Source organism: Citrobacter sp. GW821-FHT02E08, from assembly GCF_059421685.1.
Genome location: NZ_JBWKVL010000001.1, coordinates 285,997 through 341,652 on the forward strand (window position 1 = coordinate 285,997; position 55,656 = coordinate 341,652).

The 55,656-nt window shown below is 55.2% G+C and carries 58 protein-coding genes and 1 other RNA gene (2 of these 59 cut by a window edge); 31 read left to right on the forward strand and 28 right to left on the reverse strand.

All coding sequences use genetic code 11. From position 1 onward, the window contains the following. Together AC07UY_RS01400 and ansB are read left to right on the forward strand one after the other, a co-directional pair. A protein-coding gene (locus AC07UY_RS01400) for a YggN family protein (RefSeq protein WP_203360009.1) crosses the window boundary here: on the forward strand, positions 1–571 show its 3' portion. It extends 149 nt beyond the left edge of the window; the window shows 571 of its 720 coding nt (coding positions 150–720); its start codon lies off the left edge, out of view; the stop codon is at positions 569–571. A 190-nt stretch (positions 572–761) separates the two neighbouring features. Then, positions 762–1,808, forward strand: a complete 1,047-nt coding sequence (gene ansB / locus AC07UY_RS01405; RefSeq protein WP_276293931.1) for an L-asparaginase 2 — start codon at positions 762–764, stop codon at positions 1,806–1,808. A gap of 100 nt (positions 1,809–1,908) precedes the next feature. Here ansB and hemW read toward each other — a convergent pair whose 3' ends face one another. The 5 genes from hemW to AC07UY_RS01430 are packed head-to-tail and all read right to left on the reverse strand — an operon-like array spanning position 1,909 to position 5,216. After that, positions 1,909–3,045, reverse strand: a complete 1,137-nt coding sequence (gene hemW / locus AC07UY_RS01410; protein ID WP_494700615.1) for a radical SAM family heme chaperone HemW — start codon at positions 3,043–3,045, stop codon at positions 1,909–1,911. Beyond that, positions 3,038–3,631: an XTP/dITP diphosphatase gene (locus AC07UY_RS01415; RefSeq protein WP_192613450.1), complete on the reverse strand. Its 594-nt coding sequence runs from the start codon at positions 3,629–3,631 to the stop codon at positions 3,038–3,040. Before AC07UY_RS01415 ends, hemW begins: the two co-directional genes overlap by 8 nt. Before the next feature lie 8 nt (positions 3,632–3,639). After that, a complete protein-coding gene (gene yggU / locus AC07UY_RS01420; RefSeq protein ID WP_162380211.1) occupies positions 3,640–3,930 on the reverse strand; it encodes a DUF167 family protein YggU in 291 nt (96 codons plus the stop codon). Continuing rightward, positions 3,927–4,493, reverse strand: a complete 567-nt coding sequence (locus tag AC07UY_RS01425) for a YggT family protein (RefSeq protein WP_494660691.1) — start codon at positions 4,491–4,493, stop codon at positions 3,927–3,929. The genes yggU and AC07UY_RS01425 overlap by 4 nt, the downstream gene beginning before the upstream one ends. An 18-nt stretch (positions 4,494–4,511) precedes the next feature. Next, on the reverse strand, positions 4,512–5,216 hold the full coding sequence (locus tag AC07UY_RS01430) for a YggS family pyridoxal phosphate-dependent enzyme (protein ID WP_203360014.1): 705 nt from the start codon (positions 5,214–5,216) through the stop codon (positions 4,512–4,514). Positions 5,217–5,233: 17 nt separating this feature from the next. Between AC07UY_RS01430 and AC07UY_RS01435 the strand changes: the two genes are divergently transcribed. After that, on the forward strand, positions 5,234–6,214 hold the full coding sequence (locus tag AC07UY_RS01435; protein WP_494660692.1) for a type IV pilus twitching motility protein PilT: 981 nt from the start codon (positions 5,234–5,236) through the stop codon (positions 6,212–6,214). Between the two features lie 47 nt (positions 6,215–6,261). Here the strand turns inward: AC07UY_RS01435 and ruvX are convergent, their stop codons facing one another. The 8 genes from ruvX to metK all read right to left on the reverse strand — a co-directional run bounded on the left by ruvX (position 6,262) and on the right by metK (position 13,518). Next, complete coding sequence (ruvX, locus tag AC07UY_RS01440; protein WP_494660693.1) at positions 6,262–6,678, reverse strand: Holliday junction resolvase RuvX; 417 nt, start codon at positions 6,676–6,678, stop codon at positions 6,262–6,264. Further along, a complete protein-coding gene (locus tag AC07UY_RS01445) occupies positions 6,678–7,241 on the reverse strand; it encodes a YqgE/AlgH family protein (protein ID WP_203360017.1) in 564 nt (187 codons plus the stop codon). Before AC07UY_RS01445 ends, ruvX begins: the two co-directional genes overlap by 1 nt. A gap of 178 nt (positions 7,242–7,419) precedes the next feature. After that, positions 7,420–8,367: a glutathione synthase gene (gene gshB / locus AC07UY_RS01450; protein WP_494660694.1), complete on the reverse strand. Its 948-nt coding sequence runs from the start codon at positions 8,365–8,367 to the stop codon at positions 7,420–7,422. 12 nt (positions 8,368–8,379) lie between these two features. Beyond that, positions 8,380–9,111 (reverse strand): 16S rRNA (uracil(1498)-N(3))-methyltransferase, encoded by a 732-nt coding sequence (rsmE, locus tag AC07UY_RS01455; RefSeq protein ID WP_494660695.1) that lies wholly within the window; start codon positions 9,109–9,111, stop codon positions 8,380–8,382. Positions 9,112–9,187: 76 nt separating this feature from the next. Continuing rightward, on the reverse strand, positions 9,188–9,895 hold the full coding sequence (gene endA, locus AC07UY_RS01460) for a deoxyribonuclease I (RefSeq protein WP_276293942.1): 708 nt from the start codon (positions 9,893–9,895) through the stop codon (positions 9,188–9,190). A 94-nt stretch (positions 9,896–9,989) separates the two neighbouring features. Next, positions 9,990–10,487, reverse strand: coding sequence for a SprT family zinc-dependent metalloprotease (locus AC07UY_RS01465; protein WP_301699343.1), 498 nt, complete (start codon positions 10,485–10,487; stop codon positions 9,990–9,992). 79 nt (positions 10,488–10,566) lie between these two features. Beyond that, complete coding sequence (gene galP / locus AC07UY_RS01470; protein WP_494700616.1) at positions 10,567–11,961, reverse strand: galactose/proton symporter; 1,395 nt, start codon at positions 11,959–11,961, stop codon at positions 10,567–10,569. Positions 11,962–12,363: 402 nt separating this feature from the next. Further along, complete coding sequence (metK, locus tag AC07UY_RS01475) at positions 12,364–13,518, reverse strand: methionine adenosyltransferase (protein WP_203360022.1); 1,155 nt, start codon at positions 13,516–13,518, stop codon at positions 12,364–12,366. A 413-nt stretch (positions 13,519–13,931) separates the two neighbouring features. Between metK and yqgG the strand changes: the two genes are divergently transcribed. The 4 genes from yqgG to speB all read left to right on the forward strand — a co-directional run bounded on the left by yqgG (position 13,932) and on the right by speB (position 17,377). Continuing rightward, positions 13,932–14,075, forward strand: a complete 144-nt coding sequence (gene yqgG / locus AC07UY_RS01480; protein WP_301699346.1) for a small protein YqgG — start codon at positions 13,932–13,934, stop codon at positions 14,073–14,075. Between the two features lie 93 nt (positions 14,076–14,168). After that, on the forward strand, positions 14,169–14,300 hold the full coding sequence (gene yqgB / locus AC07UY_RS01485; protein ID WP_162380248.1) for an acid stress response protein YqgB: 132 nt from the start codon (positions 14,169–14,171) through the stop codon (positions 14,298–14,300). Positions 14,301–14,308: 8 nt separating this feature from the next. Next, on the forward strand, positions 14,309–16,285 hold the full coding sequence (gene speA / locus AC07UY_RS01490) for a biosynthetic arginine decarboxylase (protein ID WP_203360024.1): 1,977 nt from the start codon (positions 14,309–14,311) through the stop codon (positions 16,283–16,285). 171 nt (positions 16,286–16,456) lie between these two features. Further along, positions 16,457–17,377 carry an agmatinase gene (gene speB / locus AC07UY_RS01495; protein WP_162380198.1) on the forward strand — a complete coding sequence of 307 codons (921 nt, stop codon included), beginning with the start codon at positions 16,457–16,459 and terminating at the stop codon, positions 17,375–17,377. Between the two features lie 3 nt (positions 17,378–17,380). Here speB and AC07UY_RS01500 read toward each other — a convergent pair whose 3' ends face one another. Continuing rightward, the gene (locus AC07UY_RS01500; RefSeq protein WP_494700684.1) at positions 17,381–18,592 is read right to left on the reverse strand and encodes an MFS transporter; all 1,212 of its coding nucleotides are present in this window, start codon (positions 18,590–18,592) and stop codon (positions 17,381–17,383) included. 415 nt (positions 18,593–19,007) lie between these two features. On the opposite strand from AC07UY_RS01500, the gene AC07UY_RS01505 reads away from it, so the two are divergent. The 14 genes from AC07UY_RS01505 to AC07UY_RS01570 all read left to right on the forward strand — a co-directional run bounded on the left by AC07UY_RS01505 (position 19,008) and on the right by AC07UY_RS01570 (position 31,715). After that, a complete protein-coding gene (locus AC07UY_RS01505; protein ID WP_035892012.1) occupies positions 19,008–19,331 on the forward strand; it encodes a Rieske (2Fe-2S) protein in 324 nt (107 codons plus the stop codon). Then, on the forward strand, positions 19,328–19,636 hold the full coding sequence (locus tag AC07UY_RS01510) for a recombinase-like helix-turn-helix domain-containing protein (protein WP_203360025.1): 309 nt from the start codon (positions 19,328–19,330) through the stop codon (positions 19,634–19,636). The genes AC07UY_RS01505 and AC07UY_RS01510 overlap by 4 nt, the downstream gene beginning before the upstream one ends. 10 nt (positions 19,637–19,646) lie before the next feature. Next, on the forward strand, positions 19,647–20,669 hold the full coding sequence (locus AC07UY_RS01515; protein WP_494660696.1) for a Rieske 2Fe-2S domain-containing protein: 1,023 nt from the start codon (positions 19,647–19,649) through the stop codon (positions 20,667–20,669). Then, positions 20,669–21,418: an SDR family oxidoreductase gene (locus AC07UY_RS01520; RefSeq protein WP_494660697.1), complete on the forward strand. Its 750-nt coding sequence runs from the start codon at positions 20,669–20,671 to the stop codon at positions 21,416–21,418. The genes AC07UY_RS01515 and AC07UY_RS01520 overlap by 1 nt, the downstream gene beginning before the upstream one ends. Positions 21,419–21,432: 14 nt before the next feature. Continuing rightward, positions 21,433–22,221 (forward strand): IclR family transcriptional regulator, encoded by a 789-nt coding sequence (locus AC07UY_RS01525; RefSeq protein WP_490469706.1) that lies wholly within the window; start codon positions 21,433–21,435, stop codon positions 22,219–22,221. Positions 22,222–22,309: 88 nt separating this feature from the next. Beyond that, on the forward strand, positions 22,310–23,236 hold the full coding sequence (locus AC07UY_RS01530) for a VOC family protein (RefSeq protein WP_494700617.1): 927 nt from the start codon (positions 22,310–22,312) through the stop codon (positions 23,234–23,236). Beyond that, entirely contained in the window at positions 23,233–24,420 is a 1,188-nt protein-coding gene (locus AC07UY_RS01535; RefSeq protein ID WP_494700618.1) for an NAD(P)/FAD-dependent oxidoreductase, read from the forward strand. The genes AC07UY_RS01530 and AC07UY_RS01535 overlap by 4 nt, the downstream gene beginning before the upstream one ends. A 26-nt stretch (positions 24,421–24,446) precedes the next feature. Then, entirely contained in the window at positions 24,447–25,703 is a 1,257-nt protein-coding gene (locus AC07UY_RS01540) for an MFS transporter (protein ID WP_494660700.1), read from the forward strand. A 10-nt stretch (positions 25,704–25,713) separates the two neighbouring features. Further along, positions 25,714–26,244, forward strand: coding sequence for a cupin domain-containing protein (locus AC07UY_RS01545; RefSeq protein WP_203360032.1), 531 nt, complete (start codon positions 25,714–25,716; stop codon positions 26,242–26,244). A gap of 9 nt (positions 26,245–26,253) precedes the next feature. Then, entirely contained in the window at positions 26,254–27,024 is a 771-nt protein-coding gene (locus AC07UY_RS01550) for an alpha/beta fold hydrolase (RefSeq protein WP_494660701.1), read from the forward strand. Then, positions 27,008–27,802, forward strand: a complete 795-nt coding sequence (locus tag AC07UY_RS01555) for an SDR family oxidoreductase (RefSeq protein WP_494700619.1) — start codon at positions 27,008–27,010, stop codon at positions 27,800–27,802. The genes AC07UY_RS01550 and AC07UY_RS01555 overlap by 17 nt, the downstream gene beginning before the upstream one ends. Before the next feature lie 9 nt (positions 27,803–27,811). Continuing rightward, positions 27,812–28,582 (forward strand): aspartate dehydrogenase, encoded by a 771-nt coding sequence (locus AC07UY_RS01560; protein WP_494700620.1) that lies wholly within the window; start codon positions 27,812–27,814, stop codon positions 28,580–28,582. Positions 28,583–28,591: 9 nt separating this feature from the next. Next, complete coding sequence (locus AC07UY_RS01565) at positions 28,592–30,061, forward strand: aldehyde dehydrogenase (RefSeq protein ID WP_494700621.1); 1,470 nt, start codon at positions 28,592–28,594, stop codon at positions 30,059–30,061. Positions 30,062–30,074: 13 nt separating this feature from the next. Beyond that, on the forward strand, positions 30,075–31,715 hold the full coding sequence (locus tag AC07UY_RS01570) for a thiamine pyrophosphate-binding protein (RefSeq protein WP_494700622.1): 1,641 nt from the start codon (positions 30,075–30,077) through the stop codon (positions 31,713–31,715). A gap of 72 nt (positions 31,716–31,787) precedes the next feature. On the opposite strand, the gene loiP is transcribed toward AC07UY_RS01570, so the two are convergent. Further along, positions 31,788–32,546, reverse strand: a complete 759-nt coding sequence (loiP, locus tag AC07UY_RS01575) for a metalloprotease LoiP (protein ID WP_192613435.1) — start codon at positions 32,544–32,546, stop codon at positions 31,788–31,790. A 280-nt stretch (positions 32,547–32,826) separates the two neighbouring features. On the opposite strand from loiP, the gene tkt reads away from it, so the two are divergent. After that, positions 32,827–34,818, forward strand: coding sequence for a transketolase (gene tkt / locus AC07UY_RS01580; RefSeq protein ID WP_494700623.1), 1,992 nt, complete (start codon positions 32,827–32,829; stop codon positions 34,816–34,818). A gap of 56 nt (positions 34,819–34,874) precedes the next feature. Here tkt and AC07UY_RS01585 read toward each other — a convergent pair whose 3' ends face one another. The 5 genes from AC07UY_RS01585 to AC07UY_RS01605 are packed head-to-tail and all read right to left on the reverse strand — an operon-like array spanning position 34,875 to position 37,941. Further along, on the reverse strand, positions 34,875–35,546 hold the full coding sequence (locus AC07UY_RS01585) for an ABC transporter ATP-binding protein (RefSeq protein WP_494700624.1): 672 nt from the start codon (positions 35,544–35,546) through the stop codon (positions 34,875–34,877). Beyond that, entirely contained in the window at positions 35,540–36,217 is a 678-nt protein-coding gene (locus AC07UY_RS01590) for an ABC transporter ATP-binding protein (protein WP_494660708.1), read from the reverse strand. The genes AC07UY_RS01585 and AC07UY_RS01590 overlap by 7 nt, the downstream gene beginning before the upstream one ends. Next, entirely contained in the window at positions 36,205–36,912 is a 708-nt protein-coding gene (locus tag AC07UY_RS01595) for an energy-coupling factor transporter transmembrane component T (protein WP_494700625.1), read from the reverse strand. Before AC07UY_RS01595 ends, AC07UY_RS01590 begins: the two co-directional genes overlap by 13 nt. Continuing rightward, positions 36,912–37,490, reverse strand: coding sequence for an ECF transporter S component (locus AC07UY_RS01600; RefSeq protein ID WP_203361210.1), 579 nt, complete (start codon positions 37,488–37,490; stop codon positions 36,912–36,914). The genes AC07UY_RS01595 and AC07UY_RS01600 overlap by 1 nt, the downstream gene beginning before the upstream one ends. Positions 37,491–37,515: 25 nt before the next feature. Beyond that, a complete protein-coding gene (locus AC07UY_RS01605; protein WP_494700626.1) occupies positions 37,516–37,941 on the reverse strand; it encodes a PPC domain-containing DNA-binding protein in 426 nt (141 codons plus the stop codon). 375 nt (positions 37,942–38,316) lie between these two features. Here AC07UY_RS01605 and epd point away from each other — a divergent pair, with 375 nt between their 5' ends. The 7 genes from epd to srsR all read left to right on the forward strand — a co-directional run bounded on the left by epd (position 38,317) and on the right by srsR (position 45,502). Then, positions 38,317–39,336, forward strand: a complete 1,020-nt coding sequence (gene epd / locus AC07UY_RS01610; RefSeq protein ID WP_203360042.1) for an erythrose-4-phosphate dehydrogenase — start codon at positions 38,317–38,319, stop codon at positions 39,334–39,336. Positions 39,337–39,384: 48 nt separating this feature from the next. Further along, entirely contained in the window at positions 39,385–40,548 is a 1,164-nt protein-coding gene (gene pgk, locus AC07UY_RS01615; RefSeq protein ID WP_203360043.1) for a phosphoglycerate kinase, read from the forward strand. Between the two features lie 92 nt (positions 40,549–40,640). Next, the gene (gene fbaA, locus AC07UY_RS01620) at positions 40,641–41,720 is read left to right on the forward strand and encodes a class II fructose-bisphosphate aldolase (RefSeq protein WP_203360044.1); all 1,080 of its coding nucleotides are present in this window, start codon (positions 40,641–40,643) and stop codon (positions 41,718–41,720) included. 190 nt (positions 41,721–41,910) lie between these two features. Then, the gene (gene mscS / locus AC07UY_RS01625; protein WP_494700627.1) at positions 41,911–42,771 is read left to right on the forward strand and encodes a small-conductance mechanosensitive channel MscS; all 861 of its coding nucleotides are present in this window, start codon (positions 41,911–41,913) and stop codon (positions 42,769–42,771) included. Between the two features lie 207 nt (positions 42,772–42,978). After that, entirely contained in the window at positions 42,979–43,614 is a 636-nt protein-coding gene (gene argO / locus AC07UY_RS01630) for an arginine exporter ArgO (protein ID WP_494700685.1), read from the forward strand. A gap of 93 nt (positions 43,615–43,707) precedes the next feature. After that, positions 43,708–44,454, forward strand: a complete 747-nt coding sequence (locus AC07UY_RS01635; RefSeq protein ID WP_192613425.1) for an oxidative stress defense protein — start codon at positions 43,708–43,710, stop codon at positions 44,452–44,454. A gap of 151 nt (positions 44,455–44,605) precedes the next feature. Then, entirely contained in the window at positions 44,606–45,502 is an 897-nt protein-coding gene (gene srsR / locus AC07UY_RS01640) for a LysR family transcriptional regulator SrsR (protein ID WP_494700628.1), read from the forward strand. Here srsR and scpC read toward each other — a convergent pair. The 5 genes from scpC to argP all read right to left on the reverse strand — a co-directional run bounded on the left by scpC (position 45,499) and on the right by argP (position 52,006). Next, positions 45,499–46,965: a succinyl-CoA:acetate CoA-transferase ScpC gene (scpC, locus tag AC07UY_RS01645; RefSeq protein WP_494700629.1), complete on the reverse strand. Its 1,467-nt coding sequence runs from the start codon at positions 46,963–46,965 to the stop codon at positions 45,499–45,501. The two genes, srsR and scpC, sit on opposite strands and share 4 nt — an antisense overlap. 24 nt (positions 46,966–46,989) lie before the next feature. Continuing rightward, positions 46,990–47,775: a methylmalonyl-CoA decarboxylase gene (gene scpB, locus AC07UY_RS01650; RefSeq protein WP_203360050.1), complete on the reverse strand. Its 786-nt coding sequence runs from the start codon at positions 47,773–47,775 to the stop codon at positions 46,990–46,992. A 10-nt stretch (positions 47,776–47,785) separates the two neighbouring features. After that, a complete protein-coding gene (gene meaB / locus AC07UY_RS01655) occupies positions 47,786–48,781 on the reverse strand; it encodes a methylmalonyl Co-A mutase-associated GTPase MeaB (protein WP_494700630.1) in 996 nt (331 codons plus the stop codon). Then, entirely contained in the window at positions 48,774–50,918 is a 2,145-nt protein-coding gene (scpA, locus tag AC07UY_RS01660) for a methylmalonyl-CoA mutase (protein ID WP_494700631.1), read from the reverse strand. The genes meaB and scpA overlap by 8 nt, the downstream gene beginning before the upstream one ends. Positions 50,919–51,112: 194 nt before the next feature. Further along, positions 51,113–52,006: a DNA-binding transcriptional regulator ArgP gene (argP, locus tag AC07UY_RS01665; RefSeq protein ID WP_203360053.1), complete on the reverse strand. Its 894-nt coding sequence runs from the start codon at positions 52,004–52,006 to the stop codon at positions 51,113–51,115. A gap of 158 nt (positions 52,007–52,164) precedes the next feature. Here argP and rpiA point away from each other — a divergent pair, with 158 nt between their 5' ends. Both rpiA and serA read left to right on the forward strand, forming a co-directional pair. Beyond that, entirely contained in the window at positions 52,165–52,824 is a 660-nt protein-coding gene (gene rpiA / locus AC07UY_RS01670) for a ribose-5-phosphate isomerase RpiA (RefSeq protein ID WP_203360054.1), read from the forward strand. A 267-nt stretch (positions 52,825–53,091) separates the two neighbouring features. Beyond that, positions 53,092–54,324, forward strand: a complete 1,233-nt coding sequence (gene serA / locus AC07UY_RS01675; RefSeq protein WP_203360055.1) for a phosphoglycerate dehydrogenase — start codon at positions 53,092–53,094, stop codon at positions 54,322–54,324. Between the two features lie 430 nt (positions 54,325–54,754). On the opposite strand, the gene AC07UY_RS01680 is transcribed toward serA, so the two are convergent. From AC07UY_RS01680 to zapA, 3 genes are all read right to left on the reverse strand, one after another. Beyond that, a complete protein-coding gene (locus tag AC07UY_RS01680) occupies positions 54,755–55,369 on the reverse strand; it encodes a 5-formyltetrahydrofolate cyclo-ligase (RefSeq protein WP_203360056.1) in 615 nt (204 codons plus the stop codon). 19 nt (positions 55,370–55,388) lie between these two features. Continuing rightward, a non-coding RNA gene (ssrS, locus tag AC07UY_RS01685) (6S RNA) lies at positions 55,389–55,572 on the reverse strand. A 41-nt stretch (positions 55,573–55,613) separates the two neighbouring features. Next, positions 55,614–55,656, reverse strand: the final stretch of a protein-coding gene (gene zapA / locus AC07UY_RS01690) for a cell division protein ZapA (RefSeq protein ID WP_162380175.1). It continues 287 nt past the right edge of the window; 43 of the gene's 330 nt are visible here — the last part of the coding sequence; its start codon lies beyond the right edge, outside the window; its stop codon occupies positions 55,614–55,616.

Sequence of the window (55,656 nt, forward strand, 5' to 3'; positions counted from 1 at the left end):
TACGCCGGATGGCAACGTGACATTCAACGATAAGTCGTACACCCTGAGCGCTGCACAGCGTGAACAGGCGAAAGATTACCAGTCTGAATTACGCAGCGCGTTACCGTGGATTGATGAAGGCGCCAGAAACCGGGTCGAGAAAAGCCGTGTCGCGCTGGACAAAATCATCGCCAAAGAAGTGGGTGAAAGCAGCAGTATGCGCGGTCGTCTGACTAAACTTGATGCGCAACTGAAAGAGCAGATGAACCGTATTATCGAACATCGCACGGACGGCCTGACATTCCACTACAAGGCGATTGATCAGGTGCGTGCGGATGGCCAGCAACTGGTGAATCAGGCGATGGGCGGCATTCTGCAGGACAGCATTAATGAGATGGGGGCCAAAGCGGTGCTCAAAGGCGGTGGTAATCCACTGCAAGGCGTACTGGGAAGCCTGGGGGGCTTGCAAACATCGATTCAAAATGAATGGAAGAATCAGGAAAAAGACTTCCAGCAGTTTGGCAAAGATGTCTGTAGCCGCGTCGTGACGCTGGAAGATAATCGCAAAGCGTTGGTCAGTAGCCTGAAATAATCCTTTCTGTTTTTTTAAGCAACGGCACGGTTTTGTGCCGTTTTGTTTTGTCTATTTCCCTCATTTTGATATCCATCTCTAAAATCAATACATTGGATGACATATTTATCTGTTTAATTGGAAGAGGTCACATTATTCATCTCCTGGGTTGCGATAATGCGTCAACTTTTTACGTAACTGGAGAAATAACATGGAGTTTTTCAAGAAAACGGCACTTGCCGCACTGGTTATGGGGTTCAGCGGTGCCGCGCTCGCTTTACCTAATGTCACTATTTTAGCCACCGGTGGGACGATTGCTGGCGGCGGTGACTCAGCAACAAAATCGAATTACACAGCCGGTAAAGTTGGCGTTGAAAACCTGGTGAATGCAGTGCCTCAGCTCAAGGATATTGCTGTGGTGAAAGGCGAACAGGTCGTGAATATCGGTTCTCAGGATATGAACGATGAGGTCTGGTTAACGCTGGCGAAGAAGATCAATACCGAGTGTGATAAAACCGACGGCTTCGTCATCACTCACGGCACCGATACCATGGAAGAGACCGCCTACTTCCTCGATCTGACCGTGAAGTGCAACAAACCTGTCGTGCTGGTCGGGGCAATGCGTCCTTCTACGGGGATGAGCGCAGACGGCCCGTTCAACCTCTATAACGCGGTGGTGACCGCAGCTGACAAAGCCTCTGCCAACCGTGGCGTGCTGGTGGTGATGAATGACACCGTTCTGGATGGTCGTGACGTCACGAAAACCAATACCACCGATGTTGCTACCTTTAAGTCCGTTAACTACGGACCGCTGGGTTACATCCACAACGGCAAAATCGACTATCAACGCACTCCGGCGCGTAAACACACTTCAGCCACGCCATTCGATGTCTCTAAGCTGAACGAACTGCCGAAGGTCGGGATTATCTATAACTATGCGAATGCGTCTGACCTGCCGGCAAAAGCGCTGGTTGATGCAGGTTATGACGGGATTGTGAGTGCGGGTGTCGGCAACGGTAACCTGTACAAAACGATCTTTGATACCCTGGCGACGGCTGCGCATAAAGGGACTGTCGTAGTTCGTTCTTCCCGCGTACCGACTGGTGCCACGACTCAGGATGCTGAAATCGATGATGCGAAGTACGGCTTTGTCGCTTCGGGTTCACTGAACCCGCAGAAAGCCCGTGTGCTGCTGCAACTGGCGCTCACGCAAACCAAAGATCCAAAACAGATCCAGACGATGTTTAATCAGTATTAATCCAGTGTGTCGGCTACGCCTTAGTCTTCCGCAGGCGTAGCCGCCATCCGGCAAATAGCCTGATGGTGCAGCACTTATCTGGTCTACGCTTTATCCTGCACTATTCAGCAAGAAACAGCTCAAGAAGAGAGTTTAAGAACAGCTTACCGTGCTGGGTAATTTGCCAGTACTCCTCGCACTCGGTCAGGTAACCCTGGGCAATGGCTTCATCGATCTGCGTACGAATAGCGTCTTCAGTCAACCCGGTGTACTGCGTAAATTCGCTACGCGGTGCGGCTTCCAGCAGGCGGAAGCGGTTCATAAAGAACTCAAACGGCTTATCTGCCACTTCGACATCGCGCTGGCTTTCGAGATAACGCCCCTGCATATAGCCACGTGGATGACGTGTTTTGGTGGTACGCAGAATGCGCCCATCCGGGAACGTCACTTTTCCATGCGCGCCACAGCCAATGCCTAAGTAATCGCCAAAGCGCCAGTAGTTTAGGTTGTGCTGACACTGATATCCAGGTTTTGCATACGCGGAGGTTTCATACTGCTGATACCCTGCTGCGGTTAATAACCGATGTCCCTGCTCGAAGATATCCCACAGAGCGTCGTCATCGGGTAATACCGGTGGGCGTGAGCCGAACAGCGTATTGGGTTCGATGGTGAGCTGATACCAGGAAAGATGCGGCGGATTAAGCGCGATGGCTTGCTGTAAGTCGTCCAGCGCTTCTTCCAGCGTTTGATCCGGCAGGCCGTGCATCAGATCGAGATTGAAGCTACGCAGCCCCAGCCCGCTTGCCAGATTCGCGGCGCGTTTGGCTTCTTCCGGGCCGTGAATACGCCCCAGACGCTGTAGCTTGAGCTCACTAAAGCTCTGCACGCCAATGGAGATACGATTCACCCCAGCATGCTGATAGTCAATAAAGCGATCCGCTTCGACCGTACCCGGATTCGCTTCCATCGTTATCTCTGCATCCGCCGCCAGGTTCAGGCGCGCCCGCACGCCATCCAGCAACGTTTGCATCGCCGGGCCGGAAAGCAGGCTCGGCGTACCGCCACCGATAAAAATGGTCTTTACTTCACGTCCCTGCGCGTAAGCCACTTCAGTATCCAAATCGCGCAACAGGTGCTGCACATAATCGTCGTGCGGCACTTCGCCTTTCAGCGCATGCGAGTTGAAATCGCAGTACGGGCATTTCTGCACGCACCACGGGATGTGAATATAGAGACTTAGCGGCGGCAGCTTAACCATGTCGTAAGGCATCCAGCAGCAGCTTCAATGCTTGTCCACGATGCGAAATCGCGCTTTTCTCTTCACGGCTCAGCTCTGCGGCAGTTTTACCTTCAGACGGCACAAAGAAGATGGGATCGTAGCCAAAGCCGCCGTTGCCGGCTGCCTCACGGGTAATGACGCCCTGCCAGCTACCGTGACACACCAGCGGCGTAGGATCTTCCGCGTGGCGCATATAGACCAGCACGCAGTGAAAGCGCGCCTGACGTTTATCGTCCGGTACATCCTGCAGGGCATCCAGCAGTTTTTCCAGGTTCTGCTGGTCGGTCGCATCTTCACCGGAATAACGTGCGGAATAGATACCCGGCGCGCCGCCCAGCACGTCAACGGCCAGGCCGGAGTCGTCGGCAATGGCGGGCAGACCCGTCACCTGCGCGGCATGGCGAGCCTTCAGAATTGCATTTTCGATAAAGGTCAGGCCAGTCTCTTCGGCTGAGTCGACGCCCAGCGCCGTCTGCGCCACAACATCAAGCCCGAAATCGCTTAAAAGCGAAGCCAGCTCACGCACTTTACCGGCATTGCCGGTAGCGAGGACTACTTTTTGCATAGGGATACCTAATCAGTTAACGCCGCAATTTCTGGCGGGATCTGTTGCGGATGAATGATTTTAACCTGTTTGTGGCGGCCGAGTTCGCCCTTTTCAATAACGATCTGGCTTTTGGCCACGCGGAACTGTTTGCTGAGAAACTTCACCAGATGGCTGTTCGCCTGGCCATCGACCGGTGGTGCGGTAATGGCGACTTTTACTTCGTCGCCATGTAAACCCACAATACTGTCACGGCTGGCTTTCGGCTGAATATAGAGCCGTAAAACCAGGCCGTCATCGCAGGGTGTAACGGCACTCATAGCGCCATCCACAGCCCCGGCAGCAGCATGTTACCTGTCGCCTGTAAGATCTCGGCGATGCCCATGTTGATGACATACAGCAACAGCACGAGGATCATCGGAGAGAAATCAATGCCACCCATAGAAGGCAGTAACCGGCGAATAGGGCGCAGCAGCGGATCGGCAAGCTGGATGAGCACGTATTCAACCGGGCTGCGGCCCTGGCTTACCCAACTCATGATCGCCATCAACAACAGAACCCAGAAAATCAGCAAACCGATGGTTTTCAGTACGATAAGTACGGCTGCAATCCAGATGATCGGCTGGAAAGTGACCACTTTAAACAGCACTATCGCCTTGATAAAGCTGAGAATGAATGCCACCAGTACCGATGCGCTGTCAATCGGACCCATGGGAGGAATGACACGGCGCAGCGGCCCGATAATCGGTTGAGTGACTTTCACGACAAACTGCGAAAACGGATTATAAAAATCACAGCGAGCCCACTGCATCCACACGCGCAGCAACAGCACCATGGTATACAGCTCAATAACGGTCGAGAGCAGGAAGGTCAACGTGTTCATGGCGTTCCTTAGTTTTCCTTAATTTTTTGTGTAATCACGTGCACCAAAAATAGCAGTGCCGATGCGCACCATCGTACTACCTGCCGCGATCGCGGCATCCATATCGTCTGACATACCCAGAGACAGCGTATCGACATCAGGGTAACGGGTCTTTAGACCGGCAAATGCTACAGCCATTTGACGGGCAACTTCAAACTGCCTTACATAATCTGACTCAGGCGCCGGGATCGCCATCAGTCCGCGAAGGCGAAGATGCGGCATTCCCGCCACTTCAGTTGCGAGCGCGTCCAGCTCCGTCAGCGGAATTCCTGACTTGCTATTCTCATCGCTGATATTGATTTGAATGAGTACGTTCAGCGGCGGCAGCGTTGCCGGGCGTTGTTCGTTCAGACGGGCAGCAATACGCAGACGGTCGATCGTATGACACCAGTCGAAATGTTCTGCGACCAGGCGGCTTTTGTTGGACTGCAACGGGCCAATAAAGTGCCATTGCAATCCGTCGACGCCACTCTCCTGGAAATGGCGAATTTTTTCCACCCCTTCCTGAACGTAATTTTCGCCAAATGCGCGTTGCCCAGCGGTAATCGCTTCTGCGATGGCGCTCGCAGGCTTGGTTTTACTCACTGCAAGCAATGTAACGTCTTCTGAAGACCGCCCGCAACGCGTCGCAGCGGCTGAGATTTTGTCCCGGATCTGTGCCAGGTTATGCGCGATATCGTTCATTTTCCGAGGATGTTCATATGAATATGGAAGAAATTGTGGCCCTTAGTGTAAAGCATAACGTCTCGGATCTACACCTGTGTAATGCCTGGTCTGCGCGTTGGCGAAAACGGGGGCGGGTGGAGATGGCGCCCTTTACGTCGCCGGACATTCAGGCGCTCTTAGCGCAGTGGCTTAATGACGCTCAGCAGGAACAACTGCGGGAAAATGGTCAGCTTGATTTTGCTGTGTCGCTGGCGGGGAACTTGCGGCTACGCGCCAGCGCTTTTACTCACCAGCAGGGGACTTCGCTGGCGCTGCGGTTGTTACCCGCCTCCTGCCCGATACTGGCGGAACTTCAGGCGCCGCCCGTCTTAACGAATCTTCTGAGCTGCGAGAATGGACTTATTCTGGTGACCGGGGCCACCGGCAGCGGGAAATCGACCACCCTGGCGGCGATGGTTGAGTATCTTAACCAGCATACTGAAGCGCATATTCTGACCCTTGAAGACCCCATCGAGTATTGTTACGCCAGTCAGCGTTGTTTGATCCAGCAGCGCGAGGTCGGTGTACATTGCAGTTCGTTTGCCTCCGGGCTGCGTGCGGCATTGCGGGAAGATCCTGATGTCATTTTACTGGGCGAGCTGCGAGACAGCGAAACGATCCGTCTGGCGTTGACCGCAGCGGAAACAGGGCATCTGGTGCTGGCGACGCTGCACACGCGTGGCGCGGCGCAAGCCATTGAGCGATTGATCGACTCTTTTCCGGCACAGGAGAAAGATCCGGTACGCAGTCAACTGGCGGGCAGTTTGCGTGCGGTATTGTCGCAAAAACTGGAAAAAGACAAACAGGACGGGCGCGTGGCGCTGTTTGAGCTACTCATCAATACGCCAGCGGCAGGGAATCTGATCCGCGAAGGGAAGAGCCACCAACTGCCCGGCATAATCCAAACCGGGCAGCAGATGGGAATGCAGACCTTCGCTCAAAGCCTGCAGCAGCGACAGGCGCAAGGGAGGCTTTAAAACGCGTCAGGGCGATGCGCACTCTCATGGCAGCGGACTGAGTGAGTTCAGTACCCTTGCTCGAAATAACTTTCGAGAATGATGACCGCAGAGGCGGAGTCGACCTTGCCCTTGTTTAGCGCCCGGTATCCGCCTTGTTCAAACAGGCCGGAGCGTGCTTCAACCGTGCTGAGCCGTTCGTCATGCAGGGTCACCGTCACGCCAAATCGACCGTGAATACGGTTGGCAAACTTGCGTGCCCTGGCGGTCAGAGGTTGCTCGGTGCCATCCATGTTGAGCGGCAGCCCCACAATCACCTCATCGGGTTGCCACTCTTTGAGCAGGCGTTCGATGAGGTTCCAGTCAGGGGTTCCATCCTGCGCTTTGATTGCAGGCAGCGGGCGGGCAGTGCCGGTGATCCGCTGGCCAATCGCGACGCCAATACTTTTCGTGCCAAAATCGAAGGCCAGTAAGGTTTCGCTCATCAGGCGTGCCCCGCCACGCCAGGCATGGTCAGGATATCAATCCCAATCAGTCTGGCTGCTTCGCGCCAACGATCGGCAATCGGCGTTTTGAATAAAATATTGAGATCGGCAGGTGCTGTCAGCCAGGCGTTATCCAGTAACTCTTGTTCCAGCTGGCCTTTTTCCCATGAGGAGTATCCCAGGGCTACCAGCACCTCAGTAGGTTGTTCTTGTGTGCCCAGGGTTTCCAGCACGTCACGGGAGGTGGTGATCACGGTGTTATCTGAAATCCGAATACTGGACGAAAAACGCGATGGCGGGGTATGCAGAATAAACCCACGGTCTTCTGCCAGCGGGCCACCCAGCATCACGGCTTTATCCAGGCGAATGGCGGGATCACGGGGTTCCGGCGCTATTTTCAGCTTTTCCAGAATCCCTTCAATTTGTAGATTTTCCAGTGGCTTATTGATGATGATCCCCATTGCGCCATTTTCATTATGTTCGCAAATATAGACCACAGAGCGGCGGAAAATCGGATCCTGAAGAGCAGGCATGGCAATAAGAAAGTGATGCTGTAAATTCATTGTCAGAGGTTCTGTTCCTGGTTTAAAAAAGCAACAGGGGTCAGTATGTGGGTAAAGAGTACGGATGTCACTACCGTAGGCCGGATAAGACGCTCGCGTCGCCATCCGGCATCGGTGTTTTAATGCCTGATGGCGCTACGCTTATCAGGCCTACAAAGGTCGTCATCCTGCAGACGGCTTACTTCTGCAGACGCGCTTCAATCGCGTCCATCAGCATACCGGTAATCGAGACCGGGAATTCTGCTTCAATCTCGCGAATACAGGTTGGGCTGGTGACGTTAATTTCTGTCAGACGGTCGCCAATGATATCCAGACCGACGAAAATAAGCCCTTTCGCTTTCAGCGTTGGCCCAATACGACGGGCAATATCCCAGTCGCTTTCCGTTAACGGACGCGGTTCGCCACGGCCGCCAGCGGCCAGATTACCGCGGGTTTCGCCACCCTGCGGAATACGCGCCAGGCAGTACGGCACTGGTTCGCCATCCACCACCAGTACGCGCTTATCACCGTCTTTAATAGCGGGCAGATAGTTCTGCGCCATACAGTAGCGGGTGCCGTGTTCGGTCAGCGTTTCGGCAATCACGCCGAGGTTGGGATCGCCTTCCTTCACGCGGAAGATCGACGCGCCACCCATACCGTCCAACGGTTTGAGAATGATATCGCTGTGTTTTTGCCAGAAGGCTTTCAGCTGCGCTTTGTTGCGGGTGACTAACGTTTCTGGCGTCAGATCGGAGAACCAGGCGGTGAACAGCTTTTCATTACAGTCGCGCAGGCTCTGCGGCTTGTTCACAATCAGCGTGCCTTTCTCTTCTGCACGTTCCAGAATATAGGTGGCGTAGATAAACTCAGTGTCAAACGGCGGATCTTTACGCATCAGAATGACGTCCAGATCCGCCAGCGGCAGATCCTGTTCGCCGGTAAAGTCGTACCATTTGTCGTAGTTCTGCTCGACGCTCAGGGTACGCGTGCAGGCGCGGGCTTCACCGTTAATCAGATAAAGATCGGCCATCTCCATATAATGAAGTTCGTAGCCGCGGCGCTGTGCTTCCAGCAGCATAGCGAAGCTGGAATCTTTCTTGATGTTGATGCTTGCGATGGGATCCATCACGATGCCGAGCTTGATCATTGTTCTTCTCCGTTAGCCCAGATCGCCAAATCGCACCTGAAGCGCGGTAATGGCGGTGAGCGCAGTTGTCTCAGTACGCAGAACGCGAGGTCCTAACAGGATATCAGTAAACTGGTAGCGTGCGGTCATGGCAATTTCGTCAGCCGACAGCCCGCCTTCCGGACCAATCAACAGACGAATACGTTCAACCGGCAGCGGTAACGTGTTGATACTGGCGCTGGCGCGCGGGTGAAGATTCAGCTTCAGCCCTTCATCTTGCTCTGCACACCAGGCTTCCAGATCCATGGCCGGACGAATTTCCGGCACCCGATTACGACCGCACTGTTCACAGGCGGCAATGGCGATTTTTTGCCACTGCTGGAGCTTCTTATTCAGACGCTCACTGTCCAGTTTAACGCCGCAGCGCTCAGAAAAAAGTGGCGTAATGAGGCTTACACCCAGTTCTATTGATTTCTGGATAGTGAATTCCATTTTTTCACCGCGTGACATCACTTGTCCGAGGTGAATATGCAGCGGGGACTCACGGTCGTCGAATTCACCACTGAGTATCTTCACCTCCACGCTTTTTTTGCTGGCGTTGGTGATCTCGGCATCAAATACCTGGTTGCTGCCATCAAACAGTTGCAAAGCCTGCCCCGGCCCCATGCGTAACACGCGACCGATATGGTTGGCGGCATCTTCGCACAGTGAAATCTGGCTGCCAGAAGAGAGAGGTTCAGGGTGGTAAATGCGGGGAATGCGCATGGTTTAAAATCCGCGTATCTCCCCACGCAAACGAGTCGCGTGGGGTTGGGTTAACAATTATTCCCGCTAGTGTAGGTTAGCTCTTTTGCGCCTGGCAAGCGCGTTGCACGTACGGGTTGTGGTTCCCTTGTACTCTGGCGATGCGTTCGTCGCGTTCGCATTCCCAGTCGGTGACCGGATATTGCTTATCCCAGGCGTTGAAAAGTTGTGTCTGCTGGCGGGAAAGGTTCAGGTTGTATTGATCGCGCATATAAAAGTAGGTACGGGCAATCGAACCCCGTGCGCGCGCTGGCGGTTCAGCCACTTTCTCTTTGAAATCGACCTTCATCGCGCACTGTCCATACTGGCCTTCGCCGCCGTTCCACTGGCTGTACATGAAGTTACCGCGATCGCCGTTGACTTCACCGACCGCCGGTTGCAGGTTATGCATGTCGCTTTCCATTTTGCGGTATTCCGGGTCTTTGGCGCAGTTTTTACGCCCCCCTTCTTGCCAGCACTGACGCTGGTGGCCAAATTGCCAGGCGGGCACCACGTGTTCCCATTCGATTCTGCTGGCGCGGTTTTCATTTTTGCGCACTTTATAACCGCAGGAGTTCAGGTCTACGACACCTTTTTTACCCTGCCAGTCAATTTTGCATCCACAGTAGAAGTCGCCGGGTACGTCAGCATTGACCTTGACGCCAGCGGCTTTTGCCTGAGAAAAACTGTTAATGCCTTCGGCCAGCGCCGGGCCTGAGAGAGCAGTTGCCAGAAACGCCACTGCAAAAGTGAGATTACGGTACATCACGAACTCCGTGTTAAATCGAGCTCGCAACGTAACGAAAGTTGTTCCTGTATGCAATCAGTCAGATCAGAAAAGTTCCTGATAATTCTGAATGTTATTGTGCGACGAGCGGTTCGCCGCAATGGACGCAGCGGTAAGTTGCTTCGCCGCGCACAATTCGGTTATGGCGACGCACGGTGAGTTGATGTTCCTGACATTTGCAGCGGTAGGCAAAGGTGTTGCGACGAACGGATTGCAGCTCAAATTGGTGAGTGCGTCTGGCGGGCACGCCAAGTACGTTTTCCATCATCCATTTCCACTCTTTGCCGTGTGGCGCAACACGACCAAAGTGCTTCCACACCAGTAAATGCGCCAGTTCGTGCGGGACAACTTCGTCCACAAACGCATCGACATTTTCGGTTAATAGCACCGGATTAAGGCGAATTTCATAACTTTCCAGCCAGGCGGTTCCGGCAGCGGTTCCGCGCTGCTGATAGACCAGTTTGGGTTCCGGATAGTCACGACCCAGTTTCAGGTTAGCCTGGGCGAGCTTTTCCCGCAGGCTGCGCATGACGGCTTGCTGGATGGCGATAGGGAGACGGACGGTTTTCATAACGGCAGAGAATAGTGCGAGGGGGCGGGGACTGCAAGGGGGAAGCTTCCTCCCGATTGCGGGAGGAAGCGATAGCGGATTAATCGTGAGCGCCGATTTCGCGCAGTCGACGACCTTTCATCAGGTTACGTTCGATGTGCTCCAGGGAGACGTGTTTGGTTTCCGGAACCAGCCAGAGGGTCAGAATGATGAAGAACAGGTTCAGACCGGCGTACACCCAGAACGTGTTTGCGTTACCCAGCGTGTTGAGCATGGTCAGGAATGTCGCGCCAACAATCATGTTGGCAATCCAGTTGGTTGCCGTAGAGCAGGTGATACCAAAATCGCGCCCTTTCAGCGGCTGAATTTCAGAGCACAGTACCCAAATCAGCGGACCGGCGCTCATCGCGAACCCGATGATAAACATCAGCAGCATGGCAATGGCAAAGTATTGTGCGGAGGCCGAATGGATACCGATATGCATCATGGTGCCCAGTGTACCCATCCCGATGGCCATCACCAGGAAGCCCAGCGTCAGCGTAGGTTTACGACCCCAGCGGTCTACCAGACCGATGGCGATGAAGGTTGCCAGAACGTTGGTCAGACCGACGATAACGGTCCCCCACATCTGCTCAGTGGTGTTGGTGTAGCCCGCCAGTTCAAAGATTTTCGGCGCGTAGTACATGATGACGTTCATCCCGGTGAACTGCTGCATCACCTGTAACAGCACACCCAGGAAGACGGCACGACGGAAGTTGCTGTTTTCTTTAAACAGCGCCCAGCCACTCTGTTTCACTTGCAGGCTTTCGCGGATTTCGTCCAGCTCACGTTTGGCTTCTGCGCTGGTATCACGCAGACGCAGCAGAACGCGTTCTGCATCCACGAAGCGACGTTTGGCGGCAAACCAGCGCGGGCTGTCCGGCAGGAAGAACACGCCAATCAACAGCAGAATGGCGGGAATAATGATAACGCCTAACATCCAGCGCCATGCACCGCTGTAGCTGAAGGCAGTATCCGAGAGATACGCCCCCAGAATACCGATGGTGATCATTAGCTGATACATCGAGATCATGCTGCCGCGAATTTTCTCCGGCGCAATTTCGGATAAGTACAGCGGAGCGGTATAGGAGGCGACACCAACGGCCAGGCCCAACAGCACGCGGGAGATAATCAGAACCTCAACATTAGGTGCGGCGGCAGAACACAACGAACCCGCCACAAACAGAATCGCACCGATCATCAGGCTTTTCTTACGACCCAGTTTGAAAGAGAGCCAACCGCTGCCGACGGCACCAACAGCGGCACCGAACATCATCGAGCTTACCACCCATTCCTGAGTGTGCGGGCTAATCTGGAATTCATCAGTGATGAAGGGTAACGCACCGGCGATAACACCGATATCCAGGCCAAAAAGTAATCCGGCCAGGGCGGCAAGAAAGCAGACAAAAAATGTCATCGTCTTGTTGGAACGCCCCTGTTTTTTAGTGTCAGGCATAAAGCCCTCCGATTGGGTTGCCAATTTTGTTGATGGTAAGGGTAGGTGAGTACGCCGTAAAAATATGTGAGGTTAATCACATTGGTGTAATCGGTTACACTAACATTCACCAAGTGTATTGTTTAATTATATGAAAAATAGTGAATTTAATAATCATGTAACATGGGGTGTTACCCGGTATTAAGATAATGCCGAAAATCAATGTAACGACAATGCGTGTGTGACTGTTGTGAAGTGTTAATCCAGTTTTAATAACGTAAAATTGAATGTAATCGCTTCCATTGTTTTGTCTGTGGAAGGGGAATTACGGAAAACCGGAATGGGTAACAGCGGGGGGAAGGCGGTATGAGAAAAGCAAAAGGCCAGCACGAGGCTGGCCTTTGAGAGCGTTCAGTCAGAGGATTATTTCAGACCGGCGGCATCACGTAACAGCTGCGCTTTGTCGGTTTTTTCCCATGGGAAATGTTCGCGACCAAAGTGACCATAGGCTGCGGTTTCTTTGTAGATCGGGTGCAGCAGATCCAGCATCTGAATCAGGCCGTACGGACGCAGGTCAAAGAACTCGCGCACCAGCAGAGTTAGCTGCTCTGAAGGGACTTTCTCAGTACCGAACGTTTCAACCATGATGGAAGTCGGTTCCGCCACGCCGATAGCGTAGGAGACCTGAATTTCACAACGGTCAGCCAGGCCCGCAGCGACGATGTTTTTCGCCACATAACGCGCCGCGTAGGCTGCAGAACGGTCAACTTTAGACGGATCTTTACCGGAGAAAGCGCCGCCGCCATGACGTGCCATACCGCCGTAGGTATCAACGATGATTTTACGCCCCGTCAGACCACAGTCGCCCATTGGGCCACCGATAACGAAACGGCCGGTTGGGTTGATGAAGAATTTGGTGGACGCACTCAGCCATTCGCTCGGCAGAACCGGTTTGATGATCTCTTCCATCACCGCTTCTTGCAGGGATTTCTGATCGATATCTTCGGAATGCTGAGTGGACAGAACCACGGCATCAATACCGACGATTTTGCCGTCGTCATACTGGAAGGTCACCTGGCTTTTCGCGTCCGGACGTAACCACGGCAGGGTGCCGTTTTTACGCACTTCAGCCTGACGCTGCACCAGACGGTGTGCGTAGGTGATTGGTGCTGGCATCAGCACTTCGGTTTCATTGGTGGCGTAGCCAAACATCAGGCCCTGGTCGCCAGCGCCCTGTTCCAGCGGGTCGGCACGGTCAACACCCTGATTGATATCCGGGGATTGTTTACCGATAGCGCTCAGCACTGCGCAGGAGTTCGCGTCGAAACCCATGTCGGAATGCACATAGCCAATCTCGCGCACCGTATTACGGGTGATCTCTTCGATATCAACCCAGGCGCTGGTGGTGATTTCACCGCCAACTAAAACCATACCGGTTTTAACGTAGGTTTCACATGCGACACGTGCTTTGGGATCCTGTTCCAGGATGGCGTCCAGCACGGCGTCAGAGATTTGGTCAGCGATTTTGTCAGGATGCCCTTCTGAAACGGACTCAGACGTAAAAAGGTGTTTTGCCATGTTTAATTTCACCTAAGGAGAATTTGTTTAGCTCAAACTGTTGTGCGGGGTAGCCATAGCCGAAGATTCTACCAAGGCCTGCAGGTTAGTGACACTGGCAGTCTGAGTGTTAATCAGTATGGATGGATTAACATCTGGATGGCTATTTTAGGTTACTTGTTCACCTGATTTCCAGCTTTTTTTGAGTAAAGCCTCATTGCGTTGAAAACACAGCTGGAAATTTTTCCTGACGGTGATGGCAATGTGCGCATTTATGTTTTGCTTTTTACCTCTCATGTCGGTATAAAACGCGGCGCGCGGCTCATACAGCACACGACGTTTTCATCGTGTTGCCACTTCCTGCCGGGCTAAAACTTTTGCTTTGGCTTGTGGGTTCGTTCCGTGCGGAGCGGCCGTGGAGGTGATACGAGATAATGAACCGTTGTATTCTGCTGAATCAGTCGCACCGTTCTGGTGTACGAATGTCCCCCACATACTGCATCTCTGCTTTGCATACCTGCCGATGTTATACCCATCTCGGCGCTTCTCAGGACTCCAGGGCCGGTTACGGCAACTAAGGACTGAACAAGGGCGCTCTTGGTTAAACAAGAGTTTTCTCGTGGTTTCGCCGAACCGTCATGCTTAAGTTCGGTTACGTGTTTTACAATGATATGAAAAAGAAACCGGTCGCGCAGTCGGAGCGTCAGCACTATCCGCTGGAAAATCCGCCTGTTTATGGGTTGTTATCGCGTCTTCGGACTGCGATAGTAGTCAACTGTTTTACACTTGTTAATAAAATCTGAGGTTCGCTATGTCTGACGACATTTCTATGGGTTCGCTTTCGTCAGCAGGCGGACAGGGTGTACTACGCTCCATGCAGGAGGTTGCAATGAGTTCCCAGGAAGCCAGCAAGATGCTGCGTACTTACAATATTGCCTGGTGGGGCAATAACTACTACGACGTCAATGAACTGGGACACATCAGTGTGTGCCCGGATCCGGACGTCCCCGACGCGCGCGTTGATCTTGCCAAACTGGTAAAAGCGCGCGAAGCGCAAGGCCAGCGTCTGCCTGCATTGTTCTGCTTCCCGCAGATCCTGCAACACCGTCTGCGTTCGATTAACGCCGCGTTCAAACGTGCGCGTGAATCCTACGGTTACAACGGCGACTATTTCCTCGTTTACCCGATCAAAGTTAACCAGCACCGTCGGGTGATTGAATCGCTGATCCATTCCGGCGAGCCGCTGGGACTGGAAGCGGGCTCTAAAGCAGAGCTGATGGCGGTTCTGGCGCATGCCGGAATGACCCGTAGCGTGATTGTCTGTAACGGCTACAAAGACCGTGAATATATCCGTCTGGCGCTGATCGGCGAGAAGATGGGCCATAAGGTCTATCTGGTCATTGAGAAGATGTCGGAAATCGCCATCGTTCTGGATGAAGCTGAGCGTCTGAACGTCATCCCGCGTCTGGGTGTGCGTGCGCGTCTGGCGTCACAAGGCTCCGGCAAATGGCAGTCCTCAGGCGGTGAAAAATCCAAGTTCGGCCTGGCGGCGACTCAGGTACTGCAACTGGTTGAAACCCTGCGCGAAGCCGGGCGTCTGGACAGCCTGCAACTGCTGCATTTCCATCTCGGTTCCCAGATGGCGAACATCCGCGACATCGCGACCGGTGTGCGTGAATCCTCGCGATTCTACGTTGAACTGCACAAGCTGGGCGTCAACATTCAGTGCTTCGACGTCGGCGGCGGTCTGGGCGTGGATTACGAAGGGACCCGTTCGCAGTCTGACTGTTCCGTCAACTATGGCCTGAATGAGTACGCCAACAACATCATCTGGGCGATTGGCGATGCCTGTGAAGAGAATGGCCTGCCGCACCCGACGGTGATCACCGAATCCGGACGTGCGGTGACGGCACACCATACCGTGTTGGTTTCCAACATCATCGGCGTTGAGCGTAACGAATATACTGAACCTACGGCGCCTGGCGAAGATGCTCAGCGCGCGCTGCAAAGCATGTGGGAAACCTGGCAGGAGATGCACGAGCCGGGCACCCGTCGCTCATTGCGTGAATGGCTGCACGACAGCCAGATGGACCTGCACGATATCCACGTCGGTTACTCTTCCGGGACCTTTAGCCTGCAGGAACGTGCGTGGGCAGAACAGCTTTACCTCAGCATGTGTCACGAAGTGCAGAAACAGCTGGACCCGCAAAACCGTGCGCATCGCCCGATCATCGACGAACTGCAGGAACGTATGGCGGACAAAGTGTACGTCAACTTCTCGCTGTTCCAGTCAATGCCGGATGCCTGGGGTATCGACCAGTTATTCCCGGTTCTGCCGCTGGAAGGGCTGGATCAGGTTCCAGAGCGTCGTGCGGTGTTGCTGGATATCACCTGTGATTCCGACGGGGCGATCGATCACTACATCGACGGTGACGGTATTGCCACCACCATGCCGATGCCGGAATACGATCCTGAGAATCCGCCGATGCTCGGCTTCTTTATGGTTGGCGCGTATCAGGAGATCCTCGGCAACATGCATAACCTGTTCGGCGATACCGAAGCGGTTGATGTGTTTGTCTTCCCGGACGGCAGCGTAGAAGTTGAACTGTCTGATGAAGGCGATACCGTGGCGGACATGCTGCAATACGTACAGCTGGATCCGAACACGTTGCTGACCCATTTCCGCGATCAGGTGAAACAGACCGATCTGGATGATGCGTTGCAACAGCAGTTCCTTGAAGAGTTTGAAGCCGGACTGTACGGGTACACCTATCTGGAAGACGAGTAACCGCTCGTGCCCGGTGGCGCTGCGCTTACCGGGCCTACGGTTCATTTGAACCTGAGCAATTTAACGGCGATAATTACGCCCAATACGTGATATGCAAATCAATCCCTTCCTCGTCGGGCCTAACGACGCGGAGGGGATTTTTTTTACAGTGATTTTATAAGAGGTCAGGACATGAGCACTTTAGGTCATCAGTACGATAACTCTCTGGTATCTAACGCGTTTGGTTTTTTACGCCTTCCGATGAACTTCCAGCCGTACGACAGCGATGCCGACTGGGTGATCACCGGCGTTCCGTTTGATATGGCGACGTCTGGTCGCGCGGGCGGTCGTCACGGTCCGGCGGCGATCCGTCAGGTATCAACCAATCTGGCCTGGGAGCACAACCGCTTCCCGTGGAACTTCGACATGCGCGAACGCCTGAACGTCGTGGACTGCGGCGATCTGGTGTATGCGTTTGGCGATGCCCGCGAAATGAGCGAGAAATTACAGGCGCACGCAGAAAAGCTGCTTTCCGCCGGTAAACGTATGCTCTCCTTCGGCGGCGACCACTTCGTGACGCTGCCGCTGCTGCGTGCGCACGCGAAGCACTTTGGCAAAATGGCGCTGGTGCATTTTGATGCGCATACCGACACCTACGCCAACGGTTGTGAATTTGACCACGGCACCATGTTCTTTACCGCGCCGAACGAAGGTCTGATCGATCCGAACCACTCTGTGCAGATCGGCATTCGTACCGAGTTCGACAAAGACAACGGTTTTACCGTATTGGATGCCTGCCAGGTCAACGATCGTGGCGTGGACGACATCATCGCGCAGGTGAAGCAGATTGTTGGTGATATGCCGGTCTATCTGACGTTTGATATCGATGCGCTGGATCCGGCCTTTGCGCCTGGCACCGGCACACCGGTGATCGGCGGCCTGACTACCGATCGCGCCATTAAGCTGGTGCGCGGTCTGAAAGATCTGAATATCGTCGGTATGGACGTGGTCGAAGTCGCTCCGGCTTACGATCAGTCTGAAATCACCGCGCTGGCCGCGGCGACCCTGGCGCTGGAAATGCTCTACATCCAGGCGGCGAAAAAAGGCGAATAAGCCTCAGACGCTCACTGCTGCTGCGCGACGCATGCGCAGCAGCAGCATCCCTCCAGCCAGCAGCGTGATAACCTGCGACGCCACCAGTACCGAAAAGCCGGAACTGACCGAACCCACTGATTTCATCACCACGCCCATCAGCAGCGGAATAAACGCCGCGCAAATGTTGCCAATGCCGTTAATGATCCCATAGGCGCTGCCCACCGCTTCCCGTGCGGCATGGTGCTGCACGACGGCAGGAATAGCTGCGCCCTGTAATCCCCAGAAGATATTGGCCGACAGCATAAACAGCGCCAGCAAGGCGGCCTGCTGGCTGAGCATCAGCGCCAGTACCGAAAGCGCGGTGAACAGTCCGCCGACGACAAACAGAACCGGCGCTTGCTCAGGGCGCATTTTGTCGAGCAGCACGCCGCCGAGGAATTTTGAGCCGAGGCTCAGCAGGAAAGGAATAGCCGCCAGGAAACCGACGGCGTGCAGCGAGAAGTGGTGTTCATCGCGCAGCCAGGCTGGAAGCCACGCGCTGCTGCCCCACAGATAGCTCAGCGTGGCGATCTCAACCAGCAGGATCCAGCCCAGCAGCGGCGTCTGCCAGGCCAGGGTGAAGGTCTGCACAAACCCCGGCTTTTCCTGCTTCACTGCGCTGTGAGGCGCAGGCAGAAAACGCCAGATTAATCCGCCGCCCAGCACCAGATTAATCACCGCCAGCGCGTAAAATGATCCCGCCCATCCCAGATGTTCCATCAGCCAGGTCACCAGCGGAAAACCAACAGCCAGCCCCAGAGAAACACCCAGCGCGGTGACGGCGTTGGGTTTACCAATCTCTTCGGGGCGAAAATTATCGCTGATAAAACGCGTTTTGAGCGAAAAGAGCGGCCCTTCGGCAATACCTAAAATCATGCGGGCAATCAGCATCCCCATTAACGACCCTAACAGAGGTGAGATGGCGCAAACCACAGCCCAAATCGCGATGCTGCTTAATAATCCCTGTCGGTAATGTAATTTGCTTTCAATAACCGGAGTTAATAATAAAGCGGAGAATCCATAACCCAGAAGAAAGCATGTCATCAGCATCCCCTGTAACATTCTGTTTTCATTTAACTGAAAATGTTCGGCAAATTCCGGATTTAAAATCATTACTGAGATATTCACCCGGTCAACGTAGGAGATAATAATTAGCAACAAGAGTGCTATTGTTCCTTGCCATTTTACTGTCATCATACCCGCCTTAATCTTTCTGTTTATTTATATTTTTATCGATGTGATTGTCACGCAACTAAAATGGTTCACCTGTGAAACTCTTTGTTTATAAACAATAAAATAAATTTTAGTTTCACAGGTGAAACTCTGTGCTTGCTCGGTTTTATTATTTTTAAGGAGTAAAAAGAAAAGAAGTCAATATCTATTATTCAAAATAAGAGACCATCAATAAGCGTATCTATTCACGCCAGAATAATGAAAATTTCATATCGCTGCATTTTTTCGTGATCGTTTGCACACTTAGCTAATTAACTGCGCATCAATTAACAAATCAGTCACATTTGTGCTTGACGAAACATTCATCGCTTTTATATTGACCGTATTAAATAAGAAACAGAGTTTCATATATGAAACAAAAGCCTGGAGGATCGCGATGAGCTGGATAGGCGTATGTGACGCAGAACAAGTACAGGAAGATTTCCCTTTTAGCGGCAACGTCGAAGGCAAAGAGATCGGCGTTTATTTAATTGACGGTGAATATTACGCGCTGGAAGACGTATGCCCCCACGCCTATGCGCTGCTGAGCCAGGGTTTTGTGGAAGACGGCAAAGTGGAGTGCCCGCTGCACGAAGCGGTTTTCGATGTCAAAACCGGGCAGTGCCTGCACGGCCCCGGCGGCCGCAATCTTAACCGCTACCCGGTTCGGGTATTTGAAAACCAGATCCAGATTACGTTTATCGAGGAGACCGTGGCATGAGCGACACCCCGAACTTTAACCCGGCACTGCCGGAAAGCCGCCAGTTTACCCCGCCCGCAGAAGGTGGCAACGGCGCAATCCATAAGCCGGGTGATTACCAGAACCTGATCTGGCAAACCCGCAGTCGCATGCCGGAAAACTGGGAAGTGAACCTTATCGCCACGCTGGAAGATCTTTTTGAGCAAGGGGCCGAAACCCTACCGGAGCTGGTGAAAGGGCTGAACGCGGTACGCATGCACGACCAGCAGGGCGAGCCGTGGAGCGATGCCAGCTTCGAAGCATTCTTACAGGTTAACGGCTACTGAGGGCAAGGCGATGACGACAACCGTACAAAACTATCTAGATAAAGGCCTGCGCGGTCTTTGGTATCCGGTGCTGGCCAGTTGGGAAGTGCAGTCTGCGCCGGTGGGCATCACTCGTCTTGGCGAGCAGATCGTGGTCTGGCGTAACAAAGACGGCCAGGTACAGGCACTGGAAGACCGCTGTCCGCACCGGGGCGCGCGCCTGTCGATGGGCTGGAATCTCGGCGACCGCATTGCCTGCTGGTATCACGGCGTAGAAGTGGCTGGCAACGGCGAAGTGAAAGATGTCCCCGCTGTCGACAAGTGTCCGCTGGTGGGCCAGCAGTGTGTGCGCAGCTACAACGTCCAGGAGGCGCACGGCGCCATCTTCCTGTGGTTTGGCGTGACTGCCGATCAGCAGCCGGACGCGCTGAGCTTCCCTGCTGAGCTGGCCGATACGGAAACCTACAGCAACTTCCTGTGTACTGCGGCCTGGAAATGTAACTACCAGTATGCGCTGGAAAACGTGATGGACCCGATGCACGGTACCTATCTGCACTCTTCATCGCACTCGATGGCGGAAGGTGACCGCAAGGCCGACATGGTACTACAGCCGACCAAAACCGGCTTTATCTTTGAGAAAAAAGGCCAGAGCGGCGTCAACTTTGACTGGGTTGAACTGGGCAATAGCGGCACCTTCTGGATGCGCCTGTCCATTCCGTATAAGAAGCGTTTTGGGCCGGGCGGGCACTTCTTTATCGTCGGCATGGTGGTGCCGGAAGATAACGACAACTGTCGCGTCTTCTTCTGGCGTATCCGCCGCGTACAGGGCTGGCAGCGTGATATGTGGCGCTTTATGTACCGCAACCGCCTGGAAAAACTGCACTGGGAAGTGCTTGAGCAGGACCGCGTGGTGCTGGAAAGCATGGCGCCGAACGCCCGTGACCATGAGTATCTCTATCAGCATGACGTTGGTCTTTCCCGCCTGCGCCGGATGATGCAAAAGTTGGCCAAAGAGCAACTGGCAGTCCGCGAACAGCAGCAGGGAGCCGCCTGATGAATGGGCTGTTAAACGGTAAACGCATCGTGGTGACCGGCGCTGCGCGCGGCCTGGGCTACCACTTCGCCAAAGCCTGTGCGGAACAGGGGGCGGCGGTAGTGATGTGCGACATCCTGAAAGGTGAGCTGGTGGAGCGCGCACACGAGTTAAGCGAGCAGGGCTACGCGATTGAATCACACGTTATCGACCTGGCGGATGCTGGCTCAATAGACGCGGTATTCAATGCCGTTGGCGAACGCGGGCCAATTGATGGCCTGGTGAACAACGCGGCGATGGCGACCGGCGTCGGCGGTAAAAACATGATCGATTACGATCCGGATCTTTGGGATCGCGTGATGTCCGTGAACGTGAAGGGGACCTGGCTGGTGACACGCGCCGCATTACCGCTGCTGCGTGAAGGTGCGGGGATCGTCAATGTCGCGTCGGACACCGCGCTATGGGGCGCGCCGCGCCTGATGGCCTACGTCGCCAGTAAAGGCGCGGTGATTGCGATGACCCGCTCAATGGCGCGCGAACTAGGCGAAAAACGCATCCGTATCAACGCCATCGCGCCGGGGCTGACCCGTGTTGAGGCGACGGAGTACGTGCCCGCTGAACGTCATCAGCTGTATGAAAACGGCCGCGCACTCACCGGGGCGCAGCAGCCGGATGATGTGACCGGCAGCGTGGTATGGCTGCTCAGCGATCTGTCGCGTTTTATCACCGGACAGCTGATTCCGGTCAACGGCGGCTTTGTTTTTAACTGATTTTCGGAGTCGATATGGCAAACGATCAGGAAGTGAAATATCTGGTGCCGGGGCTGGAGCGCGGATTGCAACTGCTGCTGGCTTTCGGCGAGCAGCATCGCGAACTGACCTTTGCCGAGCTGCACCGGTTGGTGGATATGCCGAAGGCCACCGCCTACCGGGTGGTGCAAACGCTGGAATATATGGGTTTTCTGGAGCGCAACACGCGCACCAACACCTTCTCGCTGGGCATGAACGTACTGCGTTTGGGCTTTGAATACATTGCTTCGCTGGATGTGGCCCAGGTGGGCCAGCCGGTGATTGAACAACTGCGTGACACCAGCCAGTGCAGCAGCCATCTGGCGATCCGCGACGGGCGCGACATTATCTATATCGCCCGTGTCAGCGCCGCCGGCTCGCGTATCAACCAGGTCAGCATTGGTACCCGCTTGCCGGTGCACTGCACCTCGCTGGGGCGCATGCTTCTGACCGACCTCAGCCGCGCCGATTTTGAACAGCTGTTCCCGCAAGAACGCCTGCCGGGCAACACGCCGGGCCAGTTGCAGGACCGCGAAGCGCTGTGGCAGATGGTGCAGCAGGATAAGGTGCGCGGCTACGTGATTGGCGAATCCTTCTTCCGCCACGGTATCTCCTCCATCGTTTATCCGGTGTATGACCGCTGTGGGAAAGTGGCGGCCGTGGTGAGCATTCTGGTGCCGTCGGAAGAGATCCCGCAAAGCGATCGCGAACGGCTGCAAAGCGAGGTGAGCCTGGCGGCGGATAAAATTTCCGGCTTCTTAGGCTATCTCTCTAAAGCGAGCTAAATCAAAAGATTAACGCCAGGCGCTTGACTGCGTCGGGCATATTTTACGCCCAAATTCGGGTGATGAACGGTAAATGAGGCAACGAACGATGAGCGTAATCGGAATTGAAAAGCTGGAATTTGGCGTCGACGACCTGACGCACTGCGCCAAATTTATGCGTGATTTTGGCCTGACGGGCGACGCCAGCGGCCAGCGTTTTACCACTCTAAGCGGTGCCCGCGTGGAGCTGAACCCAATCGACAGCCCGGATCTGCCTCCTGCGTTTGAAGCCGGTAACACCCTGCGTCGCATGACCTGGTCGGTAGCCAGCCTGCAGGAACTGGAAGCCTTAAGGCCGAAGCTGGCGCAGCAGCCGGGTTTTCGTGAAGTGGACGGCGCGCTGGAATGCCGCGATCCGAACGGCATGACTCTGCGTGTACAGGTGAGCCAGCAGGTGCCGGTTGAGCTGAATGTCGAGCCAATCAATCAGTGGGGCGACGTCCGCCGTATCGACACGCCGAGCCCGGTTTACGATCGCGCCGAGCCGATCAACGTCGGCCACGTGGTGTTCTTCGTCGAAGAGCTGGCGGCGGTGGAGAAATTTTATCGCGACGTGCTCGGCTTTCAGGTTTCCGATCGCTATATCAATCGCGCGGTGTTCCTGCGCTGCTGCGAACGCGGCGGCCACCACAACCTCTTCTTACTGCAACTGCCGAACCGTAAGCGCGGTCTGAACCACGTTGCCTTTACCGTGCGTGATATCCATGAAGTGATCGGCGGCGGCATCGCCATGAACAAGAATGCCTGGAGCACCTTTATTGGGCCGGGACGCCACCCGGTGTCGTCGGCCTACTTCTGGTATGTCAACAGCCCGACCGGCGGTGCGTTTGAGTACTACACCAACGACGACTATCTGACGGAAAACTGGCAGCCGCGCGAGCTGGAGCATTCGCTGGTCTCCTTTACCGAATGGGCGGTGGAAGGCGGTATCGATCATGACACGCGCCGCCAGCAGAAGAAAACGGAGGCCCTATGACAACGCGCATTGTCATTATCGGCGGCGGTCAGGCGGGCGGCTGGGCAGCGAAAACCCTGCGCGATGAAGGCTTTGACGGCGAGATTTGTGTCGTCGCGGAAGAGGCGTGGGACTTCTACGAGCGCCCGCCGCTGTCGAAAGCCACATTGCTGGAGCCGGACGCTGCATTGCCGCGACTGTTCAGTGAAGCGGCGCAACAGGCGCTGAACCTGAACTGGTATCGCCCGCTGCGGGTGGAATCCATCCACCGCGAGGCGAAAACGGTAAAGTTAAGCAACGGGGAACAGCTTAGTTACAACATGCTGTTAATCGCCACCGGTGGACGGGCGCGCCTGCCGGGGGCGGCGTGGGAACAGCATCCGCAGGTTTACACGTTGCGCCATTGGCAGGATGCCCAGCGTTTGAAAGGGCGCCTGGTGGAGTGCAAAACGCTGGCGATTATCGGCGGCGGCTGGATTGGCCTGGAGATTGCTGCTTCGGCGCGCAAAAGCGGCGTAGCGGTTACGCTGTTTGAGCAGCAGCCTGCGCTGTGTATGCGCTCGGTCAGTGCCGACGTCTCTGCGCACCTGGCGGCTGTCCACCGCAAACAGGGCGTGGATATCCGTACCGGCTGCGGCACGCTGGAGCTGGAGGATAACGATGGCCTGCCGACGATCCACTGTGACAGCCAGCGTGAAACCTATGACGCAGTCGTGGTGGGGATCGGCGTCGATCTCAATCTGGAACTGGCGCGTGAGGCCGGGCTGCACATCGACCGTGGGATCGTCGTCGATGCGCAGGGGCGGACCTCGGATCCGGCCATTTTTGCCGCAGGCGATGTGGCGCAGCATCACCAGTACGGCCTGTGCATTCAGTCCTGGGCCTTTGCGCAGAATCAGTCCGTGGCGACGGCAAAAGCGATGCTCAATGCAGACGCTGCAGGTTATGACGAAGCGCCGTGGCTGTGGTCGGATCAATACCAGCACAACATTCAGATCCTCGGCATTCCACAGCCTGACAGTAAAACGATCGTCCGTGAGAACACGCTTTTCTTCTCGCTGGACGGTAACGGACGGCTGGCGCAACTGGTGGCGTTCAATGACGCACGCACCGTGAAGCTGGCGAAACGCTGGATGGCGGCTGGACGGGATCTGTCCGACGTTCCGCTCGCCGACCCGACCTTTTCACTGATGTCATTGCGATAACCGACGCGCACCCTTAGGGGGGATAAATGACCACATTCGAGACGAACACCGCGCCCGCAGAGGCGAGCGGTGAGGGGACCCGTACGCCTGAAAAAGCCGTTCGCTGGGCGATCCCGCTGTCGCTGCTGGCCTGTGTACTGCTGGCGTTTTTCGACAAAATCAGCATTGCCGCGCTGTTTTCTGACGGCCATTTTCAGCAGGCGATGGGCATTGATTTTGACACCACGCGCCTTGGCATTCTGATGAGTGCGTTTTTGCTGAGCTACGGTTTTTCATCGGTATTTCTGAGTGGCCTTGGCGACAAGATTGCGCCGCTGCGCTTGCTGACCGGGATGATGGCGGTGTGGTGTGTGCTGATGGTGGCGATGGGCTTTACCCACAACTACACCCTGATGATTGTGCTGCGCATCCTGCTCGGTGTTGCTGAGGGTCCGCTGTTTCCGCTGGCTTTCGCCATCGTTCGCCACAACTTCCCGCAGCGCCTGCAGGCGCGGGCCACCATGCTGTGGCTGCTCGGCACGCCGTTTGGCGCGGCGATTGGCTTCCCGCTCTCCCTGTGGTTGCTCAACACTTTCGGTTGGCAGAGTACTTTCTTTGTGATGGCGATGCTCACCGTGCCGGTACTGATTTTCGTGCGCATTGGCCTGCGGGGCATCCGTCTGGATGCAAAGCCGACCACAGCGAAGGCGACACAAGACGAGCGACGTTTGGCGCGGCGCGAGCTGTTTGCCAGCCTGCACTTCTGGATTATTTGCATCTTTAACATCGCCTTTCTCACCTATCTGTGGGGCATCAACGGCTGGCTGCCGGGTTATCTGATCAAAGGCAAAGGCATCCATCTTGAACACGCCGGCTGGCTCTCATCGATGCCGTTTATCGCCATGCTGGCGGGTGAAGTGATCGGCGCATGGTTGTCGGATCGCGTCGATAAACGCGCGGCGGCCTGCTTTATCTCGATGGCGGGCGCAGGGGTTGGTCTGGCGGTGGTGATGCATCTGGATACCCCGCTGGCCGTCATCGCCGCGATGAGCTTTAGCACCTTTATGTGGGGAACCGGCGCCCCCAACATTTTTGCGCTGCTGGCGAAAGCAACCCACCCGCGGGTGAGCGCTACCGCCGGCGGTATCTTCAACGGGCTGGGAAACTTTGCGGGTGCGCTGTCGCCAGCGGTGATGGGGGTGCTTATCGCCTTCACCCACAGCATGGATTCCGGGCTGATTTTTCTGGCGGTGATGGCGGCGGTGGGCTGCGTCCTGTTACTGCCGCTGCTGAAACGTTACTGAGGAGAGTGTCATGACTGATTCAACCGTAACCGCAAAACCGGGCATTAAACCTGACCATCTGACCATGGAAGAGTGGGTCGAGTCGCGCATTGCGCGCTTTGAAGGACGCAAGTACGACTGGAACGCGCTGAAGTTCCAGGCCGACTATGACCCGAAATATCGCCGTGCGCAGATGCGCTACATCGGCACCGGCGCGACGGGCGTGGCAACTGATGCCAATACCGTTCCCGCCGAGCACTTCACCTTCTCCACCATGGTGCTGCCGTCAAAATGCGAAGGACCGCTGCATCTGCACGATGATGTGGAAGAGGTGTTCTTCATGCTGAAAGGGCAGATCACTCTGATGATTCAGGACGGCGATAACTATACCGAAACCGTGCTGCGCGAACGCGATCTGATCTCTGTACCGCCGGGTATTTATCGCGGGCTGTTTAACCACGGCGAAGAAGAAGCGCTGATGTGCGTGATGCTGGGTACGCAGAAACCGCACATCCCGACCTATCCGACCGATCATCCACTGTCAAAAGTGAAGCGGGGCTAAGGGGGCGCTATGACGGGTTTTCGTGAACAGGGCTGCGGTATTCCGCTGATGCTGCTGCACGGTATCAGCTCCGGCGCGACCTCCTGGCATAAGCAGATGGCGCTGGCGGGCTTCCGCGTGCTGGCCTGGGATATGCCCGGTTACGGCGAGAGCCCAATGCTTGATGTTGCACGGGCCAACGCGGGGGATTACGCCGACGCGCTGGCGGCAATGCTGGACAGCGCAGGCGTTCGGCAGACGGTGCTGGTGGGGCATTCACTCGGTGCGCTGGTCGCCAGCGCTTTTGCGGCGAAATACCCCGACCGCGTGTTGCACCTGGTGCTGGCCGATGCCGCACAGGGCTACGGCCAGAGCGCGCCCGAGCAGCGCGAAAAAGTTTGGCGCAGCCGCGAGCAGCAAATTGCGCTGGGTGGCGACATCCTCGCGCAAACCCGGGCGGCGAAGTTACTGCACCCCGGCGCACGCGAGGCAGATATCGCCACCGTTGCCGCCGGAATGCGCAGGCTGCGCGCCGAAGGCTATCTCGCTGCCGCGTGGATGCTGGCGCACGATGATATTCACGGCTGGCTCAGGATCTACGGCGGCGCATTTGAAGTCTGGTGCGGCGATCAGGATGCCATCACCCCGCCTGAGCTGGTACACGGGCTGGCGCTGCGCTACGGCATGCTGTACACCGCTATTCCGCAGGCCGGGCACGCCAGTTATCTCGATAACAACGCGTTTTTTAATCAACAGCTTTTACGTATTAAACAAGAGGTGCGCGATGAATGCACAAATTAACGGACGTGTCGCGGTAGTCACCGGAGGGTCTTCGGGTATTGGTTTTGAAACGCTGCGTCTGTTGCTGGGCGAAGGGGCGAAAGTTGCTTTCTGTGGGCGCGATCCTGACCGCCTTGCCAGCGCCCACACGGCGCTGCAAAACGAATATCCCGAGGGCGACGTGTTTTCATGGCGCTGCGACGTGCTGAAAGCCGAAGAGGTGCTGGCGTTTGCCGAGGCGGTGAACGACCGTTTTGGCCCGGCAGATATGTTGATCAACAACGCTGGTCAGGGCTATGTGGCGCATTTTGCCGATACCCCGCGCGAGGCGTGGCTGCATGAAGCCGAGCTGAAGCTGTTCGGTGTGATTAACCCGGTGCAGGCGTTTTTACCGCAGCTTGAGCAGTCGGATATCGCCTCGATTACCTGCGTAAACTCGCTGCTGGCGCTACAGCCGGAAGAGCACATGATTGCCACCTCGGCGGCCCGCGCAGCGCTACTGAATATGACGCTGACGCTGTCGAAAGATCTGGTGGAAAAAGGCATTCGCGTTAACTCAATTCTACTCGGCATGGTCGAGTCCGGGCAGTGGCAGCGCCGGTTTGCTGACCGCGCCGATAAAAACCAGAGCTGGCCGGAGTGGACGGCGGATATCGCCCGCAAGCGCGGTATTCCCATGGCCCGCCTGGGCAAACCGCAGGAGCCAGCGCAGGCGCTGTTATTCCTCGCCTCGCCGCTGGCTTCATTTACCACCGGGGCCGCTCTGGACGTCTCCGGCGGTTTTTGCCGTCACCTGTAAGGAAGCATCATGAAAAAGATCATGTTAATCGGTTATGGGGCAATGGCGCAGGCGGTGATTGAACGTTTGCCACCACAGGTGGCTATCGGTTGGATCGTCGCGCGCGAATCTCACCACGCGGCGATCCACGAGCAGTTTGGCGGCGCGGTCACAGTGCTGACCACGCCAATGGACTGTGCTGAGACGCCGGATCTGGTGCTGGAGTGTGCCAGTCAGCAGGCGGTGGCGCAGTACGGCGAGGCAGTACTGGCGCGCGGCTGGCATCTGGCGGTGATCTCTACCGGGGCGTTGGCCGACAGCGCGCTGGAGCAGCGCCTGCTGAACGCGAGCGGCAGGCTCACGCTGCTGAGCGGCGCGGTCGCGGGGATCGACGGGCTGGCGGCGGCGAAAGAGGGCGGGCTTGAGCGCGTTACCTACCAGTCGCGTAAAAGCCCGGCCAGCTGGCGCGGCAGCTACGCCGAGCAGCTTATCGATCTCAACACCGTTTCCGAGGCGCAGATTTTCTTTGAAGGCAGTGCCCGCGAGGCGGCCAGGCTGTTTCCGGCTAACGCCAACGTGGCGGCGACCGTTGCGCTTGGCGGCATCGGAATGGATGACACCCGCGTGCAATTGATGGTGGATCCGGCCACGAAACGCAATACCCACACCCTGCACGTTGAAGGTCTGTTTGGCGAATTTCATCTGGAACTGAGCGGCTTACCGCTGGCCAGCAACCCGAAAACGTCCACCCTGGCGGCATTAAGCGCAGTGCGCGCCTGCCGCGAGCTGGTCCAGCGCTGAGAGGCTGAAATGGATGAATTAATGATTTTTATCGGCGGCCACTGGCGGCACGGCGGCGGAAAGATGATGCAAAGCAGCTTCCCGGCTGACGGATCTATCAACGCCACGATGCACGCGGCAAGCCTTGACGATCTGCAGGAAGCGATTGAGTGCGCGGACCGCGCATGGCGTGAGCCGACGTGGCGCAACGCGCTGCCGCACCAGCGTGCGAAGATCCTGCACAAGGTAGCGGATGACATTGAAGCCCGTACCGATGAGCTGGCGCACATGCAGAGCCGCGACAACGGCAAGCCGCTGGCGGAAGCGCGTGGCCTGGTGATGAGTGCGGCGGCAACCGCCCGCTATTTCGCCGCCGCCTGTGAGCTACTGGAAGGCGAACTGCCGACGCCGCGCCAGCCGGACCTGCTGACGCTGAGCCGCTATGAACCGCTCGGCGTAGTGGCGGCGATTACGCCGTGGAACTCGCCGATTGCCAGCGAAATGCAAAAAGTGGCCCCAGCCATTGCCGCGGGCAACGCGGTGATTCTGAAACCTGCCGAGGCCACGCCGCTAATGGCGCTGGAGCTGGCGCGAATTTTCGAACGAGCGGGGTTGCCAGCGGGCCTGCTGAGTGTGCTGCCGGGCAAAGGCTCGGTGATCGGAGACGCCCTGGCGCGCCATCCGAAGGTGCGCAAAATCTCCTTCACCGGCGGTACGACAACCGGTCGCCATCTGGCGCACGTGGCGGCGGAAAAGTTAATCCCCACCTCGCTGGAGCTGGGCGGTAAATCGCCGACTATCGTGCTGGAAGACGCCGATATCGAGCAGGCGGCGCGCGGCATCTGCTACGGCATTTTTAGTTCGGCCGGACAGGCGTGCATTGCGGGTTCGCGGCTGTTTATTCACGAACAGGTTTACGCCCCGCTGATGGCGCGGCTGCTGGAGCTAACTCGCAGTCTGCGCGTAGGCCATCCTTTCAACCGCGACACGCACGTGGGGCCGCTGATTAGCGAAGCGCATCGCCAGCATGTGCTGGAGTATGTCGAGCTGGCGAAGCGGGAAGGTGGACGCGTGCTGTGCGGTGGTGAGATCCCGGCGGATCCTGCACTGGCGGCGGGCAGCTTCTTTCTGCCGACGATCGTTGAGGGGTTGAACAACAGCGCTCGCGCCTGCCAGGAGGAGATCTTCGGCCCGGTGCTGGTGGCGATGCCTTTTCACGATGAAGATGCGCTGATTCACGAAGCTAATGACTCGGTCTACGGGCTGGCGGCGGGCATCTGGACGCGTGATACCGGCCGCGCCCTACGCCTGAGCGAACGGCTGGAGGTGGGAACGGTGTGGATTAATACCTACAAAGTTTTCTCTATTTCGACCCCGTTTGGGGGCTTTAAAGAGAGCGGTCTGGGCCGCGAAAAGGGCATTCAGGGGCTGAAGGCCTGGATGCAGCAAAAGAGCATTTATCTGGCGACGGGTAATAGCGTCAACCACTGGTGCGACTGAGAAAGGGTGAGCAATGAGCGAAATGATAACCGTCGGCGACGCCATCGCCAGAACGCTGGAGCAGTATCACGTTGAGGCCATCTACGGCGTCATCTCTATCCATAACCTACCGATCGCCGATGCGGTCGGCCAGCGCGGCAATATCCGCTTCGTGCCCGCGCGCGGCGAGGCGGGTTCGGTCACCATGGCCGACGCCCACGGGCGTTTTTCCGGGCTTGGTGTGGCGCTGACCAGCACCGGCGCGGGTGCCGGAAATGCGGTCGGGGCGCTGGTTGAAGCCATGAATGCCTGCACGCCGTTGCTGCACTTAACGGGCCAGGTCGAAAAGGCCTGGTTGGATGCCGACACCGGTTTTATTCACGAGACGCGCGACCAGCTCACCTTCCTGAAGGCGAGCTCAAAGCGGGCGTATCGCATCAGCAATGCCAACCAGACCATTGCGATTCTGCATAAGGCCATTCAGGAGGCGAAAACGCCGCCGTGTGGGCCGGTTTCGGTTGAAATTCCGATCGATATTCAGAGCGCTAAAATCCCTGCTTCGCTGGTGACGGCACCGGTACAAACCCCTCCGGCGGCGGGCGTCACAAGCGATGTGGTGGATGCGCTGTGGGCGCAGCTGAAACAGGCGAAGTTGCCACTGCTGTGGCTGGGCGGCGGGGCGCTGGGTAGCGCAGACGCGGTGAAAAAGCTGGCCGATGCCGGGGTGACCGTTATTTCCAGTACCCACGCTCGTGGTGTATTGCCGGACAGCCATCGCGCCAGCCTGCGGGCCTTCCATAACTCGCCGTCCGTTGAAGCGGTCATTTCCGCCTGTGATTTTACGCTGGTGGCGGGCTCGCGCCTGCGTAGCAATGAAACGCGTTCCTGGACGCTGGAGCTGCCGCATCCGCGCGTACAAATTGATATCGACCCGGCGGCGGCCAGCCGTAACTATTTGATGGACAACACGCTGATTGCCGACTGTTCTGCGCTGCTTGCCGCTTTGGCGGAGAAAGTACAGGGACGTGAGTGGGGGGATGCACAGTGGGATGCGCGGGTGAGCGGTGCGGTCGCTCAAGCGGAGCAGGAGCTGCGCACGCAGTGCGGCGAGTATGCAAAACTCAACGACGCCATCGCCCGGGCGCTGCCGGAAAACGGCCTGCTGGTCCGCGATATTACTGTCTCTGGCAGTCTGTGGGGCAGCCGATTGTTCCGCGCTAACGGCCCGCTGATGAACATCCACTCCCTCGCCGGTGCGATAGGTATGGGTCTGCCGATGGCTATCGGCACGGCGATTGCCAACCCGCAGCGTAAGGTGGTGGGGTTGGTCGGGGATGGCGGTCTGAGCCTGAATCTGGGCGAGCTGGCAACGCTGGCGCAGGAGAAAGCCAACGTCACGCTGCTGATTATGAACGACGGTGGCTACGGCGTGATGCGCGGCATTCAGGATAAATACTTCGGCGGACGGCAGTACTACAACGAACTGCATACACCGGACTTTACCCTGCTGGCGCAAGCTATTGGGCTACAGGCATGGCGTGTTGAGCGAGCAGAGGATTTTAATGCCGTGATGACCGAAGCGCTGGCGATACCGGGGCCGTCAGTGGTGGAGGTGAAGATGGGACAGATTGGCGCGCTGAAGTTCGCCGGGCCGCCGCAGAAGACGTTGTATTGAGAGAAAAGCCGGATGGCGGCTGACGCTTTATCCGGCCGACTGAACAGGGGGCAATATTGCCCCCTGGAACGATTATTTAATGCCGTCTGTCGCCATACGATCGCGAATATGTTGCGCACGTTCGGCAGACGCAGGGTGATCGTCAAACATAGAGCTTTGACGGCCCGCTTCTAACTTCGCCAGTTTCTCAAAACTGGTGGCCAGCCCCAATGGATCAATCCCACGTTTGCGCAACAGATCGTACGAATAGTCATCCGCTTCGGACTCCTGGCGCTGGGAGAACTGCGAGTTCACCAGTTTTTCGCCAAGATCGCCCAATTGCGATTGTGACAGGCTACCGACGATACCGCCCGCAGAGGCTGCAGCGACGCGAACGGCGTTAGTGCCCAGCGCAACCTGCATCCCTTTCTTCACGTGACCGAGCGCAACGTGCCCCATTTCGTGGCCGATCACCGCCTCGACTTCGTTGTCGGTCATCATATCCATCAGTCCGCTATAGACACGAATACAGCCGTTGGCCATTGCAAACGCGTTCACGTCTTTCGCCATATACACTTTGTAGTTCACCGGCTGCCCGTTGATGTTGTCACCGAGCGCGGACGCAATTTTGCTCAGACGTTTAGCGTATTCACTGCTGGCCGGGGCGATGGTTGCTTTACCGTCCATCTCCTGGCATGCCTGGTCGCTCAGTGTTTTGATCTGCGCATCACTCAGGCTATAGGCCTGCAAGGCTTCACTACCAGACGTCATCAGCCCGCCTGAATCCATGTTCTGACAACCGGTCAGAGCGAATGCAATTCCACAGGCTAGTAATGCAGAACGAATTTTCATTGTGATTATTCCACGTTAATGATTATTGCCATCATCTGAAATTTCCCGCTGTTGAAGAGCAGGGAATTTAGACAAAGTATAAAGAGAATCCTTATAAATGAGCGAGTAGATTGCGCAACATACATGCGTGTTCAGGAGATTTCCGAAACGGCAAAAGGATGCTCCATGTACATGGCACGCGGCTTGGGTTACATTGTTGGCACTTTTTTCCGGCGTAGCCCAAAACGCGCGGTCGTCAAGTCGTTTGGGTATGGCCTTCATCATCCGATCTGGAGTCAAAATGTCCTCACGTAAAGAGCTTGCCAATGCTATTCGTGCGCTGAGCATGGACGCAGTACAGAAAGCCAAATCCGGCCATCCGGGTGCCCCAATGGGTATGGCTGACATTGCCGAAGTCCTGTGGCGTGATTTCCTGAACCACAACCCGCAGAACCCGTCCTGGGCTGACCGTGACCGCTTCGTGCTGTCTAACGGCCACGGCTCCATGCTGATTTACAGCCTGCTGCACCTCACCGGCTATGATCTGCCGATGTCTGAGCTGCAGAACTTCCGTCAGCTGCATTCCAAAACCCCGGGCCACCCGGAAGTGGGTTACACCGCAGGTGTTGAAACCACCACGGGTCCGCTGGGTCAGGGTATTGCTAACGCAGTCGGTATGGCTATCGCAGAAAAAACGCTGGCAGCGCAGTTTAACCGTCCGGGTCACGACATCGTTGACCACTTCACTTACGCCTTCATGGGCGATGGCTGCATGATGGAAGGTATCTCTCACGAGGTATGTTCCCTGGCCGGTACGCTGAAACTGGGTAAACTGGTTGCGTTCTACGATGACAACGGCATCTCTATTGATGGTCATGTTGAAGGCTGGTTCACCGACGATACTGCTAAACGTTTCGAAGCCTACGGCTGGCACGTGGTACGTGGTGTTGATGGTCATGATGCACAAGCGATTAAACGCGCAGTAGAAGAAGCACGCGCCGTGACCGACAAACCGTCCCTGCTGATGTGCAAAACCATCATCGGTTTCGGTTCCCCGAACAAAGCCGGTACGCACGACTCTCACGGTGCGCCGCTGGGTGATGCAGAAATTGCACTGACCCGTGAGCAACTGGGCTGGAAACACGCACCGTTCGAAATCCCGTCTGAAATCTACGCGCAGTGGGATGCGAAAGAAGCAGGCCAGGCGAAAGAGTCCGCATGGAACGAGAAATTCGCCGCTTACGCGAAAGCCTTCCCGCAGGAAGCTGCTGAATTCACCCGTCGTATGAAAGGCGAAATGCCGTCTGACTTCGACGCGAAAGCGAACGAGTTTATTGCTAAGCTGCAGGCTAACCCGTCCAAAATCGCCAGCCGTAAAGCGTCTCAGAATGCGATCGAAGCGTTTGGTCCTTGGCTTCCAGAATTCCTCGGCGGTTCCGCTGACCTGGCACCAAGCAACCTGACCCTGTGGTCCGGTTCTAAAGCGATCAACGAAGATACTGCCGGTAACTACGTCCATTACGGTGTACGTGAATTCGGTATGACCGCGATTGCCAACGGTATCTCCCTGCACGGTGGTTTCCTGCCGTACACCTCGACCTTCCTGATGTTTGTGGAATACGCACGTAATGCCGTACGTATGGCTGCGCTGATGAAACAGCGTCAGGTAATGGTCTACACCCACGACTCCATCGGTCTGGGCGAAGATGGCCCGACTCACCAGCCGGTAGAGCAGGTGGCTTCTCTGCGTGTGACCCCGAACATGTCCACATGGCGTCCGTGTGACCAGGTTGAATCCGCGGTAGCGTGGAAATATGGCGTTGAGCGTCAAGACGGCCCGACCGCCTTGATCCTTTCCCGTCAGAACCTGGCGCAGCAGGATCGTACCGAAGAGCAACTGGCGAACATCGCTCGCGGTGGTTACGTGCTGAAAGATTGCGCGGGCCAGCCTGAGCTGATCTTCATTGCTACTGGTTCTGAAGTTGAACTGGCCGTGGCTGCATGGGACAAACTGTCTGCGGAAGGCGTTAAGGCGCGCGTGGTTTCCATGCCGTCTACCGATGCGTTCGACAAGCAGGATGCCGCTTACCGTGAATCCGTTCTGCCGAAAGCCGTTTCCGCACGTGTTGCTGTGGAAGCCGGTATTGCAGACTACTGGTTCAAATATGTGGGCCTGAACGGCGCCATCGTTGGCATGACCACCTTCGGTGAGTCTGCACCGGCTGAGCTGCTGTTTGAAGAGTTCGGCTTCACCGTTGACAACGTCGTTGCCAAAGCGAAATCGCTGCTGTAATTACGTGGTTTTCGTTAAAAACGGGTCGCTCAGGCGGCCCGTTTTTTTTTGAACTTTCAGGATAAAGATAACGGGAATGGGGTTAACAAATGACCTTGTTCAAGGCGAACCACCCGGGGAAAGTGACGCTGTGTAAATGCTGCGTCATGGCTAATCGCCACCACGCTGGTTCCCCGCTGGTGACAAACATCGAGCCAGTTTTCGAAGACGGCTAACCAGTGTGCGTCAAAGTCCCGGCTGGGTTCATCAAGCATCAGAATGGCGGGAGCCATTGCCTCAAGGCTTGCAACGGCGACCATTCGGCGCTGCGCCGTATGCAGATCCAGCGGATGCGCATCGGCAACATCGTCTAACTGACACAAATGCAATGCAGCGGCGGTGCGTTGCGCAATCTCATCCGGCGGTCGTTTTTGTAACCGCAATCCAAAGGCGACTTCGTCTGACACTTTGCTGTGAAACAGTTGGTTTTCGGCTTCCTGAAACAGGACGCCGAACACGTTTGCTCGTTCACGGTTTTTCAGTTGCGCAATCGGTCTTCCCTGAAGGAGGACGGAACCGGATGACGGGGAGAGCAACCCGGCCATCACTCGCAGCAGCGTGGATTTACCCGCGCCATTATCACCGGTCAGCGCCAGCCATTCGCCTGTTTTGATCTCCAGTGAGATTGCCCGAAGACAATCGTCTGAGGCTCCCGGCCAGCGATAATTGACCTCCGTTAGCGTTAGCATTGTGCCGACAATTCTCCGTTGTGAAGCTGCCAGCTGTGTTGGCAATAGGCGAGAAAAGGTTCAGGGTTGCGCTCGAAAAGGATAATCAGCGCCTGTTGCGCCTTCGCCCAGTCCTGCAAACGCTCCAGCAGCAACTGGGTGGCGTGTGCGGTTAAACGACTGAAGGCTTCATCAAGGATCAGGAGCGTCGGTTGCATCGCCAGTGCACTGGCAATCACCACCCGTTGCGTCTCCCCGCCGGAGAGCGTACCGGGATGGCGATGGCGTAGCGTCTGACATGCCGTTAGAGTGAGCGCATGGTCGATGCGGCGCATGATTTCCGCTTCGCTGAGCCCGAGATTTTCCGGGCCAAAGGCAACTTCTTCTTCCACGCTAAAGGTACAACCGGAAAGCTGTAGGTAAGGCGACTGCTGGACAAGCTGAACGGTTTGCGACTGCTCCACCAGAGACCGCTCGCCGATTGGCGCACCCAGAAGGGAGCCTTTGCCCGCAATCTCACCGGGCAGAAAGTCGGGATACCAGCCAGCCATCAACTGAGCCAGCGTGCTTTTTCCGCTGCCGTTATCACCAAAAATCGCCACCATACCGGGTTTTGCGCAGTGGAAATTAAACCTAAACGCAGGGCGCGTGGTTTGTGTTGGGTGGTAGCAAAACTGTTCTAGCGTAACCATATCCAGACTCCTGCTTCCGCCAGCATGAGAAACACCATACTGTAGCGCGCCAGACGCTGAAACGTACTGTCCGCTGGTGCCCATAGCGTGGTACGGCGTCGGTGTAAACGAAACGCCCGCATATCCAGTGCTGCGCCGCGTACCGCCAGATCGTTGAGGGCATTATGTGTCAGAGGAACAATCAGCGCTGGCATGGCGCGAAGCCGCTGATACCAGCCTTCATCCAGCGGCACACCGCGTGCGCGTTGCGCTTCGTGAATGATCGACAGCTGTTGCCTGAGCTGTTCTACCACCAGCAGCGGCCCCGCAAACAGATAAGCGACGCCAGGGGGTAAGCGAGACGCAAACAGCGCGCGGATAAACTGGCGAACCGGCACGTACTGCATCCAAAGTTGTGACGTAGAGACTATCGCCAGAATCCGCAGCCACAACGTGATGGCTTGTGCCCAGCGCTGCGGGTCGCGCGGCTTGCCGCTGATCCACTCGCTCAACCACCCACCGTGCACGAGCCACAGGCCAAATCCCAGCGAAAGCATCAGCCACGCAACGTATTTTGCCCGCTGGCGTGTGGCCTTCACCCCCGCTAAACAGAGAAAGGCGGTTCCGCTGTAGAGCGGAAGTATGACGTCAGTGGGCAGCAGTAACGTGGAGCAGGCTGCCAATGCCCACAGGGTTAACGAGGTGAACGGGTGCATTAGCGCACGGCTGACATCGTTGGGAAATGGCGTGTAGTGCGAAGCGGCAACTGTCGCAATAGCATCCAGACGATGACCGCCGTCAGGATCTTATCGACCAGATTGGCGCCCAGCACGGTTATGGCGACAGACTCCACCAGATTCTGGCCGACAGAGTGCATCCAGGCGATGAACAGATCGGCGCCGCTGCCGGTCACGCCGCCAAAGAGTGCGGTACGCAAGGGCACGGCAACCAGCGTGACCGCCAGCGTAATCACCACGCCGCTGGCCACGACTTTCGGTAATGTGCGAAACCAGCCTGCCCGTGCCAGCCATCCTGCGACCAGACCTATGACCATGGCGACAGGCGCGAATGCTGCTGCAATAGGATCGGTCAACAATCCCCAGAGTAGATTGGTCAGTAATCCGGTCAACATACCGATGACAGGACCTAACAGCACTGCGCTTATCAGGGTGCCGATAGAATCGAGAAAAATGGGCAGTTTTAGCATGCTGATGAGCTGTCCGCCGATCATATTGATGGCTATAGAAATCACTATCAGCACCAGCGACTGGCTGGAAAATTGACGATGCGCCATAAAGAACCTCTTACCAGGTGAAGGATTAACGGGGGGAAATAACCAGTTCGTCATAGTGGGACACCGCACAAGGCTGGCGGCTAAACGCCAGTGCGGTCAGCTCGCCGATCACCAGTTCAAGCGTGGTGCGAACGGTGCAGCCAGGCATCATATGGCCGCCCAGCATGGCGCCTTTTGGGTCTGAGACGCAGAGATGCAGATGTTCGCCAGCGAGTTCGAGCGTGCCGCTTAACGAGATCACTTCATAGGTTCCGCGAAGCAGTGTGGTGTCTTCCTGTCCGGCGTACCGCAGGGCGACGTGGGTCAGACTGCCGGTGCAACCTGCAATCCAGGCGGCTTGCAGCTGGTGTTGATGTATAAACGCATGTAACTGTGTGAAAACTTCCTGACCGGGAAGCAAACGCAGCGCATAAAACCGTGCTTCAGACGAGGGGAGATGAGATGTAGCCATATTTTGGGGGACTCCGAGACTCGGACGTAAAGCTGATAATATAGACGCTGGTGGCTGTGCTTCCTGATATAAATCAGGATTTACGACGCGACAACGAAAAGATCTTGCTACGCTTATTCGCAATTCTGGAATATGGAATAAAACGGACGTGTCCAGGTGCCGAAATGTGACGTAAGTCAGATAACTGCGTTCTTTGGCTGGACAATCATTCCTTTTATTCCTCGTTTCGCTTATTCTAGCTGAAGCGTTTCAGTCGATTAAATGTTCGACAAATAATCAATCAGTCGCAGTTTGCGACAGGTAAGGTTTTCCTCGACGATTTGCTGGATTACTCTGTCAGCCTCATTTGAATCGGGATAGCCTTGCAGGAGACCTATGACCGTACGCGTAGCGATTAATGGCTTTGGTCGCATCGGGCGTAATGTGGTTCGTGCTTTGTATGAATCCGGACGTCGGGCGGAAATCACCGTGGTGGCAATCAACGAACTGGCGGATGCTGCAGGCATGGCGCATTTGTTGAAATATGACACCAGCCATGGACGTTTTGCCTGGGATGTTCGCCAGGAGCGCGACCAACTCATTGTTGGCGATGATGCTATTCGCATTTTGCACGAACGGAGTATCGACGCGCTACCCTGGCGTGAACTGGGTGTTGATATTGTGCTGGATTGCACCGGCGTCTACGGCAACCGCGAGCACGGCGAGGCACATATCGCCGCTGGCGCAAAGAAAGTGCTCTTTTCACATCCTGGCAGCAACGATCTCGACGCCACCGTGGTATTTGGCGTGAATCAGGAACAGTTGCGGGCTGAACACCACATTGTCTCGAATGCCTCCTGCACGACCAATTGCATTATTCCGGTCATCAAGTTGTTGGATGATGCTTATGGCATTGAGTCCGGAACCGTCACCACGATCCACTCGGCCATGCACGATCAACAGGTGATTGATGCGTATCATCCTGACCTGCGGCGTACGCGAGCCGCGAGCCAGTCGATTATTCCGGTTGATACCAAATTGTCCGCCGGTATTACGCGAATTTTTCCGCAATTCAACGATCGATTCGAAGCGATTGCTGTTCGCGTTCCGACCATAAATGTGACGGCGATCGACTTAAGCGTGACGGTGAAAAAACCAGTAAAAGCCAATGAAGTCAATCAGTTGCTGCAAAAAGCAGCACAAGGTGCATTTCATGGTATAGTTGACTATACGGAATTACCGTTGGTCTCGATAGATTTTAACCACGACCCGCACAGTGCCATCGTCGATGGGACTCAAACACGCGTGAGTGGTGCGCACCTGATTAAGACTCTGGTCTGGTGCGATAATGAATGGGGCTTTGCTAACCGAATGCTCGACACAACGTTAGCTATGGCTGCTATTGGTTTCAGGTAAGGCGCGTGAGCGCTTGCAAAACTTTAAGAATCAACGAGAGGATTCACCATGTCTGTAATTAAGATGACCGATCTGGATCTTGCTGGTAAACGTGTTTTTATCCGTGCGGATCTGAACGTACCAGTTAAAGAAGGGAAAGTAACCAGCGACGCGCGTATCCGTGCTTCCCTGCCAACCATCGAACTGGCCCTGAAGCAGGGTGCAAAAGTGATGGTAACTTCCCACCTGGGTCGTCCTACCGAAGGCGAGTACAACGAAGAATTCTCTCTGCTGCCGGTTGTTAACTACCTGAAAGACAAACTGTCTAACCCGGTTCGTCTGGTAAAAGATTACCTGGACGGCGTTGAAGTTGCAGCCGGTGAACTGGTGGTTCTGGAAAACGTTCGCTTTAACAAAGGCGAGAAGAAAGACGACGAAGCGCTGTCCAAAAAATACGCTGCATTGTGCGACGTATTCGTCATGGATGCTTTCGGTACGGCTCACCGTGCACAGGCTTCTACTCACGGTATCGGCAAATTTGCAGACGTAGCATGTGCAGGCCCGCTGCTGGCTGCTGAGCTGGACGCACTGGGCAAAGCACTGAAAGAACCGGCTCGTCCGATGGTGGCTATCGTTGGTGGTTCTAAAGTTTCTACCAAACTGACTGTTCTGGACTCTCTGTCTAAAATCGCTGACCAGCTGATCGTTGGCGGTGGTATCGCCAACACCTTCGTTGCTGCTCAAGGCCACAACGTCGGCAAATCCCTGTACGAAGCTGATCTGGTTGATGAAGCAAAACGTCTGCTGACCATCTGCGACATCCCGGTTCCGGCTGACGTTCGCGTAGCGACTGAGTTCTCTGAATCCGCAGCGGCTACCCTGAAATCTGTTTCTGACGTTAAAGAAGACGAGCAGATCCTGGATATCGGTGATGCTTCTGCACAGCAACTGGCTGAAATCCTGAAGAATGCAAAAACCATTCTGTGGAACGGTCCGGTAGGCGTGTTTGAATTCCCGAACTTCCGTAAAGGTACTGAAATCGTTGCTAACGCCATTGCAGACAGCGAAGCATTCTCCATCGCAGGCGGCGGCGACACTCTGGCCGCTATCGACCTGTTCGGTATCGCTGACAAGATCTCCTACATTTCCACTGGCGGCGGCGCATTCCTCGAATTCGTGGAAGGCAAAGTACTGCCGGCAGTAGCTATGCTCGAAGAGCGCGCTAAGAAGTAAGTCATTTAAGGGCAGGGAAACCTGCCCAATTTTCAGCGCGCTTTGCAAGCACGCACCATTTTCTAAGGCCCGACGATACAGGACAACGAAACATGTCTAAAATTTTTGATTTCGTAAAACCAGGCGTAATCACTGGTGATGACGTACAGAAAGTGTTCCAGGTAGCAAAAGAAAACAACTTCGCTCTGCCAGCAGTTAACTGCGTCGGTACCGACTCCATCAATGCCGTTCTGGAAACCGCTGCAAAAGTAAAAGCGCCGGTAATCGTTCAGTTCTCCAACGGTGGTGCTTCTTTCATCGCGGGTAAAGGCGTGAAGTCTGACGTTCCTCAGGGCGCAGCAATCCTGGGTGCTATCTCTGGTGCGCATCACGTTCATCAGATGGCTGAACACTACGGTGTTCCGGTTATCCTGCACACTGACCACTGCGCGAAGAAACTGCTGCCGTGGATCGACGGTCTGCTGGATGCGGGTGAAAAACACTTTGCTGCTACCGGCAAGCCGCTGTTCTCTTCCCACATGATCGACCTGTCTGAAGAGTCTCTGGAAGAGAACATCGAAATCTGCTCCAAATACCTGGCGCGCATGTCCAAAATCGGCATGACCCTGGAAATCGAACTGGGTTGCACCGGTGGTGAAGAAGATGGCGTGGACAACAGCCACATGGACGCTTCTGCACTGTACACCCAGCCGGAAGACGTTGATTACGCGTACACCGAGCTGAACAAAATCAGCCCGCGTTTCACCATCGCCGCTTCCTTCGGTAACGTACACGGCGTCTACAAGCCAGGTAACGTGGTTCTGACTCCGACCATCCTGCGCGACTCTCAGGACTATGTTTCTAAGAAACACAACCTGCCGCACAACAGCCTGAACTTCGTCTTCCACGGCGGTTCCGGTTCTACTGCTCAGGAAATCAAAGACTCCGTCAGCTACGGCGTAGTGAAAATGAACATCGATACCGACACCCAATGGGCGACCTGGGAAGGTGTTCTGAACTACTACAAAGCGAATGAAGCTTACCTGCAGGGCCAGCTGGGCAACCCGAAAGGCGAAGATCAGCCGAACAAGAAATACTACGATCCGCGCGTATGGCTGCGTGCTGGTCAGGCAACCATGATCACCCGTCTGGAGCAGGCTTTCACTGAACTGAACGCGGTTGACGTTCTGTAATGTAAGCCATTCTGCATGACACGAGGCCCGCATTTGCGGGCCTTTTTTATGATGAATTCAAGATACTGTCAGTACAGAATGTGTGATCAACTTGGCAGAATCCGTCCTTTTTGTTTACTCTTGTCAAACTGCCAGTCTTTTGGGACCGGCTTTATTTCTCCCGTTTGGGTAAGCAAAAAAGGAATAGTGAATGGAAGATCTCAATGTTGTCGACAGCATTAACGGTGCAGGCACCTGGCTGATTCGCAACCAGGCATTACTGCTGAGTTATGCCGTTAACATCGTTGCTGCAATCGCTATCATCATCGTCGGGATGATCGTGGCGCGTATCGTGTCGAATACCGTGAACCGTCTTATGGTTGCGCGTCAAATTGATACGACGGTCGCGGACTTTCTCTCTGCGCTGGTTCGTTACGGTATCATCGCCTTTACGCTGATTGCTGCACTGGGTCGCGTTGGGGTTCAGACCGCCTCCGTCATTGCTGTACTGGGTGCCGCAGGTTTAGCCGTTGGTCTGGCGCTGCAAGGGTCTTTGTCTAACCTCGCGGCTGGGGTATTGCTGGTGATGTTCCGTCCTTTCCGTGCCGGTGAGTATGTTGATCTGGGCGGCGTCGCGGGAACGGTACTTAACGTGCAAATTTTCTCCACCACCATGCGTACCCTGGACGGTAAAATCGTGGTGATCCCGAACGGTAAAATCATCGCCGGAAATATTATTAACTTTTCCCGTGAGCCGGTTCGCCGTAACGAATTTATTATCAGTGTGACCTATGACTCCGATATTGATCAGGTGAAAAAAATCCTGACCGATATTATTCAGTCTGAAGCTCGTATTCTGAAAGACCGTGAAATGACGGTACGCCTGAATGAGCTGGGCGCGTCATCGATTAATTTCGTGGTGCGTGCCTGGAGCAACAGCGGCGATCTGCAAGAGGTGTATTGGGATGTACTGGAACGCATTAAGCGTGAGTTTGATGCGCAGGGTATTCGCTTCCCGTCGCCGAAAATGGACGTCAACTTCAAGCGCGTGAAAGAGAGCGCAGCAGAGTAATTTTACGTTCGCGTATGGCCTGATGGCGCGATGCTATCAGGCCTGGAAAGCCAGTCTTTCGTCGTCAATATCAAGCATTCGCTGTCATCCGGCATTTTCTTCTCTCTCCATCAATTCCTCTAATATGTGATTAAAATTATCAATTTCCGCTAATGATTTTGCCGCGCTATAGTCTGCACTAAAGATGAATAGTTCGGGATGTCTAACGTGTTGTCTTATTATTTTCAAGGGCTTGCGCTCGGCGCGGCCATGATTCTGCCGCTCGGCCCACAGAATGCGTTTGTCATGAATCAGGGGATTCGTCGGCAGTATCACCTGATGATTGCCTTACTTTGCGCTGTCAGCGACTTACTGCTGATTTGTGCGGGGATCTTTGGCGGCAGCGCATTGTTAATGCAGTCGCCGTGGCTGATGGCGCTGGTCACCTGGGGCGGTGTGGCCTTTCTTCTGTGGTATGGCTTCGGCGCGTTAAAAACGGCAATGAGCAGTAACCTGGAACTCGCCAGCGCGGAAGTGATGAAACAGGGGCGCTGGAAAATCATCGCCACCATGCTGGCGGTAACCTGGCTGAATCCGCATGTTTATCTGGATACCTTCGTGGTGCTGGGGAGTCTGGGTGGACAACTGGAGGTCGAACCCCGGCGCTGGTTCGCTCTCGGTACGGTGAGCGCGTCATTTCTTTGGTTCTTTGGTCTGGCACTGCTGGCCGCCTGGCTGGCGCCAAGACTACGTACCGCCAAAGCCCAACGCACGATCAATATTCTGGTCGGGTTGGTGATGTGGTTTATCGCTTTTCAACTGGCAAAAGAAGGTGTTGCGCACGTTCATGCCCTCTTTATTTAGGCCTGGTCTGATAGACATTATGCAGATACCCGCTAAGCTTGCCTGCATGCGCCCTGAGTTTCAGGGCGATTAACGAAACATGGAGGAGCGACAGTGAAGTTCAAAATGATGGCCCTGGCGGCATTAGTCGGATTCAGTGCAATCTCGGTACAGGCAAATGAATTACCTGCCGGACCGCACATTGTGACCTCCGGTACAGCAAGTGTGGACGCGACTCCAGATATCGCTACCCTGGCGATTGAAGTGAATGTTGCGGCGAAAGATGCAGCAACCGCCAAGAAGCAGGCGGACGAGCGTGTGGCGCAGTATCTTTCCTTCCTTGAGCAAAATCAGATAGCGAAGAAAGATATCAGCTCAGCCAACCTGCGCACGCAGCCGGACTACGATTATCAGAATGGTAAAAGTGTCCTGAAAGGCTACCGTGCGGTGCGTACCGTTGAAGTGACTCTGCGTCAACTGGATAAACTTAACGCCCTGTTGGATGGCGCACTGAAGGCCGGTTTGAACGAGATCCGTTCCGTCTCGCTGGGTGTTGCGCAGCCGGAAGAATATAAAGACAAGGCGCGTAAAGCGGCGATTGACGATGCAATCCATCAGGCTCAGCAGCTGGCGGCGGGTTTTAACAGCAAGCTGGGACCGGTCTACAGTGTGCGCTACCACGTCTCCAATTATCAGCCCAGCCCGGTGGTACGGATGATGAAAGCGGATGCGGCGCCAGCTGTATCGGCTGAGGAAAGCTATGAGCAGCCAACCATCCAGTTTGGCGATCAGGTCGATGTGGTATTCCAGCTGGAACCTGCCGCAGGGCAGCAACAGGCAACTCCCCCTAAAGCCCAATAATCGACAAAACCCGGCGCCACTGCCGGGTTTTTTTTAATTCTTTCCTTATTTCCCGCATTTATTCTGTGAGCAACTGTAAAAGTGGGATGCCGCATCCAGTCTTTTTTTTCGTCAGAATGAGGATATGCCATGGTGATTTTATGAGGTGACTATGGATATCTTTATTTCAAAGAAGATGCGTAATTTCATTCTGTTGGCGCAAACCAATAATATTGTCAGGGCGGCGGAAAAAATACATATGACGGCCTCTCCCTTTGGCAAAAGCATTTCGGCGCTGGAGGACCAGATTGGTTACACGCTGTTTACCCGCAAAGATAACAGCATCAGCCTGAACAAAGCGGGACAGGAGCTGTATCAAAAACTTTTTCCGATTTATCAGCGTTTATCCGCAATCGATAACGACATTCAGCACTCGGCCCGCCGCTCGCGCAATGTTGTGATCGGAATCGACAATACCTATCCCACCATTATTTTCGACCAACTGATAAGCCTCGGCGACAAGTATGACGGCGTGACCGCGCAGGCCGTTGAATTTAGTGAAAATGGGGTGATCGATAACTTGTTCGACAGAAAGCTCGATTTTATTCTTTCGCCGCAGCAGGTTTCAGCCCGCGTTCAGGAGCTGGACAATCTCACCGTGACAGACTTACCGCCGCTGCGTCTGGGGTTTCTGGTCTCCCGGCGTTATGAAGAGAGGCAACCGCAGGAGCTCTTACAGGAGTTACCCTGGCTACAAATGCGCTTCCAGAACAGAGCCAATTTTGAAGCAATGCTGGATGCGTATATGCGCCCGTGTGGGATTAGCCCCACGATTATCTATCGGCCTTACAGTTTTATGGCGAAGATTAGCGCCGTAGAGCGCGGGCAGTTTTTGACGGTAATACCGCATTTTGCCTGGCGTCTGGTGAATCCGGCAAAACTCAAGTATTTCGACGCACCGCACAGCCCAATGTATATGCGTGAGTTTCTCTATTCCCTGAAGAACCATCGTTATACCGCCACGATGCTTCAGCATATTACCGAAGATCGTGACGGTACCGCGAACTAACCGAGCATCGAACCGCTTTCCTGCAGGTTGCGGTGGAGATCAAACGCGTGACGAAGATCGTGATGGATATGCCCGCCGGGGGCATTTTCCAGATAGCGGTGCAGATAATCCCGGTACAGCGGATGCGCGCAGTTGTCGATAATCGTGCGCGCGCGCTGAAGCGGGGATAACCCGCGCAAATCAGCAATACCTTGCTCGGTAATAATGACCTTCACGCTGTGTTCACTGTGATCAACGTGACTGCACATCGGGACAATCGTTGAAATCTTTCCGCCTTTTGCAATAGACGGCGCCATAAAGATAGACAAATAGGCGTTGCGTTCAAAATCGCCGCTGCCGCCGATGCCATTCATCAGATTGACACCGGCAATATGCGTCGAGTTGGCGTGACCATAAATATCAAACTCAAGACCAACATTCAGCGCAATTACCCCCAGACGGCGAATAATCTCCGGATTATTGGAGATCTCCTGTGGCCGGAGCACGATGCGGCTGGCGAAGAAATCCATATTGTCGTAAATCTTCTGCAGTGAATTAGCCGAAACGGTCAGGCTGGATGCGCTGGCACCGGTAATTTTCCCCGTCTCCAGCAGATGCACCACCGAGTCTTGCAGCACCTCGGAATACATCATAAACGGCGGGATCTCCGGATTTTCGCCAAGTCTCGCCATGACCGCATTGTTAATATTGCCAACCCCGCTTTGCAGGGGCAGAAATTCCGGTGGAATGTGCTGATTCACGATTTCATTGAGTAAGAACGCCACGACGTTGTCGGCAATTTGCTGGCAGGTCGGGTTTTCTTTTATCGTCGTGTTTCCGGCGTCGGGTAATTCGGTTTCCACCAGGGCGACAATCTTTTTGGGATCAATCTGCACACAATGGCTGCCTACGCGATCCATGGTATGAAAAATAGGTACGCTATTGCGCCTCGGCGGCGCGCCGGGAATGACGATATCGGCCAGCTCGGAGACCCGCGGGCTATGGTAGTGATTCAGTTCTATGATCACTTTTTTCGCCCGCAGCAGCCAGGTTGGTGCATTGCCGATCCCGCTGGAAAGCCAGACCCGGCCATCCGGTGCAATCGATGAGGCCTCGATCACCGCAACGTCAATGTCGCCAAAGAAGCCGTAATTGACCATTTGCGCCACTTCGCTCAGATGCAGATCGACAAAATTAACCTGCCCCTGATTGATTTTTTCCCGCAGGCCGGAGGAGGTCTGATAGGGCGCTCGCCAGGAGACAGCGTCCGCCTCTGACAGTGCGTCGTCTGCCGCCGCGCCGATAGAGGCTCCGGTCAGCAGACGGATCTGAAAGGGCTGTTGTGCGTCATGCTTTTCACTGGCACGTCTGGCAATGGCGGCGGGCAGGGCTTTCGGCGATCCGGCCGGGGTAAAGCCGCTGAAGGCAACCATATCATCGTGCTGAATAAACTCCGCCGCTTCATCGGCGCTCATTCGTTTCATCCTGCGTTCCTTAGTTGGACGCTATTAATGACCGACAAAATTCGGTTTCCGTTTTTGCAGGAAAGCGTTCATCCCTTCCTGATAGTCCTCGCTGTCGTAAACGGCGCGGCGCATTCCCTGGATACGCTCAAATTCGTCGGAATTCATGGTGTGCGCTTCACCCAGTACGCGTAGCTCTTCCTTGATGACGGCAATAGCCAAAGGCGCTTTTTCTGAAATGTGGTGCGCTATCTGGAGGGTGAAATCTTCCAGTTCGGCGACATCGACCACATGGTTAAGAATGCCGACAGCCAGCGCCCGTTGTGCGGTAATGGGGGAGGCGGTAAAAATCAGCTCTTTGACGATATGGAAACCTGCGTCACGCGTCAGGTTGTGAATGCCCACCAGGTTATACGGCACGCCGAGATTGACCGGGGTCATCGAGAAGGTCGACGTGCTGGCGGCGATAATCAGATCGGAACTCATGATCATTTCAAACGCGCCGCCCCAGACGCTGCCTTCGACCATGGAAATAACCGGTTTAGGATATTTTTGGATCATGCGGGTGATCTGACGCAGCGGATCGTCATAAGAGAGCGGATCGCGCCGCCCGGTGGGCAGTTCGTGAATGTCATGGCCCGCCGAGAAGACTTTTGCCCCGCTGGGGGCGCGCAAAATAATGCAACGAATGTCCGGTCGATTCAGGTCGCTCAGCGCCTGCATTAAATCGTCCATAAAGACTTTACTCAGGGCGTTGAGTTTACGGGCATAGTTAAACTCAATAACCGCAACTTTATGGATAATGACAACGTTAACATATTGATAAGACATAAAAGTTCCTTTATTCAAAATACTGATGCTGAAGAAATTCGTTGATGTGACGCAGGCCGGTACGCGGTGACAGGTCATTGTTTTTGACCGCCTGCAGCATTTGATGGAAATAACGATCAAATTCGGTACGGGTGAAGAGCAGGCGCAGCGCCGATTCTTCGGTCTGTTTTTGCAGCCAGTCGACCGACTGCTGCTGGCGAACTTGCGCCAGCCGACCGCTGGCGGTGAGTGCGGCTCTGAAGTCGGCGATGGTCTGCCAGATCTCTTCAATGCCGCGTTTTTCAAGCGCGCTGCAGGTCAGAACCTGTGGCTGCCACTCTTCGTACTTGCGGCGTAAAATGTGCAACGCGGAGTCATACATATGGCGGGCAATGGCGACGTTAGGGCGATTGTCGCCGTCATCCTTGTTGATGACGATCAGGTCCGCCATCTCCATGATCCCTTTTTTGATCCCTTGCAGAGCGTCGCCGCCGCCCGCGATTTGCAGCGAGACAAAGCAGTCCACCATACGGGCGACTTCAATTTCTGACTGACCCACGCCAACGGTTTCGACAATGACCACATCGAAGCCCGCCGCTTCGCAGAGCAGTATCAATTCGTGAGCGCGCTGGCTGGTTCCGCCCAGATGTCCGCTGGACGGCACCGGGCGAATAAACGCGGCATCGGAGCGTGCCAGTTCCGTCATGCGGGTTTTGTCACCGAGAATACTGCCGCCGCTCACCGGGCTGCTCGGGTCGACGGTAATAACTGCTACCCGCAGGCCGTGGCGGATAAGCAACATGCCGAATGCGTCCAGAAAGGTGCTTTTTCCCGCACCTGGCGTACCGGTAATGCCCAGACGCAGGGCATTGCCTGTGAACGGCATGATCGCATCCAGCAGTGTTGTACTCAGCGCCTGATGCCCCGGATGACGGCTTTCTATCAGCGTCATGGCCTGAGCGAGCGTGGCGCGATCGCCCAGCCGTAATCGCCGGATAGTCTCTGTCAGTGTGGCGTCGTTAATCATGCTGTTGCCCAATGCGGGTCAACACATCGCGTACGCTTTCCAGCATGGGGGTGCCGGGACCATAAATTGCCGCGACGCCGCGTTCTTGCAGGAAAGCGTAATCCTGAGGTGGGATCACGCCGCCTGCCACGACTAAGATATCGTCGCGCCCCCAGTTTTTGAGCGCAGTCACCAGTTCTGGGATCAGTGTTTTATGCCCGGCGGCCAGCGACGATGCGCCTACCACGTGCACGTCGTTTTCGATCGCCAGACGGGCGATCTCTTCTGGCGTGGAAAACATCGGGCTGAGATCAACGTCGAAACCGAGATCGGAATAGGCGCTGGCGATCACTTTCGCGCCACGATCGTGACCATCCTGGCCCATTTTGGCGATCAGGATCCGTGGGCGGCGGCCATAGTCGGTGAGAAACTGTTCGGTTTGCGCAAGGATGGCGTCGAACTCAGCGGCGGAGTTGCTGGATTGATGATAGCTTTGCGCAATCACGCCGGTGACGCACTGGCTGGGGACCAGGTAACGGTCGAACGCCGTTTCCAGCGCGTCGGAAATTTCACCCAATGTGGCGCGAGCCCGGGCGGCAATCACTGCGGCGGCAAGCAGGTTTTCATTATGTTGTGCGGCATGGGTGAGGGCGCTCAGAGCGGATTTGACCGCCGCGTCGTCGCGGGTGGCGCGGATGTGCTTCAGTGAGGCAATTTGCTCATTGCGGACTTTAACATTGTCAATTTCCAGCACTGACGTTTCATCTTCTTTCTCCAGCTTGTATTTATTCACACCGACGATCACCCGTTTGCCCTGATCGATCAGCGACTGTTCGCGAGCAGAAGCCTCTTCGATCATCCGTTTTGGCAGTCCGGCTTCGATAGCCTTCGCCATGCCGCCCGCCTCGTCTATCTGCTGGATGATCGCTCGCGCCTGCTTGACGACCTGATCGGTCAGCGACTCTACGTAGTAAGAGCCGGCCAGCGGATCGACGGTGCGACAAATTTCTGACTCTTCCTGAATAATGATTTGCGTGTTACGGGCGATACGCGCCGAAAAATCGCCAGGCAGACCCAGCGCTTCGTCGAAGGCGTTGGTATGGAGAGACTGAGTACCGCCAAGCGTTGCGCCAAGCGCTTCAATGGTGGTGCGGATGACATTGTTATAGGGATCTTGTTCGGTCAGACTCCAGCCGGAGGTCTGGCAGTGGGTGCGCAGCGCCAGCGATTTCGGGTTGGTTGCCCCAAAACTGCTGACCGCTTCGCTCCACAGGTAGCGTGCGGCGCGCAGCATGGCGACGTTCATAAACAGATCCATGCCGATACCGAAGAAGAAAGATAAGCGGGGGGCAAAATCATCAATTTTCAGTCCGGCGGAGAGCGCCGCTTTGATGTATTCAATGCCGTCCGCCAGGGTGAACGCGACCTGCTGTACACAGTTGGCGCCTGCTTCACCCATGTGATAGCCGCTGATACTGATGGTGTTAAAGCGCGGCATATTGCCCGAACACCAGGCAATGATGTCGGCGATAATGCGCATGGAGGGTTTTGGCGGATAAATATAGGTGTTGCGGCACAGGTACTCTTTCAGGATATCGTTTTGAATCGTGCCGGTGAGTTGTTCTGGTGTGACGCCCTGTTCTTCTGCAGCCACGATATAGAACGCCATTACCGGCAATACCGCGCCGTTCATGGTCATTGAGACGGACATTTTATCCAGCGGGATCTGGTCGAACAGGACTTTCATGTCTTCCACGGTATCAATGGCGACACCGGCTTTACCCACATCGCCAGCCACACGTGGATTATCAGAGTCGTAACCGCGATGGGTGGCGAGATCAAACGCCACGGATAACCCTTTTTGCCCCGCGGCGAGGTTGCGACGGTAAAAGGCATTGGACTCTTTGGCGGTTGAGAAACCGGCGTACTGGCGAATGGTCCAGGGCTGCGCCGTGTACATGGTGGCGCGTGGACCGCGAACGTACGGCGGCAGGCCGGGGAGGGTATCCATTACTTCCAGGTTGTCGAGGTCGGCGGGGGTATATAACGGCTTGACGGCGATCCCTTCTGCTGTGTGGCGTACAAGATCTTCGACGGTTTTTTCCTGACGGCTGAGTTCCTTATTGGCCAGCCGTTGCCAGTCCTGCAAATTTGACATGTGTTGCTCCGTATTACGCAATGGAATGGGTTCTTGCGAATACGGTGAGCTTTTTAACCTGCGCTGTCGCCAGCAAAAAATAGCCAACAACGCGTCGTTTTTTGCCGCCTGGGATTATTTATTTTGTGATGGATTTCAAAGACTTTTTTTTGCAAGTGAGCCGGATAAACTTAATGTTATCCGGCAATCGGGCATTAATCCTGACGCAGCACTTTATGACCGTACGCCAGCAGCGCGTCAGTGACGTTGCGCATCATGCGGCTTTCCGGCGCAAAACGGTGCCAGTAAAGCATCCGGCGTTGAAACAGACCGGGCGTTAAGTCGATCAGCTCGCCGCTGTTTAACTCTTTCTCAATCTGCAAATGCGGGATCATACAGCAGGTCGTGCCCTGGCGAGCCAGCTGTACAAAGGCTTCAGAAGAGTTAACGATGTGACACGGTACGCTACCCGGCGGCAGGTCGAAGTTCTGTTGCAGGAAGGCCTGGTGCATATCATCGAGATGGTCAAACGCCACGGCGGGCGCTTTCAGCAGCGCCGAGCGGGTGACGCCGTTCGGAAAATAACGTGCCGCAAAGGCGCGTGAGGCCACGAACAGATAGTCGAGTGCGCCGAGCTTATCGACCAGGCAACTGGGGAGTGCCTGGTGCTGAATACTCACCGCGCCCACCACCTCGCCGCGGCGCAGACGTTCTTGCGTACGGGTTTCATCTTCCACCTGCAGGTTCAGGCGGATAGGCGAATCAGCCAGCACGGGGGCCAGCGCAGGCAGCAGCCAGGTGGCCAGACTGTCGGCGTTAACCGCCAGCGACAACAGCAGCGGCGTGGAGCCGGTTTGCTCATCTCCCAGCCATTCGTCTTCCAGCAGCTCAACCTGACGCAGCAGCGCCAGCAGCTTTTGCCCTTGCTCAGTCGGGCGTGGCGGAACGGTACGTACAAGCAGCGGCTGCCCGAACATATTCTCAAGCTGTTTTATGCGTTGCGAGACGGCGGATTGCGTGATGCACAGCTTCTGTGCCGCGCGCTCAAATCCTCGTTCACGTATCACCGCATCCAGTGCTTGTAGTGTTCTGTAGTCCGGACGTTTCATTGCTATGACGTACTCCTAAAATTTGGGGGGGTCTGCACTATGACACAAATTTTAGTTGGGTACAGACGAATTCCACCGTCTGCAAATGGGGTTGGGGACATTTTTCTCGTCAATGTTCTATAATGCGCCTGAAATTTCACACCACAGGCGAAACGACCATGACGCAGGATGAACTGAAAAAAGCAGTAGGATGGGCGGCACTTCAGTATGTACAACCCGGAACCATTGTAGGAGTAGGGACAGGCTCAACCGCCGCGCACTTTATTGATGCGCTGGGTACAATGAAAGGCCAGATTGAAGGCGCAGTGTCCAGTTCGGATGCGTCCACTGAAAAACTCAAAAGCCTTGGCATTCATGTTTTTGATCTTAACGAAGTGGACAGCCTGGGTGTCTACGTTGACGGCGCGGATGAAATTAACGGCCACATGCAGATGATCAAAGGCGGTGGTGCGGCGTTAACCCGTGAGAAGATTATTGCCTCGGTGGCGAAGAAATTCATTTGTATCGCCGATGCCTCCAAAGAGGTGGATATTCTGGGGCGTTTCCCACTGCCGGTAGAAGTGATCCCGATGGCGCGTAGCGCCGTTGCACGCCAGTTAGTGAAACTTGGCGGCCGTCCGGAATATCGTCAGGGCGTGGTGACGGATAACGGCAACGTGATCCTCGACGTACACGGCATGGAAATCATCGACCCTATCGCGATGGAAAATGCCATCAACGCGATCCCGGGCGTGGTGACTGTCGGCCTGTTTGCCAACCGTGGTGCGGACGTTGCGCTGATTGGCACCGCTGATGGTGTGAAAACCATCGTGAAATAATCTGACAGGGGAACCGCTTCCCCTGTGAAAAAATTTTTGGTAGGGCAAATTTGGTGACATGTATCACGTTTAGAATGTTGCCCTGCCGATCTCGCTAAACTCCCGGCACTTCCCAGCATTTTCCTCTGTTATTTCCTGCCGAATGATATGTCCTCAGAATGGCGACGCAAACGTTCATATTGCCGCGATAGTTTTTTTTGATATGTTGAAGGCGGATGCAAATCCACACACACAACATCAGATTGATAAAAAGACAGGGTCGGGGAAATGGCAAAGGTATCGCTGGAGAAAGACAAAATTAAATTTCTGCTGGTTGAAGGCGTGCACCAACGTGCACTGGAAAGCCTTCGCGCGGCAGGTTATACCAACATCGAATTCCATAAAGGCGCTCTGGATGCCGAGCAACTGAAAGAATCGATCCGTGATGCCCACTTCATTGGTCTGCGATCCCGTACTCATCTGACAGAAGAGGTGATTGAAGCGGCAGAGAAACTGGTGGCGATTGGCTGTTTCTGCATCGGCACCAACCAGGTTGATCTGAGCGCGGCGTCAAAACGCGGGATCCCCGTGTTTAACGCGCCATTCTCAAATACCCGTTCTGTCGCGGAACTGGTGATTGGTGAGCTACTTCTGCTGCTTCGCGGCGTACCGGAGGCAAATGCCAAAGCGCACCGTGGCGTCTGGAACAAACTGGCATCAGGCTCTTTTGAAGCGCGTGGCAAAAAACTGGGCATCATTGGTTACGGTCATATCGGTACTCAGTTGGGTATTCTGGCGGAGTCGCTGGGGATGCATGTCTACTTCTATGACATTGAAAACAAATTACCGCTGGGTAATGCGACTCAGGTTCAGCACCTCTCCGATCTGCTGAACATGAGCGATGTCGTGAGCCTGCACGTACCGGAAAACGCCTCGACCAAAAACATGATGGGTGCGAAAGAGATCGCGTTGATGAAACCGGGTGCACTGCTGATCAACGCCGCTCGTGGCACGGTCGTGGATATTCCGGCACTGTGCGATGCGCTGGCAACCAAACATCTGGCGGGTGCCGCGATCGACGTCTTCCCGACGGAGCCGGCAACCAACAGCGATCCTTTCACCTCGCCGCTGTGTGAGTTCGATAACGTGATCCTGACCCCGCACATTGGTGGCTCAACCCAGGAAGCACAGGAAAATATCGGTCTTGAAGTTGCCGGTAAACTGACGAAATATTCTGATAACGGCTCCACGCTTTCTGCGGTTAACTTCCCGGAAGTGTCGCTACCGTTGCACGGCGGCCGCCGTCTGATGCACATTCACGAAAACCGTCCAGGCGTATTAACTGCGCTTAACCAGATTTTTGCTGAGCAGGGCGTCAACATTGCGGCGCAATATCTGCAAACCTCTGCGCAGGTGGGTTATGTGGTCATTGATATTGAAGCCGATGAAGATGTGGCGGAGAAAGCGTTGCTGGCGATGAAGGCGCTCCCGGGCACCATTCGCGCGCGTTTGTTGTACTAATTTTGTCCTGCCCGGTGGCGCTACGCTACCGGGCCTTATTTCGTGTAGACATCCACACCGTAGTCCCGGCCAGGCAAAGACGTCTCCCGGTTCGGATGAACATCCCTGAGTCGTTTCCAGCCGCAGTTGAGTCCTCTTGCAACATATACATCCTGTTTACGAGCGTTGCCGCAATCGGTGATAAAAGGCGTTGTGGCGCGTTGAGTATCAAAAAAAGGAATTTACGATGGGGCTTCAGCATAGGGCTGAAACGGAAAAGCCCCTACCGTAGCAGGGGCTTAAAAAAGGAAAGGGACGATGATGAGATACGTCATCATGCTGCTAATCCTGTTAATCATAGCCTACCCAGCATATTAACAGAGAGGAAGCAGGAGGGAGGTTCGCCTCCCTCACCCTTTACCGAGGAATTTAGGTCAAAAAAAAAGCGGTGTCAATGGGAAGAAAACGGCGGCCATTCCCACACTTTCGACGGTGTTACTACAGCCGGTAAGGGAATATCCCACTCTTCAACCGGCAGTTTTTCGACTAACTGACAGTCATGGGCATAGCCCACCGGTTGGATCCCGTGTTGCCGCCAGTTCTGCAATGTCCGGTCATAAAATCCGCCACCCATACCCAGACGCTGCCCCTCTTCGTCAAACGCCACTAACGGCGTTACCAACACATCCAGTTGCGCAAGCGGCAATACGTCGCGCACATCCAGTTTCGGCTCCTGAATCTTCAGGCGATTGGTGACCAGTTCGCTTTGGGGGTGATAGTGCAGAAACAATAAATTGCCGGGACTAAACGGGTGCAGGACCGGGAGATAAACACGTTTACCTGCTCGCCAGAGTTGTTCGATCAGCGGTTGAGTGTCGAGTTCGCCATCGAATGAGAGAAATAACGCGACAGTGTGCGCCATTACTATCGGTGGGTAAGCAAGCATTCTGTTCGCTGCATGCTGGCCGAAATGGGTTTGCTGCTGAGGGGTCAGTGCCCGTCTACGTTGGCGTATTAGCTGGCGGATTTCTTGTCGGGATAAAGAGAGTTCGGGAAGTTGTGTCATAGCTGTTGGTAGGTAGAAGGGAATCTCCGAGATGCCGCCGCAGGCTGTAACCCTTGAACCCTTGGTTCAAGGTGAATGCGTCGTCACAGTTTTAAGGCTTCTCGGACGGACCGAGCATGCTCACCAACCGTGGAGCGCCACATTCTTGTGGTATGAAATATCGGCTCAGGGGACTGGCCCGCTTGCAAACATCTCAGAGAAATTTTGTCTTCACGGTCACTCTACCATAGTAAACCGAAAAGTGTTATTCAAAGTTTTGGCCCGTTTTTTCGGTTATGCGACCCTGA

What these genes read in the sequence shown, in the direction of transcription:
- AC07UY_RS01600 (WP_203361210.1), bottom strand. Translation starts at nt 37,490, where the DNA reads ATGGCGCATCGTCAATTTTCCAGCCAGTCGCTGGTGCTGATAGTGATT.
- AC07UY_RS01500 (WP_494700684.1), bottom strand. Translation starts at nt 18,592, where the DNA reads ATGACAGTAAAATGGCAAGGAACAATAGCACTCTTGTTGCTAATTATT.
- gshB (WP_494660694.1), bottom strand. Translation starts at nt 8,367, where the DNA reads ATGATCAAGCTCGGCATCGTGATGGATCCCATCGCAAGCATCAACATC.
- AC07UY_RS01560 (WP_494700620.1), top strand. Translation starts at nt 27,812, where the DNA reads ATGAAAAAGATCATGTTAATCGGTTATGGGGCAATGGCGCAGGCGGTG.
- AC07UY_RS01585 (WP_494700624.1), bottom strand. Translation starts at nt 35,546, where the DNA reads ATGCTAACGCTAACGGAGGTCAATTATCGCTGGCCGGGAGCCTCAGAC.
- endA (WP_276293942.1), bottom strand. Translation starts at nt 9,895, where the DNA reads ATGTACCGTAATCTCACTTTTGCAGTGGCGTTTCTGGCAACTGCTCTC.
- AC07UY_RS01540 (WP_494660700.1), top strand. Translation starts at nt 24,447, where the DNA reads ATGACCACATTCGAGACGAACACCGCGCCCGCAGAGGCGAGCGGTGAG.
- AC07UY_RS01605 (WP_494700626.1), bottom strand. Translation starts at nt 37,941, where the DNA reads ATGGCTACATCTCATCTCCCCTCGTCTGAAGCACGGTTTTATGCGCTG.
- AC07UY_RS01550 (WP_494660701.1), top strand. Translation starts at nt 26,254, where the DNA reads ATGACGGGTTTTCGTGAACAGGGCTGCGGTATTCCGCTGATGCTGCTG.
- AC07UY_RS01415 (WP_192613450.1), bottom strand. Translation starts at nt 3,631, where the DNA reads ATGCAAAAAGTAGTCCTCGCTACCGGCAATGCCGGTAAAGTGCGTGAG.
- metK (WP_203360022.1), bottom strand. Translation starts at nt 13,518, where the DNA reads ATGGCAAAACACCTTTTTACGTCTGAGTCCGTTTCAGAAGGGCATCCT.
- yggU (WP_162380211.1), bottom strand. Translation starts at nt 3,930, where the DNA reads ATGAGTGCCGTTACACCCTGCGATGACGGCCTGGTTTTACGGCTCTAT.
- AC07UY_RS01535 (WP_494700618.1), top strand. Translation starts at nt 23,233, where the DNA reads ATGACAACGCGCATTGTCATTATCGGCGGCGGTCAGGCGGGCGGCTGG.
- scpB (WP_203360050.1), bottom strand. Translation starts at nt 47,775, where the DNA reads ATGTCTTATCAATATGTTAACGTTGTCATTATCCATAAAGTTGCGGTT.
- AC07UY_RS01445 (WP_203360017.1), bottom strand. Translation starts at nt 7,241, where the DNA reads ATGAATTTACAGCATCACTTTCTTATTGCCATGCCTGCTCTTCAGGAT.
- loiP (WP_192613435.1), bottom strand. Translation starts at nt 32,546, where the DNA reads ATGAAAATTCGTTCTGCATTACTAGCCTGTGGAATTGCATTCGCTCTG.
- ruvX (WP_494660693.1), bottom strand. Translation starts at nt 6,678, where the DNA reads ATGAGCGAAACCTTACTGGCCTTCGATTTTGGCACGAAAAGTATTGGC.
- AC07UY_RS01590 (WP_494660708.1), bottom strand. Translation starts at nt 36,217, where the DNA reads ATGGTTACGCTAGAACAGTTTTGCTACCACCCAACACAAACCACGCGC.
- pgk (WP_203360043.1), top strand. Translation starts at nt 39,385, where the DNA reads ATGTCTGTAATTAAGATGACCGATCTGGATCTTGCTGGTAAACGTGTT.
- yqgB (WP_162380248.1), top strand. Translation starts at nt 14,169, where the DNA reads ATGAAAAAGAAACCGGTCGCGCAGTCGGAGCGTCAGCACTATCCGCTG.
- AC07UY_RS01465 (WP_301699343.1), bottom strand. Translation starts at nt 10,487, where the DNA reads ATGAAAACCGTCCGTCTCCCTATCGCCATCCAGCAAGCCGTCATGCGC.
- scpA (WP_494700631.1), bottom strand. Translation starts at nt 50,918, where the DNA reads ATGTCAAATTTGCAGGACTGGCAACGGCTGGCCAATAAGGAACTCAGC.
- speA (WP_203360024.1), top strand. Translation starts at nt 14,309, where the DNA reads ATGTCTGACGACATTTCTATGGGTTCGCTTTCGTCAGCAGGCGGACAG.
- AC07UY_RS01510 (WP_203360025.1), top strand. Translation starts at nt 19,328, where the DNA reads ATGAGCGACACCCCGAACTTTAACCCGGCACTGCCGGAAAGCCGCCAG.
- meaB (WP_494700630.1), bottom strand. Translation starts at nt 48,781, where the DNA reads ATGATTAACGACGCCACACTGACAGAGACTATCCGGCGATTACGGCTG.
- AC07UY_RS01570 (WP_494700622.1), top strand. Translation starts at nt 30,075, where the DNA reads ATGAGCGAAATGATAACCGTCGGCGACGCCATCGCCAGAACGCTGGAG.
- AC07UY_RS01435 (WP_494660692.1), top strand. Translation starts at nt 5,234, where the DNA reads ATGAATATGGAAGAAATTGTGGCCCTTAGTGTAAAGCATAACGTCTCG.
- galP (WP_494700616.1), bottom strand. Translation starts at nt 11,961, where the DNA reads ATGCCTGACACTAAAAAACAGGGGCGTTCCAACAAGACGATGACATTT.
- yqgG (WP_301699346.1), top strand. Translation starts at nt 13,932, where the DNA reads ATGAACCGTTGTATTCTGCTGAATCAGTCGCACCGTTCTGGTGTACGA.
- AC07UY_RS01680 (WP_203360056.1), bottom strand. Translation starts at nt 55,369, where the DNA reads ATGACACAACTTCCCGAACTCTCTTTATCCCGACAAGAAATCCGCCAG.
- mscS (WP_494700627.1), top strand. Translation starts at nt 41,911, where the DNA reads ATGGAAGATCTCAATGTTGTCGACAGCATTAACGGTGCAGGCACCTGG.
- AC07UY_RS01520 (WP_494660697.1), top strand. Translation starts at nt 20,669, where the DNA reads ATGAATGGGCTGTTAAACGGTAAACGCATCGTGGTGACCGGCGCTGCG.
- srsR (WP_494700628.1), top strand. Translation starts at nt 44,606, where the DNA reads ATGGATATCTTTATTTCAAAGAAGATGCGTAATTTCATTCTGTTGGCG.
- speB (WP_162380198.1), top strand. Translation starts at nt 16,457, where the DNA reads ATGAGCACTTTAGGTCATCAGTACGATAACTCTCTGGTATCTAACGCG.
- AC07UY_RS01515 (WP_494660696.1), top strand. Translation starts at nt 19,647, where the DNA reads ATGACGACAACCGTACAAAACTATCTAGATAAAGGCCTGCGCGGTCTT.
- AC07UY_RS01425 (WP_494660691.1), bottom strand. Translation starts at nt 4,493, where the DNA reads ATGAACACGTTGACCTTCCTGCTCTCGACCGTTATTGAGCTGTATACC.
- AC07UY_RS01595 (WP_494700625.1), bottom strand. Translation starts at nt 36,912, where the DNA reads ATGCACCCGTTCACCTCGTTAACCCTGTGGGCATTGGCAGCCTGCTCC.
- tkt (WP_494700623.1), top strand. Translation starts at nt 32,827, where the DNA reads ATGTCCTCACGTAAAGAGCTTGCCAATGCTATTCGTGCGCTGAGCATG.
- epd (WP_203360042.1), top strand. Translation starts at nt 38,317, where the DNA reads ATGACCGTACGCGTAGCGATTAATGGCTTTGGTCGCATCGGGCGTAAT.
- serA (WP_203360055.1), top strand. Translation starts at nt 53,092, where the DNA reads ATGGCAAAGGTATCGCTGGAGAAAGACAAAATTAAATTTCTGCTGGTT.
- AC07UY_RS01545 (WP_203360032.1), top strand. Translation starts at nt 25,714, where the DNA reads ATGACTGATTCAACCGTAACCGCAAAACCGGGCATTAAACCTGACCAT.
- AC07UY_RS01525 (WP_490469706.1), top strand. Translation starts at nt 21,433, where the DNA reads ATGGCAAACGATCAGGAAGTGAAATATCTGGTGCCGGGGCTGGAGCGC.
- AC07UY_RS01565 (WP_494700621.1), top strand. Translation starts at nt 28,592, where the DNA reads ATGGATGAATTAATGATTTTTATCGGCGGCCACTGGCGGCACGGCGGC.
- rsmE (WP_494660695.1), bottom strand. Translation starts at nt 9,111, where the DNA reads ATGCGCATTCCCCGCATTTACCACCCTGAACCTCTCTCTTCTGGCAGC.
- AC07UY_RS01555 (WP_494700619.1), top strand. Translation starts at nt 27,008, where the DNA reads ATGAATGCACAAATTAACGGACGTGTCGCGGTAGTCACCGGAGGGTCT.
- AC07UY_RS01505 (WP_035892012.1), top strand. Translation starts at nt 19,008, where the DNA reads ATGAGCTGGATAGGCGTATGTGACGCAGAACAAGTACAGGAAGATTTC.
- scpC (WP_494700629.1), bottom strand. Translation starts at nt 46,965, where the DNA reads ATGAAACGAATGAGCGCCGATGAAGCGGCGGAGTTTATTCAGCACGAT.
- argP (WP_203360053.1), bottom strand. Translation starts at nt 52,006, where the DNA reads ATGAAACGTCCGGACTACAGAACACTACAAGCACTGGATGCGGTGATA.
- AC07UY_RS01530 (WP_494700617.1), top strand. Translation starts at nt 22,310, where the DNA reads ATGAGCGTAATCGGAATTGAAAAGCTGGAATTTGGCGTCGACGACCTG.
- AC07UY_RS01430 (WP_203360014.1), bottom strand. Translation starts at nt 5,216, where the DNA reads ATGAACGATATCGCGCATAACCTGGCACAGATCCGGGACAAAATCTCA.
- ansB (WP_276293931.1), top strand. Translation starts at nt 762, where the DNA reads ATGGAGTTTTTCAAGAAAACGGCACTTGCCGCACTGGTTATGGGGTTC.
- rpiA (WP_203360054.1), top strand. Translation starts at nt 52,165, where the DNA reads ATGACGCAGGATGAACTGAAAAAAGCAGTAGGATGGGCGGCACTTCAG.
- hemW (WP_494700615.1), bottom strand. Translation starts at nt 3,045, where the DNA reads ATGGTTAAGCTGCCGCCGCTAAGTCTCTATATTCACATCCCGTGGTGC.
- fbaA (WP_203360044.1), top strand. Translation starts at nt 40,641, where the DNA reads ATGTCTAAAATTTTTGATTTCGTAAAACCAGGCGTAATCACTGGTGAT.